General features: G+C 70.3%; 47 protein-coding genes, 1 pseudogene and 1 riboswitch. Of the genes and pseudogenes, 11 read left to right on the forward strand and 37 right to left on the reverse strand.

Annotated elements, in window-relative coordinates:
* Positions 1 to 38: 38 nt before the first annotated feature.
* Complete coding sequence (locus tag ACFVWD_RS07355) at positions 39 to 1037, reverse strand: peptidoglycan DD-metalloendopeptidase family protein (RefSeq protein WP_389594375.1); 999 nt, start codon at positions 1035 to 1037, stop codon at positions 39 to 41.
* Between the two features lie 4 nt (positions 1038 to 1041).
* Positions 1042 to 1198: riboswitch (cyclic di-AMP (ydaO/yuaA leader) on the reverse strand.
* Between the two features lie 301 nt (positions 1199 to 1499).
* Positions 1500 to 3569, reverse strand: a complete 2070-nt coding sequence (locus ACFVWD_RS07360) for an alpha-galactosidase (RefSeq protein WP_389594376.1) — start codon at positions 3567 to 3569, stop codon at positions 1500 to 1502.
* 182 nt (positions 3570 to 3751) lie between these two features.
* Here ACFVWD_RS07360 and ACFVWD_RS07365 point away from each other — a divergent pair, with 182 nt between their 5' ends.
* Positions 3752 to 4549: a tyrosine-protein phosphatase gene (locus ACFVWD_RS07365; protein WP_389594377.1), complete on the forward strand. Its 798-nt coding sequence runs from the start codon at positions 3752 to 3754 to the stop codon at positions 4547 to 4549.
* A 23-nt stretch (positions 4550 to 4572) separates the two neighbouring features.
* Here ACFVWD_RS07365 and ACFVWD_RS07370 read toward each other — a convergent pair whose 3' ends face one another.
* The 20 genes from ACFVWD_RS07370 to ACFVWD_RS07465 form a co-directional block, all read right to left on the reverse strand.
* Positions 4573 to 4689, reverse strand: a complete 117-nt coding sequence (locus tag ACFVWD_RS07370; protein ID WP_101403940.1) for a DUF6126 family protein — start codon at positions 4687 to 4689, stop codon at positions 4573 to 4575.
* A gap of 68 nt (positions 4690 to 4757) precedes the next feature.
* The gene (locus tag ACFVWD_RS07375; RefSeq protein ID WP_389594378.1) at positions 4758 to 5411 is read right to left on the reverse strand and encodes a helix-turn-helix domain-containing protein; all 654 of its coding nucleotides are present in this window, start codon (positions 5409 to 5411) and stop codon (positions 4758 to 4760) included.
* 120 nt (positions 5412 to 5531) lie between these two features.
* A complete protein-coding gene (locus ACFVWD_RS07380; RefSeq protein ID WP_389594379.1) occupies positions 5532 to 6932 on the reverse strand; it encodes an aspartate aminotransferase family protein in 1401 nt (466 codons plus the stop codon).
* A complete protein-coding gene (gene dxs, locus ACFVWD_RS07385; protein ID WP_389594380.1) occupies positions 6929 to 8857 on the reverse strand; it encodes a 1-deoxy-D-xylulose-5-phosphate synthase in 1929 nt (642 codons plus the stop codon). Before dxs ends, ACFVWD_RS07380 begins: the two co-directional genes overlap by 4 nt.
* A gap of 28 nt (positions 8858 to 8885) precedes the next feature.
* The gene (gene ispG, locus ACFVWD_RS07390) at positions 8886 to 10043 is read right to left on the reverse strand and encodes a flavodoxin-dependent (E)-4-hydroxy-3-methylbut-2-enyl-diphosphate synthase (protein ID WP_054232726.1); all 1158 of its coding nucleotides are present in this window, start codon (positions 10041 to 10043) and stop codon (positions 8886 to 8888) included.
* 4 nt (positions 10044 to 10047) lie between these two features.
* A complete protein-coding gene (gene hpnH / locus ACFVWD_RS07395; protein WP_099919495.1) occupies positions 10048 to 11070 on the reverse strand; it encodes an adenosyl-hopene transferase HpnH in 1023 nt (340 codons plus the stop codon).
* Positions 11071 to 11075: 5 nt separating this feature from the next.
* Positions 11076 to 11717, reverse strand: a complete 642-nt coding sequence (locus tag ACFVWD_RS07400; RefSeq protein WP_168513722.1) for a 1-hydroxy-2-methyl-2-butenyl 4-diphosphate reductase — start codon at positions 11715 to 11717, stop codon at positions 11076 to 11078.
* A complete protein-coding gene (gene shc / locus ACFVWD_RS07405; RefSeq protein ID WP_389594381.1) occupies positions 11717 to 13741 on the reverse strand; it encodes a squalene--hopene cyclase in 2025 nt (674 codons plus the stop codon). The genes ACFVWD_RS07400 and shc overlap by 1 nt, the downstream gene beginning before the upstream one ends.
* Positions 13742 to 13892: 151 nt before the next feature.
* Positions 13893 to 15020, reverse strand: a complete 1128-nt coding sequence (locus ACFVWD_RS07410; protein WP_079064752.1) for a polyprenyl synthetase family protein — start codon at positions 15018 to 15020, stop codon at positions 13893 to 13895.
* Positions 15020 to 16438, reverse strand: a complete 1419-nt coding sequence (gene hpnE / locus ACFVWD_RS07415) for a hydroxysqualene dehydroxylase HpnE (protein ID WP_389594382.1) — start codon at positions 16436 to 16438, stop codon at positions 15020 to 15022. The genes ACFVWD_RS07410 and hpnE overlap by 1 nt, the downstream gene beginning before the upstream one ends.
* Positions 16435 to 16575: a DUF6380 family protein gene (locus ACFVWD_RS07420; protein WP_389594383.1), complete on the reverse strand. Its 141-nt coding sequence runs from the start codon at positions 16573 to 16575 to the stop codon at positions 16435 to 16437. The genes hpnE and ACFVWD_RS07420 overlap by 4 nt, the downstream gene beginning before the upstream one ends.
* Positions 16575 to 17525 (reverse strand): presqualene diphosphate synthase HpnD, encoded by a 951-nt coding sequence (hpnD, locus tag ACFVWD_RS07425; protein WP_389594384.1) that lies wholly within the window; start codon positions 17523 to 17525, stop codon positions 16575 to 16577. Before hpnD ends, ACFVWD_RS07420 begins: the two co-directional genes overlap by 1 nt.
* A complete protein-coding gene (gene hpnC / locus ACFVWD_RS07430; RefSeq protein WP_389594385.1) occupies positions 17522 to 18424 on the reverse strand; it encodes a squalene synthase HpnC in 903 nt (300 codons plus the stop codon). Before hpnC ends, hpnD begins: the two co-directional genes overlap by 4 nt.
* A gap of 367 nt (positions 18425 to 18791) precedes the next feature.
* On the reverse strand, positions 18792 to 19652 hold the full coding sequence (locus tag ACFVWD_RS07435) for an ABC transporter ATP-binding protein (protein WP_389594386.1): 861 nt from the start codon (positions 19650 to 19652) through the stop codon (positions 18792 to 18794).
* Positions 19558 to 20487 carry an ABC transporter permease gene (locus ACFVWD_RS07440; protein ID WP_389594387.1) on the reverse strand — a complete coding sequence of 310 codons (930 nt, stop codon included), beginning with the start codon at positions 20485 to 20487 and terminating at the stop codon, positions 19558 to 19560. Before ACFVWD_RS07440 ends, ACFVWD_RS07435 begins: the two co-directional genes overlap by 95 nt.
* A 120-nt stretch (positions 20488 to 20607) precedes the next feature.
* Positions 20608 to 21480, reverse strand: a complete 873-nt coding sequence (locus ACFVWD_RS07445) for a glycosyltransferase family 2 protein (protein WP_389594538.1) — start codon at positions 21478 to 21480, stop codon at positions 20608 to 20610.
* A gap of 8 nt (positions 21481 to 21488) precedes the next feature.
* Positions 21489 to 22268: a CDP-alcohol phosphatidyltransferase family protein gene (locus tag ACFVWD_RS07450; RefSeq protein WP_168513706.1), complete on the reverse strand. Its 780-nt coding sequence runs from the start codon at positions 22266 to 22268 to the stop codon at positions 21489 to 21491.
* Complete coding sequence (locus tag ACFVWD_RS07455) at positions 22246 to 23307, reverse strand: iron-containing alcohol dehydrogenase family protein (protein ID WP_389594388.1); 1062 nt, start codon at positions 23305 to 23307, stop codon at positions 22246 to 22248. Before ACFVWD_RS07455 ends, ACFVWD_RS07450 begins: the two co-directional genes overlap by 23 nt.
* Positions 23295 to 24047: a sugar phosphate nucleotidyltransferase gene (locus ACFVWD_RS07460; protein ID WP_382119286.1), complete on the reverse strand. Its 753-nt coding sequence runs from the start codon at positions 24045 to 24047 to the stop codon at positions 23295 to 23297. The genes ACFVWD_RS07455 and ACFVWD_RS07460 overlap by 13 nt, the downstream gene beginning before the upstream one ends.
* On the reverse strand, positions 24044 to 25837 hold the full coding sequence (locus tag ACFVWD_RS07465; protein ID WP_389594539.1) for a DUF5941 domain-containing protein: 1794 nt from the start codon (positions 25835 to 25837) through the stop codon (positions 24044 to 24046). Before ACFVWD_RS07465 ends, ACFVWD_RS07460 begins: the two co-directional genes overlap by 4 nt.
* A gap of 359 nt (positions 25838 to 26196) precedes the next feature.
* Between ACFVWD_RS07465 and galE the strand changes: the two genes are divergently transcribed.
* From galE to idi, 4 genes and pseudogenes are all read left to right on the forward strand, one after another.
* The gene (gene galE, locus ACFVWD_RS07470) at positions 26197 to 27174 is read left to right on the forward strand and encodes a UDP-glucose 4-epimerase GalE (RefSeq protein ID WP_389594389.1); all 978 of its coding nucleotides are present in this window, start codon (positions 26197 to 26199) and stop codon (positions 27172 to 27174) included.
* Between the two features lie 137 nt (positions 27175 to 27311).
* Complete coding sequence (locus tag ACFVWD_RS07475; protein WP_389594390.1) at positions 27312 to 28250, forward strand: cation diffusion facilitator family transporter; 939 nt, start codon at positions 27312 to 27314, stop codon at positions 28248 to 28250.
* Positions 28251 to 28561: 311 nt separating this feature from the next.
* Positions 28562 to 29314 (forward strand): annotated as a pseudogene (locus ACFVWD_RS07480) (class I SAM-dependent methyltransferase); the annotation flags it as partial.
* A 375-nt stretch (positions 29315 to 29689) separates the two neighbouring features.
* Entirely contained in the window at positions 29690 to 30283 is a 594-nt protein-coding gene (gene idi, locus ACFVWD_RS07485) for an isopentenyl-diphosphate Delta-isomerase (protein WP_168513696.1), read from the forward strand.
* A gap of 33 nt (positions 30284 to 30316) precedes the next feature.
* On the opposite strand, the gene ACFVWD_RS07490 is transcribed toward idi, so the two are convergent.
* Complete coding sequence (locus tag ACFVWD_RS07490; RefSeq protein ID WP_389594540.1) at positions 30317 to 30823, reverse strand: ATP-binding protein; 507 nt, start codon at positions 30821 to 30823, stop codon at positions 30317 to 30319.
* Positions 30824 to 31045: 222 nt separating this feature from the next.
* Complete coding sequence (locus ACFVWD_RS07495; RefSeq protein ID WP_389594391.1) at positions 31046 to 31630, reverse strand: HdeD family acid-resistance protein; 585 nt, start codon at positions 31628 to 31630, stop codon at positions 31046 to 31048.
* Positions 31631 to 31696: 66 nt separating this feature from the next.
* Between ACFVWD_RS07495 and ACFVWD_RS07500 the strand changes: the two genes are divergently transcribed.
* A complete protein-coding gene (locus ACFVWD_RS07500) occupies positions 31697 to 32548 on the forward strand; it encodes an enoyl-CoA hydratase-related protein (RefSeq protein ID WP_389594392.1) in 852 nt (283 codons plus the stop codon).
* Here the strand turns inward: ACFVWD_RS07500 and ACFVWD_RS07505 are convergent.
* On the reverse strand, positions 32538 to 33173 hold the full coding sequence (locus ACFVWD_RS07505) for a DJ-1/PfpI family protein (protein WP_389594393.1): 636 nt from the start codon (positions 33171 to 33173) through the stop codon (positions 32538 to 32540). The genes ACFVWD_RS07500 and ACFVWD_RS07505 overlap by 11 nt on opposite strands.
* Positions 33174 to 33223: 50 nt before the next feature.
* Positions 33224 to 34177, reverse strand: coding sequence for a GlxA family transcriptional regulator (locus ACFVWD_RS07510; RefSeq protein ID WP_389594394.1), 954 nt, complete (start codon positions 34175 to 34177; stop codon positions 33224 to 33226).
* A gap of 145 nt (positions 34178 to 34322) precedes the next feature.
* On the opposite strand from ACFVWD_RS07510, the gene ACFVWD_RS07515 reads away from it, so the two are divergent.
* Entirely contained in the window at positions 34323 to 35189 is an 867-nt protein-coding gene (locus ACFVWD_RS07515) for a hypothetical protein (protein WP_389594395.1), read from the forward strand.
* 88 nt (positions 35190 to 35277) lie between these two features.
* Positions 35278 to 37674 carry a Tex family protein gene (locus ACFVWD_RS07520; protein WP_389594396.1) on the forward strand — a complete coding sequence of 799 codons (2397 nt, stop codon included), beginning with the start codon at positions 35278 to 35280 and terminating at the stop codon, positions 37672 to 37674.
* A gap of 657 nt (positions 37675 to 38331) precedes the next feature.
* Here ACFVWD_RS07520 and ACFVWD_RS07525 read toward each other — a convergent pair.
* Both ACFVWD_RS07525 and ACFVWD_RS07530 read right to left on the reverse strand, forming a co-directional pair.
* The gene (locus ACFVWD_RS07525; protein ID WP_389594397.1) at positions 38332 to 39972 is read right to left on the reverse strand and encodes an ABC-F family ATP-binding cassette domain-containing protein; all 1641 of its coding nucleotides are present in this window, start codon (positions 39970 to 39972) and stop codon (positions 38332 to 38334) included.
* Between the two features lie 85 nt (positions 39973 to 40057).
* The gene (locus ACFVWD_RS07530) at positions 40058 to 41083 is read right to left on the reverse strand and encodes an oxidoreductase (RefSeq protein ID WP_389594398.1); all 1026 of its coding nucleotides are present in this window, start codon (positions 41081 to 41083) and stop codon (positions 40058 to 40060) included.
* A gap of 66 nt (positions 41084 to 41149) precedes the next feature.
* Here ACFVWD_RS07530 and ACFVWD_RS07535 point away from each other — a divergent pair, with 66 nt between their 5' ends.
* Complete coding sequence (locus ACFVWD_RS07535; RefSeq protein WP_389594399.1) at positions 41150 to 42124, forward strand: FAD-dependent oxidoreductase; 975 nt, start codon at positions 41150 to 41152, stop codon at positions 42122 to 42124.
* 13 nt (positions 42125 to 42137) lie between these two features.
* Here the strand turns inward: ACFVWD_RS07535 and ACFVWD_RS07540 are convergent, their stop codons facing one another.
* A complete protein-coding gene (locus ACFVWD_RS07540) occupies positions 42138 to 44099 on the reverse strand; it encodes a Xaa-Pro dipeptidyl-peptidase (protein WP_389594400.1) in 1962 nt (653 codons plus the stop codon).
* A gap of 180 nt (positions 44100 to 44279) precedes the next feature.
* On the opposite strand from ACFVWD_RS07540, the gene ACFVWD_RS07545 reads away from it, so the two are divergent.
* Positions 44280 to 45779 (forward strand): M1 family metallopeptidase, encoded by a 1500-nt coding sequence (locus ACFVWD_RS07545; RefSeq protein ID WP_389594401.1) that lies wholly within the window; start codon positions 44280 to 44282, stop codon positions 45777 to 45779.
* A gap of 97 nt (positions 45780 to 45876) precedes the next feature.
* On the opposite strand, the gene ACFVWD_RS07550 is transcribed toward ACFVWD_RS07545, so the two are convergent.
* The 3 genes from ACFVWD_RS07550 to ACFVWD_RS07560 form a co-directional block, all read right to left on the reverse strand.
* Entirely contained in the window at positions 45877 to 46353 is a 477-nt protein-coding gene (locus tag ACFVWD_RS07550; RefSeq protein ID WP_389594402.1) for a hypothetical protein, read from the reverse strand.
* Between the two features lie 105 nt (positions 46354 to 46458).
* Positions 46459 to 46938: a macro domain-containing protein gene (locus ACFVWD_RS07555; protein ID WP_389594403.1), complete on the reverse strand. Its 480-nt coding sequence runs from the start codon at positions 46936 to 46938 to the stop codon at positions 46459 to 46461.
* Between the two features lie 43 nt (positions 46939 to 46981).
* Complete coding sequence (locus ACFVWD_RS07560; RefSeq protein WP_389594404.1) at positions 46982 to 48448, reverse strand: amino acid permease; 1467 nt, start codon at positions 48446 to 48448, stop codon at positions 46982 to 46984.
* Between the two features lie 267 nt (positions 48449 to 48715).
* Between ACFVWD_RS07560 and ACFVWD_RS07565 the strand changes: the two genes are divergently transcribed.
* A complete protein-coding gene (locus ACFVWD_RS07565) occupies positions 48716 to 49459 on the forward strand; it encodes a MerR family transcriptional regulator (RefSeq protein WP_389594405.1) in 744 nt (247 codons plus the stop codon).
* A 52-nt stretch (positions 49460 to 49511) separates the two neighbouring features.
* Here ACFVWD_RS07565 and ACFVWD_RS07570 read toward each other — a convergent pair whose 3' ends face one another.
* The 5 genes from ACFVWD_RS07570 to ACFVWD_RS07590 are packed head-to-tail and all read right to left on the reverse strand — an operon-like array spanning position 49512 to position 56326.
* A complete protein-coding gene (locus tag ACFVWD_RS07570; RefSeq protein ID WP_389594406.1) occupies positions 49512 to 51686 on the reverse strand; it encodes a 3-hydroxyacyl-CoA dehydrogenase NAD-binding domain-containing protein in 2175 nt (724 codons plus the stop codon).
* A 57-nt stretch (positions 51687 to 51743) separates the two neighbouring features.
* Positions 51744 to 52958, reverse strand: a complete 1215-nt coding sequence (locus ACFVWD_RS07575; RefSeq protein ID WP_101402135.1) for an acetyl-CoA C-acetyltransferase — start codon at positions 52956 to 52958, stop codon at positions 51744 to 51746.
* A 31-nt stretch (positions 52959 to 52989) separates the two neighbouring features.
* Positions 52990 to 54132: an acyl-CoA dehydrogenase family protein gene (locus tag ACFVWD_RS07580; RefSeq protein WP_389594407.1), complete on the reverse strand. Its 1143-nt coding sequence runs from the start codon at positions 54130 to 54132 to the stop codon at positions 52990 to 52992.
* Positions 54133 to 54146: 14 nt separating this feature from the next.
* Entirely contained in the window at positions 54147 to 55160 is a 1014-nt protein-coding gene (locus ACFVWD_RS07585) for an LLM class F420-dependent oxidoreductase (RefSeq protein WP_389594408.1), read from the reverse strand.
* Positions 55160 to 56326, reverse strand: a complete 1167-nt coding sequence (locus ACFVWD_RS07590) for a CaiB/BaiF CoA transferase family protein (protein WP_389594409.1) — start codon at positions 56324 to 56326, stop codon at positions 55160 to 55162. Before ACFVWD_RS07590 ends, ACFVWD_RS07585 begins: the two co-directional genes overlap by 1 nt.
* Between the last annotated feature and the right edge of the window lie 35 nt (positions 56327 to 56361).

The following is a 56361-nucleotide window of genomic DNA, read 5'->3' on the forward strand; positions in this document are numbered from 1 at the left end:
GGTCCGGCCCTCGAAGGTCGTGAAAGGCGCGGCGGGCGTCAGCCGACGGCGACACCATGCGAGCGCAGGTACGCGACCGGGTCCACGTCCGAGCCGTAGTTCGGGGTGGTGCGGATCTCGAAGTGCAGATGCGGACCGGTGACGTTGCCGGTCGCGCCGGAGAGGCCGATCTGCTGGCCCTCGGTCACGGTCTGGCCCGCCGAGACCGACAGGGCGGACATGTGGGCGTACTGCGAGTACCGGCCGTCGGCGTGCTGGATGACGACCTGGTTGCCGTACGCGCCGCCCCAGCCGGCCGAGACGACGGTACCGGCGGCGACGGCCTTGATGGTGGTGCCGGTCGGGACCACGAAGTCCACACCGGTGTGGTAGCCGCTGGACCACATGCTGCCCGCGACCTTGTAGCCGGTGCCGATGGTGGCGCCCTCGACCGGCAGGGTGTAACCGGTATTGCCGGTGGCCTGGGTGGCCGCGGCCTGGGTCTTGGGCGCGTCCGCCGCGCTGGACGACTCGGTGGCCGACGACCGCGTGGCCGTCTTGGCGGACGGCTGCGTGGAGGACTTGACCGACGGCTGCGTGGACGACTTGACCGACGGCTTGGTCGACGGCTTGGTGTCGTCGGTCGACGCCGCCTTCTCACCGATCGTGAGCTTCAGGCCGGGGTGGATCAGCGAGGGGTCGCCGCCGATGGCCTGGCGGTTGTCGGAGTAGAGCTTCTGCCAGCCGCCGCTGAGGTGCTGCCGCTCGGCGATCTTGGCGAGCCAGTCGCCGGCCTTCACCGAATAGGTCTTCGTCGAAGCCATGGAAGCCGTTGCGGTCGTTTCCGAAACCCTCGCGGACTTTTTGGAAACCGTCGCGCTGGAAATCGTCGCGGTCTTTTCCGGAGCGGACGAAACCGCAGCTGTCGGCGTCACGGCATGGGCACCGGCGGCCCCCATCAGCGGCAGCGCGAGCGCGGCGCCACCGGTTCCGGCCACGGCGATCGAGCGGGAGAAACGCTGGGACTTGGGGCGGCGGTGCTTACCCTTCGCAGGCATGAAGAATTCCTCTCCGGCGCCTGCGAGGTGAGCTGTCGGGTGCGGGCTGGAGATGCCCGGCCACGCGGCTGCGCGGCTATACCCCTAGCCGTTCCGGAGACCGGAACAGGCGTGGTACCTGTGGGTCCCCCGCTCCTGCCGGATACCGGTGGGTGTGCGGATACCGGGCGGCGGCAGGATTGGGCGTCCGTCCGGATTGAGGGCGAACGTAAGCGAGATGGGTGCGCATCGCCAACCATGTGGCTTTTCTGTGCGCGTGCCTCTCTTGATCCATGCCGGAATTCCGGTCACCCTCCGTGGACAATGATCTCCCCCACCCCTCAATCCGCCCGGAAATTCAGGCGGATTGAGAAAGCGGGACCGCAACGCATCGTCACGAATATGACGCTGCTCACGCACCTCACACCACGGTCCTTTATTCCAGGGCCAGTTGGAATGAAGGCATTAATACGGACAGAACACTCACATGCGACGCAGTCGGATAACTGCCGCATCGAAGTCCCCGCGCAGCCCCGTCCGCAACCCGTGATGCAACAGCACCGCACCCCGGTGCACTTCGCCCGTTTCGCGGCATTCGTACGCGGCGCTCGGATCCAGCCCGCGCAGCCGGAGCGGGGCGACCGGCTCGCCGTGATGCTGGGCCTGGAGCAGGGCGAGGACGACGGTCTCGTCGCCGTGGACGTACTGCACCGCGCTCAGCCCGCCCTCCGGAGGCCGCAGCCGGTAGAGGTCTCCGCGCTGCACGACCGGCCTGATCTCCTTGTAGAGGTCCACCCACTCACGCGCCTCGGCGAGCTCCGCCTCGCTCCAGTCGGCCAGGTCACCGCCGACCCCGAGGACCCCGGCCATGGCGCTCACGAACCGGAAGCGCAGCGAGCTGATCCGCCCGTTGAGCTGCGCGTTCGGACTGTCCGTGACCCAGGCGGCCATGATCCGGGCCGGGTGGATCTGGCTGAAGCCGTGCTGGATGGCGAGCCGGTCGAGCGGGTCGGTGTTGTCGGAGGTCCACACCTGGTCCGTACGCGCCATGACACCGAGGTCGATCCGGCCGCCACCGCCCGAGCAGGACTCGAAGGCGACCCCGGGGTGCTCGGCGCGCAGCCGGTCCAGGAGTCCGTACAGGGCCTCCACGTGCTCGACCCACAGCTTCTGCGGGTACGGCTCACCGGGCCAACCGGCGTCCGTGAAGCAGCGGTTGAAGTCCCACTTCACATAGTCGATCGGGGCGCTCGAGAGCAGACTGTCGAGCTGCTCCCAGAGGTACTCCTGGACGTCCGGGCGGGCGAGGTTGAGTACGAGCTGGTTGCGGAACTCCGTCCTGGTCCGCCCCGGTTGGAACTGCACCCAGTCGGGGTGCGCGCGGTACAGCTCGCTGTCAGGATTGACCATCTCCGGCTCGACCCAGATCCCGAACTGCATGCCGAGCGCGTGCACATCGTCGGCGAGCGGTTTCAGTCCCTGCGGGAAGCGGTCCGGGTTGGGGGCCCAGTCGCCGAGCCCGGCGCGGTCGCTCGTCCGTGCCCCGAACCAGCCGTCGTCGACGACGAACAGTTCGACGCCCATCGCCGCGGCCCGCCGGGCCAGCTCCCGCTGCCGCTCCTCGGAGATGTCGAAGTGGGTGGCCTCCCAGGAGTTGAAGAGCACCGGCCGGTCCTGGTCCGCGTCCGGGATCACGTACGTGCGCTGGTACGCGTGCCACGTCCGGCTCGCCGCGCCGAAGCCGCCGTCGCTCCACAGCCCCGCGAAGACGGGGGTGGTGAACGACTCCCCCGCCTCCAGACGCAACAGTCCGGAGTCGTCGTACCCCGCGCCGCCGGAGATCTGCACGCGCGCGTCGGGGAGTTGGGCCACGCAGATCCGCCACGAGCCCGACCAGCCGAGCGCGCACCCGTAGACCTCGCCGCTCTCCTCACTCGCCCCGCTGTCCAGCGCGACCCACGGCAGGTGCTGGTGCCCGGTGTGCCCGCGGCGGCTGCCGATGACCTTCTCACCGTAGGTGAGGGGGGAGCGCGCGAGCCGGGACTCGGCCGCCCACCGCCCGTGCAGCTGGGAGAGCCGCCAGCCGTCGCGCTCCGGCAGCGTCCAGGTCGCGGAGTCCGCGCGCAGCAGCTCCAGGCAGGGCCCTTCGTTGGCCAGGGTCACCCAGCGCTCGACGACGTCGCCGCGCATCCGGTAGTGCAGGGTGATGCCGAGCCCGTCGTCCGCGAAGCGCAGCCGCAGTTCGTCACCGTCGGCCTCGTGGGCCTCGAAACGCCATTCGGTGCCGCGCCGCTCCTGCGTCCGTACGGACAGCGCCGGACGTACGAAGCGGGGGCCGCCCTCGACGGGATACTCCTCGCGCCCGTCGAGCCGGGACTCGAAGGGCCGGTACGGCGGGCCGGGCAGGGTGGCCAGCGACTCGGCGTCGGCGAGGGTGATCCGTGGCCCCCAGTGGAGGTGGAGCAGTTCGTCGAGGTCGGTCAGCCGCAGCGCGTAGCTGCTGGTCGGACCCGAAAGAAGCCACGTACGACCATCTTCGCCGATTTCGATCATCAAACCCTCACAGATTCGAACAGCCGCGCTCAATCACCAACATCATCAACGGCGTCTCACCCGGGAGGCAACGGCTGTGGACAACTTCATTGCCTGAGGAACCCATGTCGTATCGTCGAAAGCGCGAATCCCGTCGGCGAGCGTCGCCGAGCAGCGCCGGCGGTCCAATGGGAGGAGCCCCCGTGACGCAGCAGGTCCCGTCGACCGAGCCGGAGCTGGCCGGAGTGCGCAACTTCCGAGACGTGGGCGGCCTGCCCACCGTGGACGGCCGGCGGGTGCGCTACGGACGGCTGTTCCGCAGTGGTCATCTCGCGCACGCCACGGAGGAGGACGCCGCCTTCCTCTCCTCCCTCGGGCTGCACACGATCTTCGACTTCCGCAATGCCGCGGACCAGAAGCTGGAGGGGCCGGACGTCGAGCTGCCGGGTGTACGGAACGTGAACCTTCCGCTCACCGACCCTGCCGACGGCGGCGAGTTCTGGAAGATGGTCCGCGACGGCGACGTCGACCAGTTGCGCGGACACCTCGGCGACGGCAAGGCTGCGAACCGGATGATCAATTCCTACCGCACGATCGTCAGGAACCGCACGGCCGAGCACTCGCACGTGCTGCACGCGCTGGCCGAGGACAGCGTGCCCGCGCTGATGCACTGCGCGGCGGGCAAGGACCGCGCGGGCCTCTCCATAGCCGTGACACTCCTCGCCCTCGACGTCGAACGCGAAGCGATCGTGGCCGACTACCTGGAGTCGAACGCGACGCACCGTCGCTACAAGGTGCGCCGCAACGGCTCCTCGGAATCGGCCCGCTCCCCCGAGGTCATGGAGCTGCTCAGCCCTCTGTTCGACGCCCGCGCCGAGTATCTGACCGCGGCCTTCGAGACGATCGAGGAGACCTGGGGCGGCATCGACGTCTACCTGGAGCGGGGGCTGGGGGTCACGCCCGAGCAGCGGGAGCGGCTGCGCGAGCGCCTGCTGGACTGAACCCCGAGGGACTGAGCCCTGGGCTACTGGTTCTGCCCGCCCAGCTCGAACAGCAGATAGATGAAGGCCGCGAAGAGGTGGCCGACGGCGATGTAGATGATGAGGCGTACCCACAGGGCGCGGGGGAACTTCTCGACCATGCGCCGCCCAGTGACGGGGGCGGCCGATTCCGTGGGCTCCGTGGGTTGCGTGTATTCCGTGGATTCCGTCATGACAGCTCTCCCATGGTCGGGTGCCCTGCCGCCGGGCCGAGGCACAGCGCGGCGGTGGGGCTCTGCAGCAGGGTGTGTACGAAGAGGAGTTCGGCCCCCGACTGATCGGCGGCCGCGATACGGTGCGGGGTCAGCGAGTCGAAGTGCGCGCTGTCCCCGGGCGCGAGCACCTGGGCGGTGTCCCCGAGGCGCAGCCGCAGCCGCCCCTGGAGGACGTAGAGCCACTCCTCGCCGGGGTGGACGCGCACGATGTCGCCCTGCGAGCCGTAGGGGACGTGCACCCGCAGGGCCTGCATTCCGCGGCCCGGGGCACCGGCCTGCCAGTAGGTCCAGCCGCCTGCCTTCGTCGGCTCCATGTCGGCGGCCCGGACGATCGCGTCCCGTTCGGCGACCGTCTCGCCCAGCAGTTCGGAGACCGTCGTACCGTAGATACGAGCGAGTGCGAGCAGCATCGGCAGCGAGGGCTGGCGCTGCCCGGTCTCCAGTCGGGAGAGGTGGGCGGCCGAAAGGCCGGCGGCACCGGCCGCGGCCTCCAGGGTCAGCGAGGCTCGGCGACGCAGTGCACGCAGTTGCGGTGCGACGACGGGCAGCGCCTCGGCTGCTGCGGACTCCGGCGGTGTGGCGGCCGCCCCCGACTCGACAGGGCTCATGTCCTCTATTGAGCCGCACCCTTGCCTCTCAGGCAAATCTTTTGCCTGAGAGGCAAAACCATCCGCCCCGGTGAGGGCGGGCCCGTGGTGCGAGCCCGCCCCACCCCTTCGTGCCGCAGGCTAGCGGTTGGCGACCGCCTGCCTGACCAGGGTTTTTCCGAAGTCCCACATCAGACCGCCGCCGCTGTGCGCGTCGTCCATCACGGCGGTGAAGGCCTCCACGAACCGGTCCACGTCCCGTTCGCCGATGATCAGCGGCGGGATCAGCTTGATCACCTCCAGGTGGTCGCCGGAGACCTGGGTGAGGATGCGGTGCCGCTGGAGCAGCGGGACGACGACCATCTGCGCGAACAGACCCTTGCGCGCGGCCTGGAGCATGGTCCAACGACTGCGCAGCTTGAGCGACTTGGGCCGGCCGAACTCGATGCCGATCATCAGACCCCGGCCGCGTACATCGCTCAGCAGCTCGTACTTGTCGATGAGCGCCGCGAGCCGGGACTTGAGCCGTTCTCCCGTGGCCCGGGCGTTCGCGACGGTCTGTTCGTTCTCCATCACGGAGAGCACGGCGAGGCCCGCCGCCATGGCCTGAGCGTTCGAGCCGAAGCTCGCCGAGTGGACGAGGACCCGGTCCATGGACGAGTAGACCTTCTTGAAGATCCAGTCCTTGCCGAGCGTCGCACCGACCGGCACATAGCCGCCGGACAGCGCCTTCGCCACGCACACCAGGTCCGGTTCGACGCCCTCCTCGTGCTGGTAGGCGTAGAAGTCCCCGGTCCGCCCGAGGCCCGTCTGCACCTCGTCCGCGATGAGCAGCGCCTTGTGCCGGTGCAGCAGTTCCTGCGCGGCACGCAGATACCCGGCCGGGGCCTCGTGCACACCCTTGCCCTGGATGGGCTCGACGATCAGCCCGGCGACATCGCCCTTCTTCAGCTCCCGGGCCAGAGCGTCCAGGTCACCGAGCGGAACGGCGGTGTCGGGCAGCAGCGGGGCGAAGCCGTCGCGGAAGCCGTCCTCGCCGTTGACGGACAGCGAGCCGGTGGTCAGCCCGTGGAAGGCGTGGGAGCAGTAGAGGATCCTCGGCCTCCCGGTGGCGTACCGGGCGAACTTGAGCGCGGTCTCCACCGCCTCCGTACCACTGTTGCCGAAGAACACCCGGTCCAGGTGGGGACTGTGGGCGAGCAGCCTCTCGGCGAGGAGCCCGGGCAGCGGCTGGCAGTCGAAGCGGGTGAGGTCGGCGAGCGAGGCGTCCAGGACGTCGTGCAGCGCCTTGCGTACGACGGGGTGGTGGCGGCCCAGACCCATCACCCCGAACCCGGCGAGCATGTCCAGGTAGTCGTTGCCGTCCGCGTCCCAGAAGTGCGCGCCCTCGGCCCGCTCGTACACCTTGTCGAAGCCGATGGTGTGCAGCATGCGCGGGAGCTGGTGGTTCAGGTACTTGGTGTGCAGCTCGTAGCGCTCGGCTCCGCGCTCGGCGAGGAGCGCGCCGAGGTCGAACTCCCCCTTCTCCGCAGGGTCGTTCATTCCTGTTTCTCCTTGGACAACTCTTCCTCGGACGGCGCGTCCTTCGACAGCGCGTCCTTGACGGCCAGACCGGCGCTGATCCGCCCGGCGATCTCGACGGGCGTGAGACCTATGTCGGCCAGCACCTCCCCGCGCTTGGCGTGCGCGAGGAACTGCTCCGGGATGCCGAAGCGCCGTACGGGCACGTCGACCTCGGCGTCCCCGAGCGCCAGCGCGACCGCGGCGCCGACGCCGGACGCCCGGCTGTTGTCCTCGACGACCGCGACGAGCCGGTGCTCGGCGGCGAGGCCGGGCAGCGCCGGGTCGACGGGCTTGACCCAGCGCGGATCGACGACCGTGCACCCGACGCCACGGGCCTCCAGCAGGTCGGCCGCCTGGAGGCAGACCGGCGCCATCACGCCGACGGCGACCAGGAGGACCTGCGGGGTGTCGTCGGAGCGGTACAGGACGTCGAGTCCGCCCAGGTGGTCGACCGCCGGGATCGCGGGGCCCACCGACTCCTTCGGGAAGCGGATCAGCGTCGGCGCGTCGTCGACGGCGACCGCCTCCCGCAGCTGGGCCCGCAGCTGGTCGGCGTCGCGCGGCGCGGCGATCCTCAGGCCCGGCACGACCTGCAGGATCGACATGTCCCACATGCCGTTGTGCGAGGCCCCGTCGACGCCGGTGACCCCCGCCCGGTCCAGCACGAAGGTCACTCCGCAGCGGTGCAGCGCGACGTCCATGAGGAGCTGGTCGAAGGCCCGGTTGAGGAAGGTCGCGTAGACGGCGACGACCGGGTGGAGACCGCCGGTGGCGAGCCCGGCCGCCGACACCGTGGCGTGCTGTTCGGCGATCCCTACGTCCCACACCCGGTCGGGGAACCGCTCGGCGAACTTCCCGAGCCCCACCGGGTGCAGCATGGCCGCCGTGATCGCCACGACGTCGTCCCGCTCCTCGCCGATCCGGAGGATCTCGTCCCCGAACACCGAGGTCCAGGACGGGCCGCCCGAGGGCGCGAGCGGCTCGCACGTCAGCGGGTCCATCACACCGACCGTGTGGAAGTGGTCCTCCTCGTGCGCGAGCGCGGGCTCGTAACCGCGCCCCTTCTCGGTCAGGCAGTGCACCAGCACCGGTCCGTGGAAACGTTTCGCGCGGCGCAGCGCGGACTCCACGGCCCCGACATCGTGCCCGTCGATCGGCCCGACGTACTTGAGCCCCAGGTCCTCGAACATGCCCTGCGGCGCGAAGGCGTCCTTGAACCCCTTCTTCGCACCGTGCAGCGACTCGTAGAGGGTGTGTCCGACGACGGGGGTGCGCAGCAGTACGTCCTTGCCCCAGGCGAGGACCTTCTCGTAACTGTCGGTCGTCCGCAGGGTCGCGAGGTGGTTGGCGAGGCCACCTATGGTCGGCGCGTATGAGCGTTCGTTGTCGTTGACGACGATGATCAGCGGGCGGTCCTTGGCTGCGGCGATGTTGTTCAGCGCCTCCCACGCCATGCCGCCGGTCAGCGCGCCGTCGCCGATGACCGCGACGACATGTCCCTTCTCGCCCTGCACCTGGCGGGCCTTGGCGAGCCCGTCCGCCCAGCCGAGCGCCGTGGAGGCGTGGCTGTTCTCGATGATGTCGTGCTCGGACTCCTCCCGCGAGGGATAGCCGGACAGGCCACCCTTGCCGCGCAGCTTGGAGAAGTCCTGGCGTCCCGTCAGCAGCTTGTGTACGTAGCTCTGGTGGCCGGTGTCCCACAGGATGCGGTCGACGGGTGACTCGAAGACCCGGTGGAGCGCGATGGACAGTTCCACCACCCCCAGATTGGGTCCGAGGTGACCGCCGGTCCTGGCGACCGCGTGCACCAGGAACTCCCTGATCTCATCCGCCAGTTCACCGACGTCCGCCTCGGACAGCGCCTTCAGGTCGCGTGGTCCCCGGATGCTCTCCAGAATCGTCACGCTCGGGCCCCCTCTCGGTCCGTGCTGATCAGCTCACGGTGACGGCGGGTTCGCCGGAGGCGACGCCGTCCTTCTCCATCTGCTCGGCGATCTTCATCGCTTCCTCGATGAGGGTCTCGACGATCTTCGACTCGGGCACGGTCTTGATGACCTCGCCCTTGACGAAGATCTGCCCTTTGCCGTTGCCGGAGGCGACCCCCAGGTCCGCCTCCCGCGCCTCGCCGGGGCCGTTGACGACGCAGCCCATGACCGCGACGCGCAACGGGACCTCCATCCCCTCCAGACCGGCCGTGACCTCGTCGGCCAGCTTGTAGACATCGACCTGGGCGCGTCCGCAGGACGGACACGAGACGATCTCCAGGCGGCGCTGCTTCAGGTTCAGCGACTCCAGGATCTGCAGGCCGACCTTGACCTCCTCCGCGGGCGGGGCGCTCAGGGAGACCCGGATGGTGTCCCCGATGCCCTCGCTGAGCAGCGCCCCGAAGGCGACGGCGGACTTGATCGTGCCCTGGAACGCCGGACCGGCCTCCGTCACACCGAGGTGCAGCGGGTAGTCGCACTGGGCGGCGAGCTGCCGGTAGGCGTTGACCATCACCACCGGGTCGTTGTGCTTCACCGAGATCTTGATGTCCCGGAACCCGTGCTCCTCGAAGAGAGACGCCTCCCACAACGCCGACTCGACCAGTGCCTCGGGCGTCGCCTTGCCGTACTTCTGCAGCAGCCGCCGGTCGAGCGACCCGGCGTTGACCCCGATCCGGATCGGGGTCCCGGCGTCCGAGGCGGCCCGCGCGATCTCGCGGACCTTGTCGTCGAACTGCTTGATGTTGCCCGGGTTCACCCGCACCGCCGCACAGCCCGCGTCGATGGCCGCGAACACGTACTTGGGCTGGAAGTGGATGTCCGCGATCACCGGGATCTGGGACTTGCGGGCGATGGTCGCGAGGGCGTCCGCGTCGTCCTGCGTGGGGCAGGCGACGCGCACGATCTGGCAGCCGGACGCGGTGAGTTCCGCGATCTGCTGCAGGGTGGCACCGATGTCCGACGTACGCGTCGTCGTCATCGACTGCACCGAAACGGGTGCTCCGCCCCCGACCGCCACCGCTCCGACCTGGATCCGCCGCGACACACGGCGTTCGGCGATCGGTCGGACCGGCACCTCGGGGAGGCCCAAGGAAACGGCGGTCATGTCGTCACCCGCGGCTTTCCGTGAAGGTCTCGCGGGCGGCGCGCAGCGACTCCTTGAGGGAGCCCATCGTGGCGAGGACGGCGGTCGGCTCGTAGCCGCAGTGCGCCATGCAGTTCGCGCACCGCTCGTCCTTGCCGCGCCCGTAGGAGTCCCAGTCGGTTTCCTCCAGGAGCTGCTTGTACGTCTGCACGTACCCGTCGCTCATCAGGTAGCAGGGCCGCTGCCAGCCGAAGAGCGAGTAGCTGGGGATCGCCCACGCGGTGCACGGGAAGTCGACCTTGCCTTCCAGGAAGTCCAGGAAGAGCGGGCTCTGGTTGAGCCGCCAGCGGCGGCGGTTGCCGCCCGAGAAAGCCTTCTTGAACAGCTCCCGGGTCTGCTGGACGCCGAGGAAGTGCTCCTGGTCGGGTGCCTTCTCGTAGGCGTAGGCGGGCGAGAGCATCATCTCGTCCACCTTCAGGTCGTCGTTGAGGAAGTTGAGGACCTCGATGACGGTCTGCGGGGTGTCGGTGTTGAAGAAGGTCGAGTTGGTGGTGACCCGGAAGCCGCGCCGCTTGGCCTCCTTTATGGCCGCGACCGCCTCGTCGAAGGTGCCCTCCTTGGCCACCGACTCGTCGTGCCGCTCGCGCAGTCCGTCGATGTGCACGGCCCAGGCGAAATACGGCGAGGGCTTGAACTTGTCCATCTTCTTGCGCATCAACAGCGCGTTCGTGCACAGGAAGACGAATTTCTTCTTGGCCACCAACTGCCGCACGATCTCGTCGATCTGCGGGTGCATCAGCGGCTCGCCGCCGGCGATGGAGACCATCGGCGCGCCGGATTCGAGGACCGCTCCCACGGCTTGGGCAACGGGCATGCGCTGCTTGAGCACCCCCGCCGGGTGCTGGATCTTGCCGCAGCCCTCGCATTTGAGGTTGCAGGCGAAGAGGGGTTCCAACTCGACCAGCAGCGCGAACTTGTCCCGCTTCCTGAGCTTCTGTTCAAACAGGTACGCAGCGACCTTCATGGACTGCCGAAGCGGCATGGCCATCTGGCTCACCTCCGGGGGAGCAACAAAGAACGGTGCCATTCAAAGAAAGCGGGAAGGACGGCACGAAGAACACGGAAAGCTGATATTCCACCGCGTACTGTGCCGATTCGGACGAGTTCATGTTCTGGAGCGTCCACGACCACCCGTACGGCCGCAACCGGGCGTACGCCCGCGCGCACGGCGCTGTGGAGCGTTGCCGCGGATTCCATGTCGACCGCGATCGCGCCGGTCGCGAGCAGCTCCGACCGCTCGTGACCTCGGACGACGTGATCGGAGCCGGTGAGTGGCCCGGTGTGGACGGTGCGCCCGGGCACGGTGCGCACGAGTTCCTTGACGAGCAGTTCGGTGCCCACGCACGGGGTGCTGCCGCGTGGGTCCCGGGTCTCCTCGGCGACCACCAGATCACCGGGGTGCATGCCCGGGGCGAGCCCCGCGCAGAAGCCCGTGGCCAGGACGGCGGCCTCACTCAGCGCCGGGTCGGCCAGGACCCGGGTGAGCGAGCGTTCGGCTGCCTTGGGACCCATGCCGGTGCGCAGCACGGTGACGGGCCCGTCGGCCCCGGTACGGTCGCCGCTGCGCAGGGCGAGGTGCTCGATGCCGAGCGCGCAGGCGATCAGCAGCGGGGCCGGATCGGGCTTCGTGCTCATCAACCCCCCTTGACCTCGGCGAGCGACTCGCCATGAACGAAGCTCGGTTCGCCGTGGACATAGCGGCCGAGCGCGGTGAGCGGGAAGACCTGCCGGTAGAGGTGGTAGTTGATCGAGAAGTCCCACGGGAATCCGGTGCCGGTGAAGTACGGCTCGTCCCAGGAGCCGTCCGCCAGCTGGGTCTCCGCGAGCCAGGCGATCCCGCGTTCCACCGCCTTGGCGTCCCGCTCCCCCGCGGCCAGCAGGGCGAGCAGCGCCCAGCCGGTCTGGGAGGCGGTCGAGGCGCCGCGTCCGCTCCACTCGGCGACCTCGTGGTAGGAGCGCAGGTCCTCGCCCCAGCCGCCGTCGTCGTTCTGGACGGTTTCCAGCCAGGCGACGGCCCGGCGGATCGCCGGATGCGATGCGGGCAGTCCGGCGGCCACGAGCGCCGGGAGCACCGACCCCGTTCCGTAGACGTAGTTGACGCCCCAGCGGCCGAACCACGAGCCGTCCGGCTCCTGGTGGGCGAGCAGCCACTCGATGCCCCGGCGGGTGCGCGGGTCGTGCGAGAGCCCCTCGACCGCGAGCATCTCCACCACATGGGCGGTGACGTCGGCGGACGGCGGGTCGATGACCTCCCCGAAGTCGCAGAACGGGAGCCGGTTGGGGAAGGCGCTGGTGTTGTCGACGTCGAAGGCGCCCCAGCCGCCGTCCTTGGACTGCATACCGAGGTTCCAGCGCAGCCCGCGCCCGATGGCGTGCTCGACGCGTTCCGGGTCGTGGTGGCGGACGCGGCGCAGCGCGAGGGCGACCTCGGCGGTGTCGTCGATGTCGGGGTAGTTGTCGTTGTGGAATTCGAAGGCCCAACCCCCGGGCGGAAGGTGGGGCCGCTTCACCGCCCAGTCCCCGGGCCGCACGATCTCCTCACCGAGCATCCAGTCCGCGGCCTTCACCAGCTGCGGATGGTCGGCGGGCAGGCCCGCGTCGGCGAGCGCGATGGTGGCGAGGCAGGTGTCCCAGACCGGCGACTGACAGGCCTCGATCATCCGGGCCCCGTCCTCGCGCCACACGGCGAACCGGTCGAGCGACGCCAACCCCTCACGCATCACGGGGTGTTGGAGGTCGTAGCCGAGCAGGTGCAGCGCGATGACCGAGTACACCGCGGGTGGCTGGATGCCGCCCCAGCAGCCGTCGTTCTCCTGCCGTTCGATGATCCAGCGCGCCGCCGTGTTCATCGCGGCCCGGCGCAGCCGACGTGGGACGACCTTGCGGTACTGGTGCAGGGCCTTGTCGAGACGCTGGAAGATCCCGTCCCAACTCGCCACGGGGGCGAGGGGTTCGACCGGGTTGGGGTCGCGGGCGTCGGTGTGCAGCTCGTCGAGCGGGAACGGCGCGGGTCGCACCGGGCGCTTCGCCGAGACGATGGTCAGCGGCACGATCGTCTGCCGCGCCCAGCAGCCGAAGTCGTAGATGTTGAGCGGCATCCACTTCGGGAAGTAGATGAGTTCCGGCGGGAGTTCGGGCAGGTCGTCCCACTTCCACCAGCCGAACAGGGCGAGCCAGATCCGGGTGAAGACGCGGGCCGAGGCGATGCCGCCCCGCTCGCGGATCCAGGCGGCCGCCCTCGCCATGTGCGGCTCGTCCGGGCCGTCCCCGGCCAGCCGCAGGGCGACGTACGCCTCGATGGTGGCGGAGAGTTCGCCTGGGCCGCCGTAGAAGGTGGCCCAGGTGCCGTCCTCACGCTGCTCGCCGCGGATGAACAGTCCGGCGGCACGTGTGGTCGTCTCGTCGCGGATTCCCAGGAACTGACGGAGGAGCAGGTCCTCGGCGTCCATCGTGACGTTCGTCTCGAGGTCGCCCTTCCACCAGCCCTCCGCGTCCTGCCGTGAGAGCAGGAAATCGGTGGCGCGCTGTATGGCGTGCGTGGCGACGTCTCGGGTCTCGACTGCCCCGGCCGCCACGGGAGTCGTCTCTGGGTGGATTTCGCTGGCCGCGGCAGCGCGGGGCGGCAGTGCCCCGGTGCTTCCGTCGGTCGTCGCTGTCATGGCTTCCCCTTCGTGCAGTGGTACGTCTCTGCTGGGTCCGCCGTCGGCCGGTGCGCCTGTCTCATGGGGGTCCCACCCTGCTCGAACGGAGCTGAGAGCTTGGGGGAGGCACCGGCCGGCGACTACGCGAGGTTTATTCGACCGATAGTGATCATCTCTTCCGTACGACGACGAAGTCGGCGAGCGCCACGAGCTGGGCCCGCACCTGGTCGGGCATCTCCACGGCGTCCAGGGCTTCGATGGCGATGGTGTGCTGGCGGCGCGCCTCCTGGGCGGTCCACTCGCGGCCGCCCGCCTCCTCGATGAGCGCGGCGCGCACGGCGAACTCCTCCTCGGAGAAGTTCTCGAAGTCGCTGGCCTTGGCGTCCTCGGCGAGCAGTTCGCCGAGCCGCTCGGAGGCGGGCCCGCCCGCGGCGAGCGCGGCCACGACCGGCAGGGACTTCTTGCGCTGGCGCAGATCGCTCCAGGTCTGCTTGCCGGTGGCCTCCGGGTCGCCCCAGATGCCGAGGAGGTCGTCGACGGCCTGGAAGGCCAGGCCGAGGTGGTAGCCGTACTTCTCCAGCGTGTCAGCGGTACGGTCGTCCGCGCCGCCGAGGACCGCGCCGATGGAGCAGGCGCAGGCGAGCAGGGCGCCCGTCTTGTTGCCCTCCATCTCCAGGCACTCCTCGACGCTGACGCGGTCGCGGTGCTCGTAGGAGATGTCCTGCGCCTGACCGTCGATGAGGGCGCGGGTCGCGCTGGTCAGCCGGCGGGTGGCGCGGCCGGCCTCGACGGTGCCGAGTTCGAGGAGGATCTCGTTGGCCAGCGCGAACAGGGCGTCGCCGACGAGGATCGCCTGGGCGGGGCCGTGCACCTTCCAGACGGTGTCGCGGTGGCGGCGCTGTTCGTCGCCGTCCATCAGGTCGTCGTGCAGCAGCGAGAAGTTGTGCACCAGCTCGACCGCGACCGCGCCGGGCACGCCGACCTCGGGGGCGGCACCGGCGGCCTGCGCGGAGAGCACGGCCAGCGCGGGGCGCACGGCCTTGCCGCCGTCGCCGTCCGCGGGGTTGCCCTGGGCGTCGATCCAGCCGAAGTGATAGGCGGCGACGGTGTCCATGGGCGACGCCAGGCGGTCGACGGCCGCCTTCAGCACCGGTGTGGCCAGGGTCCGGCCGCGCTCCAGGAGCGCGGTCACGTCCACCGCGTCGGCAGCCTTGTCGGCCGGGGGCACAGTGGGCACAGTCTCTCCTCTTGTTGCGGTACCGGGGGTGCGGGGGTCTGCCGCGCGCTCGTCGAGCATCAGGCCGCCTCCTCGAACGCGAGGAGGTGGTCGCGGGGCCGGCCCAGGGCGCCCAGTGCGGCTCGCGCCGCACCGACACCGCTGCGGACCGCACTCTCCATGGTCGCGGGCCACCCGGTGGCGGTCCACGCGCCGGCCAGATACAGGCCGGGGGCTCTGGTGCGGACGCCGGGCCGCAGCCGCCCGACGCCTGGGGTGGGGGCGAACGTCGCGGTGCGCTCCCTGGTCACGAAGAAGTCCTTCACCTCCGCGCCGCGCGCGGCGGGCAGCAGCCGCTCCAGCTCCGGCAGATAGCGCTCACGCAGGACGGCGACGGGTTCGTCGATCTCGTCCTGGGCGGCCGACTGCGACAGGGCGAGGTACTGCCCTTCCCGCAGCCCGGACGCGTCGGTGCGGTCGAAGACCCACTGCACCGGGGAGCCGAGGGCGGCGAAGAACGGTCGCGCGAGCACCTTCCGGTCGTAGACGACATGGACGTTGAGGATCGGCGCGGTGCCGATCTCCAGCAGCCGTTCGGGGGCGTCGAGCGCTCCCTCGGGCAGCAGATCGTGGGCCTCGCGCTGGGGTACGGCGAGGACGACGGTGTCGGCGTCGAGCGTCTCGCCGGGAACCTGAACGCTCCAACGCCCGTTCTCGTTATGGAAGATGGAGGTGACGCGTGTACGGACTTCGGTACGCACGCCCGCGGAGTCGAGCGCCTTGCGGGCCAGAGTGTCGTGCAGTTCGCCCAGCGGGACGCGGGCCCAGCCGATGTCAGCCGCGCCCGGGTCGGACAGCAGACCGGTCTTGAACACCATCGCGGCGAGCCCGAGCGAGGAGTCGCCGGCCACCGCGTTGAGGGTGGCGACCCCCACCAGGTCCCACAGTGCCTCGACGGCACGCTTCGACTGACCGTGTTCGGCGAGCCATTGGCCGAAGTTCTGGTCGTCGAGGGCCGGATCGTCGAGATCGAGCGCTTTGAGCGCCAGTGCGGCACGGCCGACCTTGGCGCGCTCGGCGAGCGACAGATGCTGATACGTCGCCAGGCTGCGCGCGAGATGCAGAGGTACGGGCAGCGCGCTGCGGCCGATTCTGCCGAGCCGCCGCCCGGGTTTCGCCTCGGCGTCGAGAACGGGCACGTCGAGACGATCCTGCAGGGGCGCGAGCGAGGCCCCGTCGATGCGGTCGAGGAGCCAGCGGTAGGCGGTGCAGCAGCGCAGATACACGTGCTGTCCGTTGTCCACGGTGAGTTCGCCGCGCTGGAAGGAGAAGGCGAGCCCGCCGAGCCGCGGCCGGCCTTCGAGCAGGGTGACACGCACCCCGGCGTCGGCCAGCGCGAGCGCGGCGGTGATTCCCGCCAGCCCGCCGCCGACCACGACGGCGGCAGCCGCCCCTTCCGGGCGGCCCGAAGTCCCCGTGGGCTGCGTGTCCTCGCTCATCGTGCACCCTCCCCAGCGGCCGTGCCGCGGTGATTGAACGGTGCACGGCAGGCCATCGCAGTCAGGGACGCCACCCGGTGCCGGAGGGTTGCGTGCCGCTTTTCGCCGTTGGAATCACCTTGGCCCATATTGTCCATCAGGTACGCCTCCTGACGGTACGCCGCGAGACATGCCGGGCGTCCAGACCGGAGAGGCCGCGCACGGCGACGTACGCCTTCTCGCGCCCCGGCAGCGAGACACGGCCGCGCAGCACGGCCTCCGGCTCGCGCTCGATGCGGTCGAGGAGCCGCCGGTAGATGCCGGCCATGGCCGCGACACAGGCGCCGCTGCGCCGGTCGAGCATGGGCAGCAGCCGGTAGCCCTCGGCGAAAAGGGTGCGGGCCCGTCGCACCTCGAAGTGGACGAGGCCCGCGAAGTCGGAGCCCTCGGGCGGGGTCGGGCCGTTGAACCCGGCCGAGCAGCCGAACTTCGCGAGGTCGTCGGCGGGCAGATAGGTGCGCCCGCTCGCGGCGTCCTCCCGTACGTCCCGCAGGATGTTGGTGAGCTGGAGCGCGAGCCCGAGCGTGTCCGCATACTCCGGCGCGCGCTCGGCGCCGCGCGCCCCCGGTTCCGTACCGAACACGCCGAGCGAGAGCCGCCCGATCGCCCCGGCCACGCACCGGCAGTACACCTTCAGGTCGTCCCAGGTCTCGTACGTCTCACCGCGTACGTCCATCAGGACGCCGTCGATGAGTTCGTCGAGGCCGCCCAGCGGCACCGGGAAGTACGCGGCGGTGTGACTGAGGGCGACCGCGACCGGGTCGGTGTCGTCCTCGTCGACCCGGCCCTCGCGGACCCGGGCGAGCTGCGCCCGGGTGTCCTCGAGCCGCGCCGCCTTCACATCCGGTGCCAGCTCGCCGTCGCCGATGTCGTCGACACGCCGTGAGAACGCGTAGAGCGCCGACATCGCACGACGCTTGGGCGTCGGCAGAAGTCTGATGCCATAGGCGAAATTACGAGCCTGCTGACCGGTCACTGCCTCGCAGTAGCTGTAAGCGGCGAGTACCGGTGCGGACACGTGTTGTTCCGACTCCACGGTCCGGATCACCCCTCTCCTCGCAGAGTCACTCCCACCTCGCGCAGCAACTGGAGCTTGCCGGGCTTGGGCGGGCCGGGAAGTACGTCGTATTCAGCGGCGGCGATCGCACGGATCGCCGCCCTTCCCCCTGCCACGAACCCCGCGAGCAGCAGCTTCAACCTGCCGTGGACGCTACCCACGAGGGGGGTGCCTTCATTCAGGAGGTGGAGCGCGCGTTCTGCTTCGTATGCAACCAGCGCGCGCACCGAGGCGCCTGCTGTGGCCATGGCGAGATCCGCCTCCTGGACATGGAAGCGCTTCATGTCCTCGGCCGGCAGGTAGATGCGGTCGCGGCCGAGGTCCTCGGCGACGTCCTGGAGGTGCTCGACGATCTGCAGCGCGGTGCACACCGCGTCCGAGCGGCGAATCCGCTCGGGCGTGGAGGTGCCGGTGACGGACAGCACCAGGCGGCCGACGGGGTTGGCGGACAGCTCGCAGTAGGCCACGAGGTCGTCATAGGTCTCGTACCGCTTGATCAGCTGGTCCTGGCGGTTTGCCGCGATCAGCCCGAGGAAGGGTTCGGGGGTGAGGTCCGCGCGGCGGACCGTGGGCTGCAGGCGGCGCAGCAGCGGGTGGCGCGGCGTCGAATCGAACACGCGGCGCAGGTCGGCCTCGAAGGCGTCCAGGAGTACGAGACGGTCCTCGGCCTCTTCGGGCGACACGCCGAGCAGCCTGGCGTCCGCGCCGCCCGGGGCGAGGTCGCCGTCACCGATGTCGTCGACGAGGCGGGCGAAGCCGTAGACGGCCATCAGGTCGTCGCGCCAGGCCTGGGGCAGGAAGAAGGGAGCCACGGGGAAGTTCTCGCCCGCGGCCTTGTCGAGCGTTCCGCGCTCCGTCTCACCAGTGCGCGCCGTACCGGCTTGGGTCACCGCTCGCCGCCCGGCGCGGGGACGGCACACGCGTCGCGGAGCTGGAGAGTTTCCGTAGCCATTGCCGTCACATCTCCCGTTCTACACTGCCGACCCAATAGTGCCCATTTCGGACACGCCGCCCGGGACTCCGCGCGGCGCGCCGGTGCCGGGTGTCGCGCAGTATCGCCCCACTTGCCGCGATTCAGCACCGGTACAGCTTACGTTGTACAACGCAGCGAGGTTCGTCGGGGTGTCCCGCACATCACAACAACACACCGATTGGTGTCAAGATTCCTAAGGCCAGCAGGAGTTGGCGTTTCCTTTGCAGACGCAGGGCCCCGCCGAATCGTTGCGGCGGGGCCCTGGGTATTGCGGGCGTTGCGGGCTACTTGCCCGTGAACTTCTCGTACTCCTTGAGGACCTCTTCGGTCGGACCGTCCATCCGCAGCTCACCGCGCTCCAGCCAGAGCACGCGGTCGCAGGTGTCGCGGATCGACTTGTTGTTGTGGCTGACCAGAAACACCGTGCCCGCGCTCTTGCGCAGCTCACGGATCCGCTCCTCGGAGCGCCTCTGGAAGGAACGGTCTCCGGTGGCGAGGGCCTCGTCGATCATGAGGACGTCATGGTCCTTGGCGGCCGCGATGGAGAAGCGCAGCCGCGCCGCCATGCCGGAGGAGTAGGTACGCATCGGCAGGGTGATGAAGTCGCCCTTCTCGTTGATGCCCGAGAAGTCGACGATCTCCTGGTAGCGCTCCCTGATCTGCTCGCGGGACATTCCCATCGCGAGCCCGCCCAATATGACGTTGCGTTCGCCCGTGAGGTCGTTCATCAGGGCCGCGTTCACGCCGAGCAGCGAGGGCTGGCCGTCGGTGTAGACCTTGCCCTTCTCGGCGGGCAGCAGACCGGCGATGGCGCGCAGGAGCGTGGACTTGCCGGAGCCGTTGGAGCCGATCAGGCCGATGGCCTCGCCGCGGTAGGCCGTGAAGGAGACGCCCTTGACGGCGTGCACCTTGCGTACGCCCCGCTCCTCGCCGCGCTTGATGATGCGGCTGAGAGCGGCGGTGGCGCTGCCCTTGCCGGTCTTGGCGCCGTTCACGCGGTAGACGATGTGCAGCTCGTCCGCGATGACGGTCGGGATGTGGGATGTCTGCTCAGCCACGGCCGTACCTCTCTTCCGCCTTCCAGAAGTACACGAACCCGCCGGCGGCGACGACCACGGCCCAGAAGGTGGCGATGGCCCACACATGGGGCGGCAGGTGGGAGGCGCCGTAGCCGTCGATGAGGGCGAAGCGCATCAGGTCCATGTAGATCGCGGCCGGGTTCACCTGGAGCGCGCGGATGAACCACTCGGGCCGTCCGACGAGCATGTTGCTGATGGAGAACATGACGCCCGAGGTGTACATCCAGGTGCGCAGGATGAACGGCATCAGCTGGGCGAGGTCCGGCGTCTTGGCGCCCAGGCGCGCCACGATCAGCGCGAGGCCGGTGTTGAAGAGGAACTGCAGCACCAGCACCGGGACGATCAGCAGCCAGGACAGACCTGGCGCGCTGCCGAAACCGATCACCACGACGAACAGCACGATCATCGAGAACAGCAGCTGCTGGAGCTGCTGGAGCGCGAAGGAGATGGGCAGCGAGGCGCGCGGGAAGTGCAGCGCGCGCACCAGCCCCAGGTTGCCCGAGATCGCGCGGACGCCCGCCATGATCGAGCTCTGCGTGAAGGTGAAGACGAAGACACCGGTCACCAGGAACGGGATGTAGGTGTCGTGCGACATGCCCCGGCTGGCCTTGAGGATCACGCCGAAGATGAAGTAGTACACGGCCGCGTTCAGCAGCGGCGTCGCCACCTGCCACAGCTGGCCGAGCTTGGCCTGGCTGTACTGCGCGGTGAGTTTCGCCTGCGAGAAGGCAAGGATGAAGTGCCGCCGCCCCCACAGCTGACGCACGTACTCGACGAGTCCGGGCCGGGCGCCGCTGACCGCGAGCCCGTACTTGGCGGCCAGGTCGGCCGCGGAGAGCCCGTCATCGGGGGACGGACGGTCGCTCACCGCGACAGTTCCGTCATGCGTTGTCTCACTCACAAATGGAAACTTTCGTCTTCATGATGTGCACGGCCTGGTGGGGCAGGGGCTGGGGGCACGGGACCGGAGTACGGCGAACGTGCTCCCGGGAACGAGCTTGTCAGATCGCGTGGCCGCTTGTCAGATGACAGGAGGACGACCGAGGCGGGTCAGCCGCCACACGGTACGCCACTTCATGGGACGCCGGGGCCCGCAGGAACTGGTCCAGCCCTCCTTGAAACCGCCGAACCACGCCTTCAGGGCAGGTCCCGAGGGACGGCGGGCCAGGGTCAGGAGCATCCAGACGCCGAGGTAGACGGGGACGAGCGGCGCGGGAAGGTTTCGGCGCGCGAGCCAGACGCGGTTGCGGGCCACCATGCGGTGGTAGACCGCGTGCCGAGACGGGGCGGTCGTGGGGTGGTACAGCACCATGTCGGACCGGTAGTCGATCATCCAGCCCGCGTCGAGAGCCCGCCATGCCAGGTCGGTTTCCTCATGGGCGTAGAAGAACTCGTCCGGAAGTCCGCCGACCTCGGCGAAGACCTTCGTACGGACCGCGTTGGCGCCGCCGAGGAAGGTGGTCACGCGCGAGGAGCGCATCGGGTCGGAGGCGCGCAGCCGCGGTACGTGGCGGCGCTGGGTCTCCTTGGTCTCGGGGTCCGCGATCCGGAAGCTGATGATGCCGAGCTCCGGGTCGGCCTCGAAGGCCAGGCGGCACAGCTCGGCGGTGTCGTGGGTGGCGAGGAAGCCGTCGTCGTCGAGAAAGAGCAGGACGTCGACGTCCGTGCCACCGGGGCCGAAGGCCTCGATGCCCACGTTGCGACCGCCGGGTATGCCGAGGTTCTCGGGCAGCTCGACGGTGCGCACGCCGTCGGGGACGTCCGGGACGGGCGAGCCGTTGCCGACCACGACCACCTCGACCCGGTCGCCGTCCTGCTTGGCGACGGAGTCCAGCAGGGCTCGGAGTTCGTCGGGGCGGTTGCCCATGGTGATGATGACCGCGCCGACCTTCATCGCCGTACTCACTTCAGCCTGCTGGAGGCGAGGATGGAGACGAGGTGCAGCACGGTCTGGAGGATGGCGATGCCGGCCAGGACCGCGACGCCGAGGCGGGTGAAGAACAGGTCCCCGCGCACCGAGTCCACGATGGCCAGCACCAGGATCAGCAGCGATGCCTCGATCCCGAGGACCAGCCGGTGGAACTTCAGCGCGGCGGCGGCCTTGCGGGCCAGCGCCATACCGGACGAGCGCGGCTCGGACGCCGACTCCTTGACCGGCGGCAGCCCGCCCTGGTGGCGGGCGACGCCGACGAGGTCGGTCTCGGCCTTGATCAGGATCGCGCCGAGGGCCGCCAGGGTGCCGAGGAAGGCCCAGAGCCAGTCGATCCGCCCGGAACCCCAGGGATCGGCGGCGCGCAGGCCGAAGCCGACGAGTACCGCGGCGTCGGTCAGATAGGCACCGACCCGGTCCAGGTAGACCCCGCCGAGCGAGAACTGCTTCTTCCAGCGCGCTATCTCACCGTCGACGCAGTCGAGCAGCAGATAGAGCTGGACCATGATCACGCCGAGCACGGCGCCCGGGATCCCCGGCACCAGCAAGGCCGGGGCAGCGAGCACGCCGCAGACAGTCATCAGGTACGTGAGCTGGTTGGGCGTGATCCTGGTGTTCACCAGGTAGCGGTCGCAGCGCAGCGAGATCTCTCGCATGTAGAGGCGTCCCGCCCAATGCTCACCGCTGCGCCGGTCCTTCACCCCTGCGGGATGAACGACGGGGCGGAGTTCAGCTACTGATGGCCTTGGCATAGTCGGAGTAGATGTCCTTGATCTGGTTGGGTTTCAGGTCGAGGTGTTCGAGGATCGTGTAGCGGCCCGGCCGGGTCTGTGGAGCGAACTCCACGGCCTGCACGAACTCGTCCACGGTGAACCCGATCTCCTCGGGCAGTACCGGCAGCCCGTGCCGGTGCAGCACCTCGGCCATGTACGCCGACTCCTCGTGCGCCCCCCGCAGGTACATCGCGAAGGCGGCGCCCAGACCGCACTGCTCGCCGTGGCTCGCCGCGCGCTTGGGGAAGAGGAGGTCGAAGGCGTGGTTGATCTCGTGGCAGGAGCCCGAGGCGGGCCGTGAGTCGCCCGAGATCGACATCGCGATGCCGGTGAGGACCAGCGCCTCGGCCAGCACCTGAAGGAAGTCGTTGTCCCCGATGCCGCCCGGGTGCCGGAGCACCGCCTCGCCGGCCTGGCGGGCCATCGCGGAGGCGAGGCCGTCGATCTTTTCGCCGTTGACGCGGTTGGAGAGTTCCCAGTCCGCGATCGAGTTGATGTTGGAGATCGCGTCGCCGATGCCGGCTCGCACGAAGCGCGCCGGTGCCTCACGGATCACATCGAGGTCGATGACGACCGCGATCGGGTTCGGCACACCGTAGGAGCCGCGGCCCGCGTCGTTGTCGAGGGTCGCGACGGGCGAGCACAGGCCGTCGTGCGCGAGGTTGGTGGGCACGGCGACCAGCGGGAGCCCGACGCGCGCCGCGGCGAACTTCGCGCAGTCGATGATCTTGCCGCCGCCCAGGCCCACGACCGCGTCGTAGTGGCCGGCCTTGATGGCACCGGCCAGCTGGATCGCGTCGTCGAGGGTGCCGCCGCCGACCTCGTACCAGGTGGCGCCGGGCAGGGCCGGGGCGATCCGCTCGCGCAGCCTCGCGCCGGAGCCGTTGCTCACCGCGACGGCCAGCTTCCCGGAGTGCGAGATCCGCTGGTCGGAGAGCACGCTCGCCAGGTCGTCCAGGGCACCCGGGCGGATGTCGACGACGACCGGCGAGGGAATGAGCCTTGTCAGTACTGGCACGCGATCTCCCGTCCCTTGGCGAGGTCGTCGTGGTTGTCGATCTCGACCCACTTGACGTCCCCGATCGGCGCCACGTCGATCTTGAAGCCGCGGTTGACGAGCTCCTGGTAGCCGTGCTCGTAGAACTGCTGCGGGTCCGTCTCCCACACCGTCTTCAGGGCGTCGGCCAGGTCGGCGGCGGCGTCGCCCTCGATGAGGGTGACGCCGATGTACTCGCCGGTGGCCTCGGTGGGCTCCATCAGCTTGGTGATCTTCCGGACGCCCTTGTCGGGGTCCACGACGACCTTCATCTCCTCGTCGGCGAGCTTCTTCACCGTGTCGAGGGCGAGGATGATGCGCTTGCCGTCGCCGCGGGCAGCCAGCAGCGTCTTCTCGACGGAGACCGGGTGCACGGTGTCGCCGTTGGCGAGGATCACACCGTCCTTGAGAGCGTCACGGCCGCACCACAGGGAGTAGGCGTTGTTCCACTCCTCGGCCTTGTCGTTGTCGATGAGGGTGATCTTGAGGCCGTACTTGGCCTCCAGGGCGTCCTTGCGGTCGTACACGGCTTCCTTGCGGTAGCCGACGATGATCCCGACCTCGGTCAGACCGATCTCGGCGAAGTTGCCGAGGGTCAGGTCCAGGACCGTGATGCTGTCCTCCATGCCCGCGGGGCCCACCGGCACGAGAGCCTTTGGGAGGCTGTCGGTGTAGGGACGCAGACGCCGTCCGGCGCCGGCCGCCAGCACAAGGCCGATCATGCGGGTTCTCCTTCATCGTGTACGGCGGGGGCCCCGGAGGACACCCAGAAGCGGATGCTCTCGACGAGCACCAGCAGCGCCACGGCCACGGCGAGCGCCGTGAGCGCGACCTTGAACTGTGCCGCGGTGAGCAGCGCGGCCAGGACGGTGACCAGCAGCGTCCTGCCTTCGTGCCCGCCGATCGCCCGCACCAGCCAGTGCGGGGGGGCTCCGGCGTTGCCGCGGATGCGGTACACCGTGTCGTAGTGATGGTAGGCGACGGCGGCCACCAGGCCGAAAGCCGCGGGAAGCGCTCCGTTCACATCTGCTTTGGCCGCCAGTACCAGAACGGTGAGGTATTCGGCGGCGCGGAAGAAGGGGGGCACCAGCCAGTCGAGGGCGCCCTTGAGGGGGCGGACGACGGCGAGAGCGGACAGGAGCACGTAGCCGACGGCGCACAGGACGGTCTGCCAGCCCGCGCCCCAGAGCAGGGCCGAGGTCACCACGAGGACGCCGCCGACGGCGGCACTGACGGGCGCCGCGATACGGACCGTGCCGCGCGCGAAGCGCACCAGCAGTTCGACGAGCGGTCCGCTGTCCGCGAGATCCGCCAGCGCCTGCGCCGCCCGGTCCGTGCGCCGGGCCTTGCGGGTGAGCGAGCGCAGTACGCGGCCCGCCGTGGTGTACGTCGCGGCGAACGCGCAGCCGACGAGCAGCGCGTAGAAGGTGATGCGGGGGGTCGTCAGCGCCGTGAGGACGGCGATCATCGCCCATCGTTCACCGATGGGCAGGACTATCATCCGGCGCACCCAGACCGTCCAGCCGACGCTGTCGAGCTTGTCCGAGAGGGCGGCGGTGGGGCTGGTGTTGGCGGTGGCGTCGTGGTTCGCCTCGTTGAAGGAGAAGTCCACGACGTGCCGGCAGGTCTGGAGGATCATCGCGCCGAGCGCGAGGGCCCATACGTCGTCGCCGCCGCGGGCGGCTCCGAGGGCGAGACCCGCGTAGTAGGCGTACTCCTTGGCACGGTCGAAGGTCGCGTCCAGCCAGGCGCCGAGCGTCGAGTACTGGAGCGAGTAGCGGGCGAGCTGCCCGTCCGTGCAGTCCAGGACGAAGGAGAACAGCAGCAGCAGCCCGGCCGCGGCGAATCCGGCGCGGGTGCCGGTGGCGGCGCAGCCCGCGGCGATCAGCGCGGTGAGCAGGGAGGCGGTGGTGACCTGGTTCGGGGTCAGGCCGCGGCGGGCGCACCAGCGGGCGATGTAGCGCGAGTACGGGCTGATGCAGTACGTGGTGAAGAAGCCGTCGCGGGCCTTCACCGCGCTGCGCAGGCGTACGGCCTCGTCGTCCACGGCGGAGACGGCCTGCCGGGCCTCGTTGCGCTCCTGCGGGTCGGTGGGGACCGCGGCGACGAGCGTGCCGAGCTCGGGGCGGAACACGGCGACGCCGTCCGCGTCGAGGGCCGCGGTGAGCCGCTCGGCGAGGTTGTCGGTGGCGATGGCGAGGCCGCCGGAGGCGGAGCTCTCACGGGCCACGGCACGGGTCAGCGCGCGGCGGGCCTCGGGCTGCACCGATACGGCGCCGGGCAGCGCGGAGGCCGCGAAGCGCGGGTCCGTGAGGCCGAGGCGCAGTGCGTGCAGGTGCCCCACGAAGCGGGCGTCGACGACGGCGACCCGCTGGTCCGCCGGTACGGCGGCCAGCAGTGCCTCGGCGTCACCGGCTTCGCCGGCGAGCCGCACGTCGAAGCCGAGCGACCGCAGATCGCCCTCGAGCGACGATCCGGGGACCGGCTGGCCGGTGAGGATGGCGGTCGACAGCGAACTCACTCCCTGAGTGCCGACGCGGCCTCGCGCCGGGCGTGTACGTGATGGGAAGGCCCCGGCCCCAGGCCCGAGGGGGCTCAGGCCGCTGGGCGGCATGTCGGCAGAGGCTATCGGATGATGAGAAGCGGGCGTTCATCGCCCGTTCACTGCGCGATCAACCACGTCTGCGTACCGCCTCCGCCGCGATCATCATCGGTGATCCGGGGGCCGTGTCACAAACCCGCACTCGCAGAACGCGCTATTTGCGTCATTGATCACGACACCTTCCGGACCATTACGTAGTGGGGCAGGACGGTCGGATCGGCGGCCGGCACCGGAGCGACCGGCGGCGGACCGACATAGGGTGGTCGTCCATGACATGGCTGATCACAGGCGGGGCCGGATACATCGGGGCACACGTGGCGCGGGCGATGGCGGAGGCCGGGGAGCGCGTCGTCGCCCTCGACGACCTCTCGGCCGGGGTTCCGAACCGGCTTCCGGAGAGCATTCCGCTGGTGCAGGGCTCGTCACTGGACGGGGACCTGCTCAAGCGGGTCCTCGCGGAGCACTCGGTGACGGGCGTGGTGCATCTCGCCGCGCGCAAGCAGGTCGGCGAGTCCGTTGCCCAGCCGACGCGCTACTACCAGGAGAACGTGGGCGGGCTCGCGACGCTCCTGGAGGCGGTCGCCGGGGCCGGCGTCAAGCGCTTCGTCTTCTCCTCCTCGGCCGCCGTCTACGGCAACCCGGATGTGGATCTCATCACGGAGGACACCCCCTGTGCGCCGATGAGCCCGTACGGCGAGACGAAGCTCGCCGGGGAGTGGCTGGTCCGCGCGGCGGGCCGGACCCACGGCATCGCGACCGTGTGCCTGCGCTACTTCAACGTGGCGGGTGCGGCCACGCCCGAGCTGGCCGACACCGGCGTGTTCAACGTGATCCCGATGGTCTTCGACCGCCTCACCCGCGACGAGGCCCCGCGGATCTTCGGCGACGACTACCCGACGCCGGACGGCACCTGCGTCCGTGACTACATCCACGTCGCCGACCTCGCCGAGGCACACCTCGCGGCGGCCCGGCGGCTGGCCGGCGGCGCGACGGGCGACCTCACGGTGAACATCGGCCGCGGGGAAGGGGTATCGGTGCGTGAACTGCTCACGTTGATCGGCGAGGTCAGCGGGGACACCCGGCGGCCGGTCGTCGAGCCGCGCCGACCCGGGGACGCGCCGCGCGCGGTCGCCTCGGCCGACCTGGCCGCGCGGGAACTCGACTGGAGCGCGCGGCGCGGGGTCCGGGAGATGGTGGAGTCGGCGTGGCAGGGGTGGGTGCTGCATCACCCCCGGGCACAGGATTAACGATCTTGAGTGTGCTCTGACCTGCAGATCGTTTCCGCAGGTCAGAGCATATGACAACGGTGTTCAATGCCGCGTTGCCCGATACCCCCCGCCCGTAGTTCACTGTGGTCCCAGGCAGAGCACAGGAGGCGGCTTCCATGGGGGCTGGACACGATCACGGGCACGCCCACGGCGCGCCCACCAGCGGCACGGCGGCAGCCGCGTACCGCGGGAGGCTGCGGGTCGCGCTGTCGATCACGCTCACCGTGATGGTGGTCGAGATCGTCGGCGGCCTCATGGCCGATTCCCTCGCACTCGTCGCCGACGCGGCACACATGGCGACGGACGCGGTGGGACTGGGCATGGCACTGCTCGCGATCCACTTCGCCAACCGCCCGCCCAGCGGCAACCGCACGTTCGGCTACGCGCGGGCCGAGATCCTCGCCGCGCTCGCCAACTGTCTGCTGCTGCTCGTCGTCGGCGGCTACGTCCTGTACGAGGCGATCCAGCGCTTCGTGACGCCCGCCGACACCGAGGGCGGTCTGACCATCGTCTTCGGGTTGATCGGTCTGGTCGCGAACACGATCTCGCTCACGCTGCTGCTGCGCGGCCAGAAGGACAGCCTGAACGTGCGCGGCGCCTTCCTGGAAGTGGTGGCGGACGCGCTGGGTTCGGTGGCGGTGATCATCTCCGCCGTGGTGATCACGACCACCGGCTGGCAGGCGGCCGACCCGATCGCCTCGATCCTCATCAGCATCATGATCGTCCCGCGCACCTGGAAGCTGCTCCACGAGACGCTCGACGTGCTGCTGGAGGCCGCGCCCAAGAACGTCGACATGGCGGAGGTGCGCACCCACATCCTGGCCCTGCCAGGCGTCGAGGACGTGCACGACCTGCACGCCTGGACCATCACGTCGGGCATGCCGGTCCTCTCCGCCCATGTGGTCGTCAGCTCCGACGTCCTGAACGCCATCGGCCACGAAAAGATGCTCCACGAGCTCCAGGGCTGTCTGGGCCACCACTTCGACGTGGAGCACTGCACCTTCCAGCTGGAACCGAGCGGGCACGCGGAGCACGAGGCGAAGCTCTGCCACTGAAGGGCTCCATCAGGAAGCTCCTGACCCAGCGAGCCTCCAAGGGGCTCCTGATCCGGCGGACTCTCAAGAGGCTCTTGACCCGGCGGGCTCTCGAAAGACTTTCGAGCCGGGGGGCTCTTAATTCGCGGGCGTGGCCGGCGCCTCCGGTGCTAGCGTGGCCGGAGATCCGAGGAAGAGGTGGGTTGATGACTGTCGCGTTCGGTGCCGCTGTGCGCGGCGACAGGTGCGTCCCCATCCTCCGGGTCCACGGCTGACCCACGCCGAGCGGCGTACGCGGCGGCCCGGGCCCCCGCATCCAAAGGTTTCCCACGTTGTCAAAGCATCACGACTCGTCCGACCGCAATGCCCTCCACGAGGCCTTCTTCACCCTGCATCACCGACTGCCCCGGCAGGGCCCCGGATCCGACGCCACCACCCGTCACCTGCTCTCACTCGCGGGCCCGCTGCCCGTCCGTCCCCGCGTGCTCGACCTGGGCTGCGGCCCCGGCCGCTCGGCGCTGCTCCTGGCCGCCGAGGCCGCGGCCGAGGTGACGGCCGTCGACCTGCACGAACCGTTCCTCGACGAACTGCGGACGGCCGCCGAGGCCCGGGGGCTGACCGCCTCGATCGACACCGTCCACGGGGACATGGGGGAGCTCGCCCACCCCGACGGCTCGTTCGACCTGCTCTGGGCCGAGGGCTCGGCCTATCTGATCGGTTTCGACACCGCCCTGCGCCGCTGGCGGCGGCTGCTCGCCCCCGGCGGCACGCTGGTCCTCACCCACTGTGTGTGGACCACCGACACGCCGTCCGACCAGGCCCGCGCGTTCTGGGAGGACGACTCGTTGCGCACGACCGACCAGGACACCCGGGTCGCGCGCGACGCCGGGTACTCCGTACTGGGGGTGTACCTCCAGCCGGAGTCCGACTGGGACGAGTACTACGACGCGCTCGGCGTCCACGCCGACGTGGCCGATGTCACCAGGCCCGGCATGGCCGAGGCGGTGGCGGGTGCCCGGAGGGAGATCGCCATGCGCCGCGAACACGGGAGGGAGTACGGCTACGTGGGCTATGTCCTGCGTCCGGTCGCCGTCGGCGACTGACGCCTCCCGTCCGCCCGGTGCCCGCGTCGGCGCCTGCGTCCGTCGCCGTACGGCGGGTGCGCCGCGCACCGCGATGAACCGGCCGCGGACTACGGCATCCGGCCCGGGTTCGACGGGGCCGGACGGGCACCGCCTCCGGGGGTCCCGGCGAACATCTGATGGCCCCTGTCCTGGACGGTTCCCCGTCCGTGGCACCGGGCACGATCAAGTGTCCGGCCGCTTTCGGTGACTGACAGACGTCGGCCGCGTGTCCCGCTCCGGGCCCCCGGAGCGGGACATGCGGGGAGCCGCGAAGTGCCGGGAGTGCCGGTTTCGTACGGCAGACTTGGGGCTTGAAGACCGATGCGAAGGATGGGTATGCCGATCACACCTGCCACCGCGACGCACAGTTCGTCGAACGGCACCGTTGAAGCGATCTTGCTCGAGTTGGTCGACGAGGACGGCAACACGATCGGCACGGCGGAGAAGCTCGCCGCCCATCAGCCACCGGGACAGCTGCACCGGGCCTTCTCCGTGTTCCTCTTCGACGAGCACGGCAGGCTGCTGCTCCAGCAGCGCGCCCTGGGCAAGTACCACTCCCCCGGTGTGTGGTCCAACACCTGCTGCGGCCACCCCTACCCCGCCGAGGCGCCCTTCGCGGCGGCGGCCCGGCGGACATACGAGGAGCTCGGCGTCTCGCCCTCGCTGCTCGCGGAGGCGGGCACGGTCCGCTACAACCACCCGGACCCGGAGTCGGGCCTGGTGGAGCAGGAGTACAACCACCTCTTCGTCGGCATGGTGCAGTCTTCGCTGCGCCCCGATCCGGAGGAGGTCGGGGACACCGCGTTCGTGACCGCCGCCGAACTCATGGAGCGGCACGCGAAGGACCCCTTCTCGGCGTGGTTCATGACGGTCCTGGACGCGGCCCGCCCGGCGATCAGAGAGCTGACGGGCCCGTCCGCCGGCTGGTGACGGACCCGTCTGCGCGAAGACTCCCCGAGGGTGCTAGACGATGCTCACAGTGAGCGGCAGGGCGGCCCAGATCACCTTGCCGCCACTCGCCGTGTGCTCGACGTCGCACACCCCGCCCGACTCCCTGGCGACCTCCCGCACCAGCAGCAGCCCACGGCCGCCGGTCTGGCCGTGGTCGGCCTCCAGGGCGGTGGGACGGTAGGGGTGGTTGTCCTCGACCGAGACCCGCACCCACTCGGCTCCTACGGCCACCTCCACGGCGAGCATCGGGGAGAGCAGTGCCGCGTGCCGTACGGCGTTCGTGACCAGTTCGGAGACGATCAGCAAAAGCCCGTGGACGAGGTCCTCCGAGACGGGCACTTGCTGACGGAAGAGCAGGTCACGAACGGCGTGTCGTGCCTGCGGAACCGAGGCGTCGATGGCGGGAGCGGTGAACCGCCACACCCCCTCGTACGGCAGCGGACCCGGCGGTCTCCGATCGGGAGGCACATCCCCGGCGCCTTCAGGGCGGGAGTCGAACCCCCGCCCGTGGTTCTCCATCGTCCGGTCGCCACCCTTGCGCTCGATTGTCACCACACGTCGAGTGTTGGTAACGCGCTGGTCCGGACCGCATCCCTGAACAGAAGTCAGCGACTATCGACCGCTTCTGACCGTTGACGCATGGCACGGTCCGGCCGCGCGACCGCTCCTGTCCGTGTGGTGTCTGCTTCGAGAACTATTCGGGTTGTACGGGTTGGGCGCCGGGCTCGCCCGATTCGTCCGTCAGCGGCCGCGCCCCGAGACCAGATGTACGATGCGCCGCCCGCCGAAGCCGGTGGCGATCAGGCCCAGCCCGTCGAAGAGCAGCGCGAGCGAGAAGAAGCAGCCGATCACGTACTTGCTGCTGCTCGGCCAGTTGTCCAGCACCAGGATGCCGAGGAGCAGGCCGAAGACGCCCTGCAGGAGCGTCCAGCCGAACTGCGCACCGCGCACCACGAGGCTGCCGACCACCCGGAACACCCCGCCGGTCAGGAACAGCAGGGCAGCGAACATGGTGAGCGCCTCGGCCGCGGCGTCCGGGCGGCGGATCACCACCACTCCGGCCGCGATGTTCAGGGCCGCGACCACCACCCCGAGCCAGAAGAAGTTGGTGCCGCGGGCCTGAACAGCGTGCAACAGTCCGACCGCTCCGCCGATCAGCAGCAGCCAGCCGAACAGGATCATCGAGGTCAGGGTCGCGACGCCCGTGTAAACGAGCCCGACGAGCCCCGCGATCACCAGGATCACGCCGAACGCGGCGGTCCAGCTGAAGCCGCGGTTCAGTTTCGTGGTCGCGTCGTTCGGCGCCCTGTCCTTGGTCCTGGCCATCAGCGCCTCCTCGCGCCCGGCCCCTTCTTGATCGTACGTTCGAGGGTTGCGGATAGCATCCGGCATATGGAGCCGCAGCTGCTGCACAGCGTCGGCGACGGGGTCGCCACCGTCGTCATTCACCACCCGGCCAAGCGCAACGCCATGACGGCCGACATGTGGAGGGCGCTGCCGCCCCTGCTCGACGGGCTCGCGGCCGACCCGGACGTCCGTGTACTGGTGCTCACCGGCGAGGGCGGCACCTTCTGCGCGGGGGCCGACATCTCGACGCTGCGGGGCTCCTCGGACGAGGCGCAAGGGCTCGCCGTGAACGCCGAGGAGACGCTCGCCGCGTTCCCCAAGCCGACGCTCGCGGCGATCCGCGGGTACTGCGTCGGCGGCGGATCCCAGCTCGCGGCGGCCTGCGATCTGCGGTTCGCGGAGGAGGGCGCGCAGTTCGGAGTGACGCCGGCGAAGCTGGGGATCGTCTACGCCGCCTCGGCCACCCGGCGGCTGGTGTCGCTGGTGGGTCCGGCGACCGCCAAGTACCTGCTGTTCTCGGGCGAGCTGATCGACACCGAACGGGCGCTGCGCACGGGTCTGGTGGACGAGGTGCTGCCCGAGGGCGAACTCGGCAAGCGAGTCGGGGAGTTCAGCCGCGTCCTGGCCGCGAGGTCGCTGCTGACGCAGGCGTCCGCCAAGGAATTCGCCAATGGGCGGACCGACCGGGACGCGTACTGGGCCGAGCAGGCGCGCGGGAGCGACGACACCGCGGAGGGCGTCGCCGCGTTCCTGGAGCGCCGTCCACCGCGCTTCACCTGGACCACGCCGGCGTCCACCGCAACCAGCCGGCCGGCCACCACGACCGCTCCGTCGTCCACCAAGACCGCTCCGTCGTCCACCAGGACCGCTCCGTCGTCCACCGCGACTACTCCATGATGAAGCGGCTCTTCGCCCGGAACTCCGCCACCAGATGTGCAGGAGCCTTCTGGGGTGACCCGGCGTCGTAGGGCGGCTGCGGGTCGTACTCCGTCAGCAGTTGTACGGCCTGTGCGTGTTCGTCGCCCGCGATCCGTCCGAGCAGGGCGAGCCCCATGTCGATGCCGGACGACACACCGGCCGCGGTGACGTACTTTCCGTCGAACACGACCCGCTCCCCGGTCGGCTCGGCACCGAACCGCTTGAGGTGGTCGAGGGCCAGCCAGTGCGAGGTGGCCCGGCGGCCCTCGAGCAGCCCGGCGGCGGCCAGCAGCAGGGAGCCGGTGCACACGGAGGTCGTCCAGGTGCTCGTGGCGTCCGCGGCTTGCAGCCAGTCCAGCAGGACCGCGTTCTCCATCTGCGGGGTCTGGCCGGGTCCGCCGGGGACCACGACGATGTCCGGGTGCGGCACCTCCGCCAGGGTCCTGTCTGCGGTCAGGGCCAGGTTGCCGCTCTCGTTGCGGACGGGGCCGGTGTGCTCCGCGACGAAGACGGTCTCCGCGTCGGGCAGGCGGCCGAGGGTCTCGTAGGGTCCCACGGCGTCCAGGGCGGTGAAGCGGTCGAAGAGGACGATGGCGATCTGCATCGGGTTCCTTTCCACGGGTGGGTGGGGCAGGGGCGTCAGGTGCGGGCCGGTCAACGGGTCGGGGCGGGGCGGAAGCGGCGCCGGTACTCCGCCGGTGCCGTGCCGAGCGCCTTCACGAAGGCACGGCGCATCGCCTCTGGGGTGCCGTAGCCGCAGTCGCGGGAGATCCCCTCGACTCCGTCGGCGGTGTCCTCCAGGAGGCGCCGGGCGTGCTCGAGACGGACGCGGTCGACGTACCGGCCCGGGGTCATGCCCGTCTCGGTCTGGAAGGCGCGGGCGAAATGCCGGGGCGAGAGCCGGGCGCGGGCGGCGAGCGACTCGACGGACAGGTCGTCGCCGGGGTGCTCGGTGATCCACTGCTGGACCTCGCGGAGCGGTTCGCGCCGCGCCGTCTGCGCGGCCAGCTGGGCGCTGAACTGGGCCTGGTTGCCCGGGCGGCGCAGGAAGACGACGAGGTGGCGGGCGACCGTCAGGGCGACCTCGCGGCCGAGGTCCTCCTCCACGAGCGCGAGGGCGAGGTCGATGCCGGAGGTGACGCCGGCCGAGGTGGACACCTGTCCGTCCCGCACGTAGATGGGGTCGGGGTCGACCTCAATGGCCGGGTGGTCGCGGGCGAGCTTGTCGCAGTACGCCCAGTGGGTCGTCGCGCGACGGCCGTCCAGCAGGCCCGCCTCGGCGAGCGGGATGGCGCCGGTGCAGACGGAGACCAGGCGCTCGGCGCGCGGCCCGTGCGCGCGCAGCCAGTCGGTCAGCCGGGGGTCGGGGCGCCGGGTGCCCCGGCCGCCCGGGACCAGCAGGGTGTGCGGGACTGGCGCGTCGGCGAGGGTGTGGTCCGGGACGAGGGTGAGGCCGCTGGTGGTACGCACGGGTGCGCCGTCCAGGGAGGCGGTGTGGATGCGGTACGAGCCGCCGCGGAAGGCCTCGGCGCCCGCGAAGACCTCCACGGGGCCCGTGACGTCGAGGCTCTGCACGTCGTCGAAGAGGACGACCAGAACGGTTCGCATGGTCTCGATTCTTGGCGGGCCGGGTGATGGCCGCAATGACGAGTACCCCACCTTTCCTGCCATCGCGCCTCCCGCACCTTTCCTGCCATCACCCCATCGCCCCTCCCGCCTTCCCGGCGTACCGACTAGTCGGTAACCTTCGGGCATGACCACATCTCTGCCGGAGCGCGCCGGGCGGCGCTGCCACAACGTCCTCAACCCGCTGCACTCGACGCACTACTTCTCGCCGGACCTGGGCCGAGAGCTGGCCGCCATCGGGATCGAGGACAGCAAAGGCGCGTACTTCGCCGTACGGGCCGCCGCCATGGGGCCGGTGGGTCCCGGCACGGTGACGGCGACGTTCTACAACTTCCGCCACGAGCTGGTGGCCCGGCATGTGCCCGAGGTGTGGGAGAAGGCGTCCCCGGCGACCGTCCTCGCGGCACGCGCGCGTGCCGTCGACGCGACCTGGCGACGGCTCCTCGGCGAGGACGTCCTCGCCTCCAAGGAGGTCGCCGAGGCCGCGGAGCTCGCCCTTCGGGCCGCGGAGGCCTGCACCAGGACCGCGCGTCCGCTGTACGCGGCGCACGCCGACCTGCCCGTGCCCGACGCGCCGCACCTCGCCCTCTGGCACGGCGCCACGCTGCTGCGCGAGCACCGGGGCGACGGTCACCTCGCGGCGCTGCTCGACGCGGAACTCGATCCGGTCGAGGCCCTGGTGAGCCACACCGCGACCGGCAAGGGCATGGCCCCGAAGTGGGCACTGGGCACGCGCGGCTGGTCGCGGGCGCACTGGGACGCGGCGGTCGAACGGCTGCGCGAGCGCGGACTGCTCGACGCGGAGGGCGAGTTGACCGAGGCGGGGGTGGCCTTGCGCCAGGAGATCGAGGACCGCACGGACCGGCTGGACCGTGCCCCGTACGAGCATCTGGGCGCCGCGGGAGTGGAGCGCCTCACCGAGCTGGCGCGGGGCATCCTGATGCGGGCGCTGGCGGCCGGCGCGTTCCCCGAGGGCATGACCGGCAAGGACTGACAGCGCCGATCGGCGCCCTGATCCCCCGTTGTCGGTGTCACCTGCCACAATTGCCGCGCAACCTCTGTGGAGAAGGCGGTACGGGATCGTGACGACACCCCTCGTAGGGTCCATCGAAGGCAGGATCGCCGAGGAGCTCGGCGTACGGGAGCGGCAGGTCAAGGCCGCCGTCGACTTGCTCGACGGCGGGTCGACTGTGCCCTTCATCGCCCGCTACCGCAAGGAAGCGACCGAGATGCTCGACGATGCGCAGCTGCGCACCCTCGAGGAGCGGCTGCGCTATCTGCGGGAGCTGGAGGAGCGGCGCACGGCGATCCTCGAATCGGTGCGCGAGCAGGGCAAGCTCACCGAGGAGGTCGAGGCGCAGATCCGGGGCGCCGAGACGAAGGCGCGGCTCGAGGACATCTATCTGCCGTTCAAGCCGAAGCGGCGCACGAAGGCGCAGATCGCGCGCGAGGCGGGCCTGGAGCCGCTGGCCGAGGGCCTGCTCGGCGACCCGTCGGTCGACCCGCTCGCCGCCGCGACGGCCTTCGTCGACGCCGACAAGGGCGTCGCCGACCCGCAGGCCGCGCTGGACGGCGCCCGGTCGATCCTCACGGAGCGGTTCTCGGAGGACGCCGACCTGATCGGCGAGCTGCGCGAGCGCATGTGGGTGCGCGGGCGCCTGGCCGCCAAGGTGCGGGACGGCAAGGAGGAGGCGGGCGCCAAGTTCGCCGACTACTTCGACTTCGCCGAGCCCTTCAAGGAGCTGCCCTCGCACCGCATCCTCGCCATGCTGCGCGGTGAGAAGGAGGAGGTCCTCGACCTCGTCCTGGAGCCCGAGGAGCCCTCCGAACAGCCCGGTCCCTCCTCGTACGAGGGGATCGTCGCCCATCACTTCCAGATCGCCGACCGCGGTCGTCCCGGCGACAAGTGGCTCACGGACACGGTCCGCTGGGCCTGGCGCACCCGCATCCTCGTGCACCTCGGCATCGACCTGCGGCTTCGGCTGCGCACGGCCGCCGAGGACGAGGCGGTGAACGTCTTCGCGGCGAACCTGCGGGACCTGCTGCTCGCCGCCCCGGCGGGCACGCGCGCGACGCTGGGCCTCGACCCCGGTTTCCGTACGGGTGTCAAGGTCGCCGTGGTCGACGCGACCGGCAAGGTCGTGGCGACGGATGTCATCTACCCGCACGTCCCGGCCAACAAGTGGGACGAGGCCATCGCCAAGCTCGCCCGCCTCGCCAAGGAGCACGCGGTCGAACTGATCGCGATCGGCAACGGCACGGCGTCCCGCGAGACCGACAAGCTCGCCGGTGAACTCATCACCAAACACCCGGAGTTGAACCTCACCAAGGTGATGGTGTCCGAGGCGGGGGCGTCGGTGTACTCGGCGTCGGCGTTCGCCTCGCAGGAGCTGCCCGACATGGACGTGTCACTGCGCGGCGCCGTCTCCATCGCGCGCCGCCTCCAGGACCCGCTGGCCGAGCTGGTGAAGATCGACCCGAAGTCCATCGGCGTCGGGCAGTACCAGCACGACCTGTCCGAGGTGAAGCTCTCCCGGTCCCTGGACACGGTGGTCGAGGACTGTGTGAACGGCGTGGGCGTGGACGTGAACACGGCCTCCGCCCCGCTGCTCGCCCGCGTCTCCGGCATCACCTCCGGGCTCGCGGAGAACATCGTGGCGCACCGTGACGCCAACGGCCCCTTCACGTCCCGTACCACCCTCAAGAACGTGGCCCGGCTCGGCCCGAAGGCGTACGAGCAGTGCGCGGGCTTCCTGCGCATCCGGGGCGGGGACGATCCGCTGGACGCCTCCAGCGTGCACCCGGAGGCGTACCCCGTGGTGCGGCGGATGGTGAAGACGGCGGGCAACGAGGTCGCCTCCCTGATCGGCAACACCGGTGTGCTGCGCTCACTCAGGCCGACCGACTTCGTGGACGAGACGTTCGGTCTGCCGACCGTCACGGACATCCTGAAGGAGCTGGAGAAGCCCGGGCGCGACCCGCGACCCGCCTTCAAGACGGCCACCTTCAAGGAGGGCGTCGAGAAGATCTCCGACCTGGCCTCCGGGATGGTGCTCGAAGGGGTCGTCACGAATGTGGCCGCGTTCGGGGCCTTCGTGGACATCGGCGTCCACCAGGACGGTCTGGTGCATGTCTCGGCGATGTCGAAGACGTTCGTGAAGGACCCGCGCGATGTGGTCAAGCCGGGTGACATCGTCAAGGTGAAGGTGCTCGAGATCGACATCCCGCGCAAGCGGATCTCTCTCACGCTGCGGCTCGACGACGAGGCGACTGCGTCGGACCAGCAGGGTGGGGGTGGGCGTCCGCAGCGAGGTGGACGGCCTCCGCAGCAGCGCCAGCAGCAGCGTCAGCCGCGGAGTGGGGCGGGCGGAGGCGGTGGCGGCGGTTCGCGGCAGGCCGCTCCGCCGCCGGCCAACAGTGCGATGGCCGACGCGCTGCGGCGCGCGGGGCTTGTCGATCCCAAGAAGGGCAGGCGCTGAGCGACTGAAAGTGCGTGGGGAACTGCGGGTGATTCGTGGCTGGTCGCGCCCTCGCGGCCCAGCCGCACAAAAGTCACAGCCCCGGTCCCCTGACGGGGCGCTGCACGAGCCCCGCTCCTCAAAGTGTCCGTATGGTCGGCTCGCGCGTCCTCACCTGGGAAGTCGCGGAGAGCAAGGGGCTCGAGACCTCCTGGATCGCGTCCGGCGCCCGTTCGTTGCGGGCGACCGGGCGTGCCGTCGCGACGTCTGGCAACTGCTCGCCGAGGAGCGTATATGAGGTCGTGTTAGCTCGATCGTGTGATGGTCGACTTCCGGGCTTGCGGCACCCTGGGCCATCCGGGGTGGCGTGGCTGTGCGATCTGGACACGCCGGGTACGGCGCCAGCGCGTGGGGCCCCCGCTCCACCAGAGTGATGGTTCAGGGCCTCCCCGCCGCCTCTGGCCGTACCCATAGGGCCAGATCGCGCAGGGAACCGACCTCCCGGGAACGGACCACGCACAGGATGCGTGTCGCTGCCCCGGGGTTGAGTACGCCGGGGACCAGTGTGCCCGAGACCGTTCGGGGCGTGCGGCTGAGCAGACTCACTCCTGCTCAGTCCAGAGGAACGGTACGTCGTCGACTACCCCACGATGGCGCGCCGGATGGCCACGGCCTGGATCAGCGTTCGGTCACCTTGCCCGCCGCCACTTCCAGCCGGCGCGTGGTGTGGACCGCGTCGAGCATGCGGCGGTCGTGGGTCACGAGCAGCAGGGTGCCCTCGTACGAGTCGAGCGCCGACTCCAGCTGTTCGATCGCGGGCAGGTCGAGGTGGTTGGTCGGCTCGTCGAGGACGAGGAGGTTGACGCCACGGCCCTGGAGGAGGGCGAGGGCCGAGCGGGTGCGCTCGCCCGGGGAGAGGGTGGCCGCAGGGCGCAGGACGTGTTCCGCCTTGAGGCCGAACTTGGCCAGCAGGGTGCGGACCTCGGCCGGTTCGGTGTCGGGGACGGCGGCGCTGAACGCGTCGAGCAGGGACTCGGAGCCGTGGAAGAGTTTGCGGGCCTGGTCGACCTCGCCGACGACGACGCCTGAGCCGAGGGTCGCGTGACCGGCGTCCAGCGGGACCCGGCCGAGCAGGGCGCCGAGCAGGGTCGACTTGCCCGCGCCGTTGGCGCCCGTGACGGCGACCCGGTCCGCCCAGTCGATCTGGAGGGTCGCGGGGCCCAAGGTGAAGTCGCCGCGCCGTACCTCGGCGTCACGCAGGGTGACGACGACGGCGCCGGAGCGCGGAGCGGCCGCGATCTCCATCCGCAGCTCCCACTCCTTGCGCGGCTCGTCGACGACGTCCAGGCGCTCGATCATGCGCTGGGTCTGCCGGGCCTTGGACGCCTGCTTCTCGCTGGCCTCGCTGCGGAACTTGCGGCCGATCTTGTCGTTGTCGTTGTTCGCCTTGCGCCGGGCGTTCTTCACGCCCTTGTCCATCCAGGAGCGCTGCATCTGGGCGCGGCCTTCGAGGGCGGAGCGCTTGTCGGCGTACTCCTCGTAGTCGTCGCGGGCGTGCCGACGGGCGGTGTCGCGCTCCTCCAGGTAGGCCTCGTAGCCGCCGCCGTAGAGGGTGATCTGCTGCTGGGCGAGGTCGAGTTCGAGCACCTTGGTGACCGTGCGGGTCAGGAACTCACGGTCGTGGCTGACGACGACGGTGCCCGCGCGCAGCCCGGAGACGAAGCGTTCGAGCCGCTCCAGGCCCTCCAGGTCCAGGTCGTTGGTGGGCTCGTCGAGCAGGAAGACGTCGTAGCGGGACAGGAGCAGGGAGGCCAGTCCGGCGCGGGCCGCCTGGCCGCCGGACAGCGACGTCATCGGCTGGTCGAGGTCGACGCCGAGCCCGAGGGTGTCGGCGACCTCCTCGGCGCGCTCGTCGAGGTCGGCGCCGCCGAGGTCGAGCCAGCGTTCCAGGCTCTCCGCGTACGCGTCGTCCGCGCCCGGCGCGCCGTCGACGAGTGCCTGCGTCGCCTCGTCCATCACGCGCTGGGCCTCGGCCACACCGGTGCGCCGGGCCAGAAACTCCCGGACGCTCTCGCCCTCCCGCCGCTCCGGCTCCTGCGGCAGATGCCCGACGGTCGCCGACGGCGGGGACAGCCGCAGCTCCCCCTCCTCGGGCGTGAGCAGTCCGGCGAGCATCCGCAGCAGGGTGGACTTGCCCGCGCCGTTGGCACCGACGAGTCCGATCACATCGCCGGGCGCGACCACGAGGTCGAGCCCGGAGAAGAGCGAGCGGTCGCCGTGTCCGGCGGCGAGGTTCTTGGCGACGAGAGTGGCAGTCATCAGGAGGCCGATCCTAACGGCCCGGCCGCCCCGGCTGCGCCCCCGTTTCCCTGCGGGGCCGCACCCCCTGTTCCATGTGGCCCGCTCAGTGGGCCATCGCCTCCACCAGCACGCTCCCCGAGGTCCGCGCCACGAGGAAGGACTCCCCCTTCACGGCCTTGGTGTCCAGGGCGATCCGGTGTCTGCCCGCCTCCAGAATCCCGTCGAAGACCTCCTGCGCGTGCGTGCGGTACAGCCGGTCGAGGCGGTACGCGGTGATCTGGACCCGGCAGGTGGAGGTGACCTCGATGCCCGCCTCGCCGTCGGCGGCGACCAGGCGGGTGAGGCGGCGCAGCTCGTGGGGACTGCGGTCCAGGGCGTGCTCGATCTGGGCGACGAGGAGCGGGACGACGGGGGCCAGGCCGTCGACGTAGGCGACCTCGACCCCGGCCCGCTCGAAGGACCGCCGTACGGCCGCGCGCTCCTGTTCGCCGATGGCCCGCCCGAAGGCCACGGCGCCGTACCCGCGGAGTTCCTCGGCCGGGACGTCGGTGGCGTCGCGGGTGATGTCGGCGCCGATGCCGATGGAGCGCAGGGCGGCGGCGAGCTTGGCGAGCACGGCGACCCGGGCGCCGATGAGCAGGACCCGGCGGCGCGCCCCGGTGTCGCCGAGGAGCAGCGAGTTCAGGGCGCTGCGGTACTCGGCGCCCTGGAAGCGGAACGGCCCTATCCCGTGGTAGCCGTTGAGTTCCAGATCGGCGTGTTCGCCGGTCTGCCAGGCGAAGTCGCGCCACACGTAGTCGTCGGTGGAGTCGTCCTTCTCGATGACGGCGGTCACGGCACCGCATTCGATGCCCTCGCACTCGGGACAGCCGTAGATCACGTAGCGGCCGTCGTCGAGCGGAGCCTCGGCCTCCAGGAGGAGGCTTCGGACCTGGGCGGTGAAGATGGCGGGTGGTACGTCGGAGGCGAGCGGGGACACCGCGTCGAGGTCGGAGAGCTGGTACAGCAGCGGGCGGCCGTCGACGATGAAGTCGACGAAGTCCCGGTGCACTTGGTAGTCACCGTTGGCGAGGACTCCACCGGCACGCATCGCCGGTGCCAGGCCGAAGGTCGCGTACTCGGCAGACATGCTGTGAGTATCCCCAGACTGGGAGTGATGTGAGCACGGCATGACATATTCCGCTAACGTCCCGCCATGGACAACGCGCGCAGCGGTGACGTGATCGTGGTCGGAAGCGGTGTCATCGGGTTGACGACGGCGGTCGTCCTGGCCGAGCGCGGCAGCCGGGTACGGGTGTGGGCGCGGGAGCCCGGCGAGCTGACCACCTCGGCCGTCGCCGGCGCGCTGTGGTGGCCGTACCGCATCCGGCCGAAGGCGCTCGCGGGCGAATGGGCTCTTCAATCACTCTCCGTGTACGAGGAGTTGGCGGCCCGGCCCCAGGAGACGGGCGTACGCGTGGTCGAGGGTGTACAGGGCGAGACGCGACTGGACGAGCTGGAGCCGTGGGCCGCCCGGGTGCCGGGGCTGCGTGCGGCGACGGCCGAGGAGTACGCGGGTACGGGGCTGTGGGCGCGGCTGCCGTTGATCGACATGCCGGTGCATCTGCGGTGGCTGCGCGAGCGGTTCCTGCGGGCGGGCGGGACGATCGAGACACGGACAGTGACGGATCTCGCGGAGGTCGAGGCGCCGGTCGTCGTCAACTGCACGGGACTTGGCGCCCACACGCTCGTACCGGATCCGGCCGTACGGCCCGTGCGCGGGCAGCTCGTGATCGTGGAGAACCCCGGGATCCGCACCTGGCTCGTGTCGACGGACTCGTACGCCGGGACGACCACCTATGTCTTCCCGCACCCGGACCGGCTCGTGCTGGGTGGCACGACCGACCAGGACGACTGGTCGCTCACGCCGGATCCGGCGGCGGCAGGGGCGATCGTCGAACGGTGTGCGGCGCTGCGGCCGGAGATCGCCGGGGCGCGCGTGCTCGGCCATCGGGTGGGGCTGCGGCCGGTGCGTGACACGGTCCGGCTGGAGCGTGAAGTACTTCCGGACGGGCGGGTGTTGGTGCACCACTACGGCCACGGCGGCGCGGGCGTCACGGTGGCCTGGGGCTGTGCGCGGGAGGCGGCCGGGCTCGCGCTGGGCGAGGAACCGGCCGCCGTGCGCCCTTGAGGTTGTCAGTGGATCAGCGGGTCTCCCCCGGCACCCGGAGGGCACTGCTCGGATCGCGTACGCCGTCGAGGCCGGCCGTGCTCGTGGCGGCGGCGGAGCCCGCAGTCGCCCTGGTGAAGGCCTCGGCGCCGCCGACGAAGGGCACGCGGGCCGACGTACGGGACAGGTCCAGGGTGAGGCTCGGAGTGGTCGACGGCGGGTCGATGAGGTCCTTGTCCGTGCCCGCGACGATCAGGGCGAGCCGGTGGCCCGCCGGGACGACGTGGTCGGTGGCGGCCAGGTCGAGCGTGATCGTGTACGCCTTGCCCGGGGTGAGCGGGACGCCCTTGAGGTCGGAGGCGTAGTTGCCGAGGTCGGCCCAGCCGCGGCTGAAGACCGTGGCGGCGACGTCGGTCTTCTTCGCCTGGGTGACCTTGTAGCAGGAGCTGTCGCCGGTCGTGCTCGGACCCCAGCAGGTGCGGTCGGTGAGGGTCGTGATGCCCTCGCCCCCGTCGGCGTAGTCGCGGATGGTGTCCGGGCCCAGGTCGACCAGGACCGCGGAGAGGTGGGCGGTCGAGGTGGTCGGCGTGGCGGTGACGGTCACCTTGGAGGAGCCGGACAGACGCAGGTCCCTGGTCAGCGGCTTGGTGACGAATCCGGCCTTCTCGGGGGTGGACCGGTCGATGTGCGCGGCCCAGTCGGTCTCGCTCAGCTGCGGGTCGTCGGTGAAGGCCTCGGTTCCGGAGCCCGTGCGCAGACCGAGGGTGCCGACGCCCGCCTGGGTGCCCGTGCCCGGACGGAGTGTCGTCGTCTGCGTCCCGCGGGGCGGCCAGACACTGGAGGTGACCCACTGGTCGGGGTGGCGCTCGATGTCGGCCATGGGCTCGTCGTCGATGCCGTTGTCGTAGCCGAGGAGTTCGTGGTCGAACCAGCGGTGCAGGGTGTCGACCCAGGCGGCGCGGCGGAAGTCGAAGGGGTCGACATGGCCGGTCTGGGAGAGCCAGATCTTGCGGTCGACGCCGTTCTTGGCGAGGGCGCTCCACCACTGGCCGAAGTTCTTGGTGCGGACGTTGAGGTCCTGCATGCCGTGCACCAGGAAGACGCTCGCCCTGACCTTGCTTGCGTCCTTCACGTAGTCGCGCTCGGTCCAGAACTTGGTCCAGTCACCGGTGCGCGGCGCTCCGTCGACGAGCTTCTGCTGCACGGCGGCGCACTTGGCGGTGGCCTCGGGGCTGTCGACGTAGCCGGAGAGCCAGTCCGGGCCCGAGTCGTACAGCGGGGCGCCCTTGGCGAAGTAGTAGTCGTACCAGGAGGAGATGGCGCTGATCGGCACGATGGTCTTCAGACCCTTGACGCCGGTCGCGGCGACACCGTTGGCGATGGTGCCGTCCCAGCTCTTGCCGATCATGCCGGTTCTGCCGTTGGTCCAGCTCGCCTTGGCCCGGTCCGCGCCGGTACGCGTCGTGTAGCCCATGGCCCGGCCGTTCAGCCAGTCGACCACGGCCTTCGCGGACTGGATGTCGGAGCGGCCGCCGACGTCCACACAGCCGTCGGAGCGATTGGTTCCGGCCAGGTCGACGCCGACGAAGGCGTAGCCGCGCGGCACGAAGTAGTTGTCGTAGAACAGCGGCATCTGGACGACGTTGCCGTTCGCGTCGTACGTCTTGAGCTGGCTCTCGTTGCCGCGTCCGCAGCAGGAGTAGTACGGGCTGGCGTCCATGATCACGGGAACCTTGCGGCCCTGCTGGGCGAGTTCGCGGGGCCGGACGATGTCGACGGCGACACGGTCGGTCTTCCCGTCGCCGTCGCCGTCGAGGCCGGTGTCCACCCAGACGGATTCGCGGATCGCGTTCTCGTACGAGTAGACCGGGGTGCTCTCCCGGGGCGCGCCGTGTGCGGCGGCGGGGGCGAGGAAGACGGCCAACAGGGCGGCGGTGGCCGCCGTCGCGAGCGATCTCCAGGTCGTGAAGCGCATACGGCGCGCTGGTTTCGGCATGCGCGGAAGGTACCCCGGCCAACTCCCGTACAAAAGAGGGTCTGTGGAGGCAGCCGGGCCGGAATCGGTCATGTCGGCCGAATGGCGATCGTGTGACAGGAGGGACGATGGACAGGGTGACGGCACAGGGAGTCAATAGGCTCCGAACCGTCCTCGTTCCCCCACGACTTGGAGCTCTCCGTGCACCGCAGACTCATCGCCCCGGGCGCGCTCGCCGCCTCCCTGCTGCTGGCGATCCCGGCATCGGCGGCGGACTACACCCCCGGGGCGCCCGGTATCGGCGACCCCTATTACCCGGCCTACGGCAACGGCGGATACGACGTCTCCCACTACGACCTGCGGCTCCAGTACCAGCCGGCGACCGACGAGTTGCAGGGAACGGCGACCGTACTGGCCACCACCACGCAGGACCTCTCACGCTTCGACCTGGACTTCCTGCTCGACGTGAGCGAGGTGCGGGTCAATGGGGCGAAGGCCTCGTTCACCACCTCGGCCCAGCACGAGCTGGAGATCACCCCGGCGGCTCCGCTGCCGAAGGGCACGCCCGTCACGGTCGTCGTCCGTTACAGCGGGGTGCCCTCGACGAAGAGCGCGTACGGCTTCTCGACCTGGCACCGCACTCCGGACGGGGCCGTCGCGGCGGACGAGCCGGAGTCGGCCTGGTGGTGGTTCCCCAGCAACGACCATCCGAGCGACAAGGCCACGTACGACGTGTCGGTGGCCGTGCCGGACGGCACGCAGGCGATCTCCAACGGCACGCTCCAGTCGACGAGCTCACGGCTCGGCTGGACCCGCTACAACTGGCGGTCCAACAAACCACAGGCGACCTATCTCGCCACGCTCGCCATCGGAAAGTTCGACATCACGACGGGAAAGACCTCCGACGGCGTCCCGGTCGTCAACGCGTACAGCAGGGACCTCGGCGACAACGACGGGGCCGCGCGGGCGAGCGTCGAGCGGACCGGGGAGATCGTCGACTGGCTGACCGGCTACTTCGGCCCGTACCCCTTCAGCTCGGTGGGCGGATACGTGCCGAACACCACCACCGGGTACGCGCTGGAGACCCAGACCCGCGTGTACTACAGCCCCCGGCAGTTCGCGAACGGCTCCAACACCTCCGTGGTCGTCCATGAGCTGGCGCACCAGTGGTACGGCGACGACGTGTCCCTGAAGGGCTGGAAGGACATCTGGATCAACGAGGGCTTCGCGCGGTACGCGCAGTGGCTGTGGTCCGAACACGAGGGCGAGGGAACGGCGCAGGAGCTCGCGGACTACGTGTACGCCTCGCATCCGGCGGACGACGCCTTCTGGACGGTCGCGCCGGGTGACCCCGGTCCGGACAACCAGTTCGACATCGCGGTCTACGACCGGGGGGCGTTGGCGGTGCAGGCGCTGCGCAACGAGGTCGGGGACGACACGTTCTTCGCCATCCTGAAGGGGTGGCCGCGGGAGCACGCGTACGGGAACGCGTCGGTCGGGGACTTCCAGAAGTACGCGGAGAAGGTGTCCGGCAAGTCGCTCGCCACGCTCTTCGACACCTGGCTGTTCAAGCCGTCGAAGCCGGCGGCGCCCGCGGCGCGGGGTGTGTCCATCGCGGTGGCCCCGGCCACGCCGGGTGCCCCGGCGCAACCCAGGTCGTGGAAGAAGATCGCGGCGACCGATTCCGTCCACTCCGGCTGAACCGGTACCCCGGGCCCCTGAGCGCGGCCTTCGCCCGCTCGCCCGCCCTTTTCCCTTTCAGGGCGGGCGAGCGGGGGGGGCCGTTCGCGTACGGGCGTCAGTTGCCTTGCTCCACCGGGGCCGCGATCCGCTCGCCCACGATGCGGCTCGCCAGCTCCGAAGCCAACTCCGATACGGACATACGGAGTTCGGCGTCGGCCGCCGCGCACTCGGACTCGATGCGGGTGCGGCCGTCGGCCACCACTGCGTCACGTTCGCGCTGCCCGTCCGCGCGGGCCTCGGCGATCAGAGCGGAGCCCTGTTCGAGGGCCTGCTGTCGGATGCGGGCGGCTTCGTGGCGGGCCTCGGCCAACAGGGCCTCGGTCCCCTGGCGCTCACTCTCGGCGCGGGCGCGTACGGCTTCGGCGCGCTCCTTGGCGCCGTTGATGGCGTCGTCCCGCAGTTCGAGCACCCGGTTCATCCGCGGGAGCACGCGGGCGACGAGCACATAGATGAAGGCGAACAGCGCCAAGGCGTAGCCGACGTCCTGAACCTTCGGGTTGAGTGGACCTATCGGGTAGGGGATGAGTTCCATGGCCGTGACTTACCCGCTCATGCGTGCGAACCAACGCGCATCTGCGCCAGAGTTGACCGAAAGTAGTCCCTCCGGCCGAGCCCACGGCCGGGCTTCGGGCCGCGCTCACTCCCCGTGGTCGTACACCGTCACCGCCACCCCCCGCTCCACCAGCCGTCGCATGATGAGCGGCTCCACACGGGACCAGTTGCCGCCGGCCAGACCGCAGCCGATGCGGGGCATGTGGACGGACGCGTCGAGTTCTGCGGCCTTGGTCGCCAGGTGGGCGAGGGCCGTGTCGATCGCCTCGTAGCGCACGGGGACCCCCTTGCTGCCCGTCCGAATGCCCCGCTGGCCTATCAGGTTCGCCACCCACACGAGCTTCTCGACCTGGACGAACTGGGCTGCGCCCAGCCCGAAGTCGTTGTGTGCCCGGTCCCGGTGCCACGCCCGGTACGCCGCCTCCGGCTCGGGCCAGCGGCGGGAGAGGGCCAGGACGAAGCCCTTCCCCCAGCCCCCGATGTCATTGCAGACATGGGCGATCAGCCTGACACCCTTGGCCGACGGAGTGGTGGCGTCACCCCGGACATACGTGATCTCCGACATGACGCCACCGTAGGCGCCGCCAGTGACAGCGGCGTCCGACCTGCTACTTCGTCAGCTCGCTCAGTTCCTGGTCCGTGGTCTTCGAGACCCGGTGGCGGATCGCGAACCAGCCGCCGACCAGCAGGGCCGCGATCACCGGGATGAGGAGCAGGGTCTTGCGGCCGACCTCGGGGTCGTTCCCCATCAGGCCGAGCACGGCCAGCAGGAAGACGATGGTGACGATCTCGGTCACGGGGCTGCCGGGGAGCCGGAAGGACGGGCGGGTGACCAGACCGTCCTTGGCACGGCGGACGAACACCAGGTGACAGACCATGATGATCACCCAGGTGCTGATGATGCCCAGGGACGCCACGTTCAGGACGATCTCGAAGGCCTGGCCGGGCATGAGGTAGTTGAGGCCGACGCCGAGCACGCACACCGCGCAGGTGAGCAGGATGCCGCCGTACGGGACCTGGCTGCGGTTCATCTTCGCGGTGAACCGGGGCGCGGAGCCCGCCATCGCCATGGAACGCAGGATGCGGCCGGTGGAGTACAGGCCGGAGTTCAGGGACGACATGGCCGCGGTGAGGACGACCAGGTTCATGACGTCACCGGCTCCCTGGACGCCGATCTTCGACAGGACGGTGACGAAGGGGCTCTCGTCGGCCGAGTAGACCGAACCGGGCAGCAGCAGCGCGAGCAGTACGACCGAGCCGACGTAGAACAGGCCCACGCGCCACATGATCGAGTTCACCGCGCGCGGGACGACCTTCTCCGGCTCGGCGGTCTCGCCCGCGGCGACGCCGACCAGCTCCAGGGCCGCGTACGCGAAGATCACGCCCTGCATCACCAGGACGACCGGCATGATCCCGTGCGGGAGGAGACCGCCGTGGTCCGTGATGACGCTCAGGCCGGGCTTCTGGCCGCCCACGTCGTGGTGCGTGGCCAGCAGGAAGATGCCGACCAGCATGAAGGAGACGAGGGTGGCGACCTTGACGATCGCGAACCAGAACTCCATCTCGCCGAAGATCTTCACCGAGATCAGGTTGACGGCCAGGACCACCGCGAGGGCGATCAGCGCCAGCACCCACTGCGGGATGTCGGTGAAGAAGCTCCAGTAGTGCGTGTAGAGGGCGATCGCGGTGATGTCGGCGATGCCGGTCGTCGACCAGTTGAGGAAGTACATCCACCCGGCGACGTACGCGCCCTTCTCGCCGAGGAACTCGCGCGCGTACGACACGAAGGACCCGGAGGAGGGCCGGTAGAGGACCAGCTCACCGAGGGCGCGCACGACGAAGAAGGCGAAGACTCCGCAGACGAGGTAGGCGATCGCCAGCGCGGGGCCCGCGGTGTGGAGGCGGCCGCCGGCACCGAGGAAGAGTCCGGTGCCGATCGCGCCGCCGATGGCGATCATGTTGACGTGCCGGGCCTTGAGGTCCTTGCTGTAACCGGCGTCGCCCGCGTCCGCGGGCGTGCGGGCCGCGTCGGTGCGGGATGCGGCCTTGGCCGTGTCTACGGCGTCCTTGCTCACGCGTGGATCTACTCTCTGGTGCGCCCACGCACTGAGTACGCGGGGTTTCCGGATGTGCCTCGGCCCGCACCACCCCTGACGCGGCACAGACCAAGGAGCCACCTTCCCCGAGGGATGCCACGAATGCGATGGCACACCTCACGCCGCGGAACATCTCACATGGTGATCAAAGGGTGCAGAACTCGTCGACAGCGCTTTCACAGGACCGGTGAGACAGCAATACTGTTGCGCCTGATCGCTGCACCATCGAAGAGGCGAGGACCTGCGATGACGACGGACACCGAGGAGCCGACGCTCACGGTCGACGAGCTGGCGGCACGCGCGGGCGTCACGGTCCGTACGGTCCGCTTCTACAGTTCCAGGGGGCTGCTCCCGCCGCCCGTGATCGGACCCCGCCGGGTGGGCCACTACAGCCAGGAGCATCTCGCCCGGCTCGCGCTCATCGAGGAGCTGCAGCGCCAGGGCATGACGCTGGCCGCGATCGAGCGCCATCTTCAGCAGCTGCCGGCCGACCTGAGCGCCCAGGATCTCGCCCTTCACCGCGCCGTGGTCGCCTCCTGGGCGCAGGACGCGGCGGAGGACGTGACACGCGAGGAACTGGAACGGCGGGCCGGCCGCCCCCTGGGCGAGGAGGACCTGGAGCGGCTCGTCGCGATGAACATCATCGAGCGGGCCGAGGACACCTCCGACAGTTTGGAGAGATCGGACTCCCCGGACTCCTCAGGCTCCTTCCGTGTGGACCCGGCGCTGCTGGCGCTCGGCGTCCAGCTCCTCGACGTACCGCTCGCGCACGAGTCGATCCTCGCCGCGCGCGGCGTCCTGCTGGAGCACTCCCGCGCGGCGGCACGCGAGCTGTCCGCGTTGCTGCGCGAGGCGGTGGGCGAGCACGAGTCGGTGGCGGCGGTGAAGTCCCTGTCGGCGCACATGCAGCCGCTGGTGGTGCAGGCGCTGCTGACCACGTTCCAGCGCTCCCTGAAGGAGGAGCTGCGGGAGTGGCTCAAGGAGTCCTGAGCCACTGAGGACTCCTTGAGCCACACCCGCGCGCCTTCTGCTCAGCGATACGTCAGTTGTCGCTGAACTTCTCGCCCTGCTCCGCCTTCTCGACGAGCAGCGCGGGCGGCGTGAACCGCTCCCCGTAGCGCTCGGCGAGTTCACGCGCGCGTGCCACGAATCCGGAGAGACCTCCGTCATAGCCGTTGATGTACTGAAGCACGCCGCCGGTCCAGCCCGGGAAGCCGATCCCGAAGATGGACCCGATGTTGGCGTCGGCGACGGACGTCAGCACGCCCTCCTCCAGGAGCCGGACGGTGTCCAGCGCCTCGGAGAAGAGCATGCGCTCCTGCATGTCCTTGAACGGGATCTCGTGGCCGGGCTTGGTGTAGTGCTCCCGCAGGCCGGGCCAGAGCTTGCCGCGCTTGCCGTCCGCGCCGTACTCGTAGAAGCCCGCGCCGCCGCTGCGCCCGGTGCGGCCGAACTCGTCGACCATGCGGTCGATGACCGCCTCCGCCGGGTGCGTCTGCCAGGTGCCGCCCGCCTCCTCGACGGCCTGCCTGGACTCCTTGCGGATCTTGCGCGGCAGGGTGAGCGTCAGCTCGTCCATCAGGGAGAGGACCTTGGCCGGGTAGCCCGCCTGGGCCGCCGCCTGCTCGACGGAGGCGGGCTCGATGCCCTCGCCGACCATCGCGACGCCCTCGTTGATGAAGTGGCCGATGACGCGGGAGGTGAAGAAGCCGCGCGAGTCGTTGACGACGATCGGGGTCTTCTTGATCTGCCGTACGAGGTCGAAGGCGCGCGCCAGCGCCTCGTCGCCGCTCCGATCGCCCTTGATGATCTCGACGAGCGGCATCTTGTCGACGGGCGAGAAGAAGTGCAGTCCGATGAAGTCCTCCTGCCGCTCCACGCCCTCGGCGAGCACGGTGATCGGCAGGGTCGAGGTGTTGGAGCACAGCAGCGCGTCGGGCTCGACGACCTTCTGGATCTCCTGGAACACCTTGTGCTTCAGGGCCGTGTCCTCGAAGACGGCCTCGATCACGGCGTCGCAGCCGGCCAGGTCGTTCGGGTCGGCGGTGGGCGTGATGCGGGCGAGCAGCTCGTCGGCCTTCGCCTGGGTCGTACGGCCCCGGGAGACGGCCTTCGCGCAGAGCTTCTCGGAGTAGGCCTTGCCCTTGGCCGCCGCCTCCGCCGACACGTCCTTCAGGACGACGTCGATGCCCGCGCGGGCGCACGAGTAGGCGATGCCGGCGCCCATCATCCCGGCGCCGAGGACGGCGACCTTGCGGACAGGGCGCGGCTCGATGCCCCGGGGGCGGTTGGCGCCGGAGTTGACCGCCTGGAGGTCGAAGAAGAACGCCTGGATCATGTTCTTCGAGGTCTGCCCGGTGACCAGCTCGGTGAAGTAGCGGGCCTCGATGACCAGCGCGGTCTCGAAGTCGACCTGGGAGCCCTCGACGGCGGCCGCCATGATGTTGCGCGGGGCCGGGTAGGGGGCGCCGTTCAGCTGCTTCCTCAGGTTGGCCGGGAAGGCGGGCAGGTTGGCGGCGAACTTCGGGTTCGACGGCGTGCCGCCCGGGATCTTGTAGCCGGGCTTGTCCCAGGGCTGGTGCGACTCGGGGTTGGCGTCGATGAAGGCGCGCGCCTTGTCGAGCATCTCCTCGGAGGTGGCCGCCACTTCGTGGACGAGGCCGTTCTCCAGGGCCCGCTGCGGGGAGTACTGGGTGCCCTGGAGGAGCACCTTCAGCAGGGCGTCGGTGATGCCCATGAGGCGGACGGTACGGGTGACGCCACCGCCCGCGGGCAGCAGGCCGAGGGTGACCTCGGGCAGGCCGATCTTGGAGCCGGGGGCGTCGAGGGCGACGCGGTGGTGGGAGGCGAGGGCGATCTCGTAGCCGCCGCCGAGGGCCGCGCCGTTGATGGCGGCGACGACCGGCTTGCCCAGGGTCTCGATGCGGCGCAGGGAGGACTTGATGGCCGTGCCGGTGTCGAAGGCCTCCTGGGCGTTCTCCGGGCCGGCCTTGATCATGTCCTTGAGGTCGCCGCCCGCGAAGAAGGTCTTCTTGGCGGAGGTGTAGATGATGCCCCGGATGGAGTCCTTCTCGGCCTCGGCGCGCTCGGCGATCGCCGCGATCGAGTCCCTGAAGGCCTGGTTCATGGTGTTGGCGGACTGGTTGGGGTCGTCGAGGACGAGGGTGACGACACCGGTCTCGTCCTGTTCCCAGCGGATGGTGGTGCTCTCGGTCATGAGGAGGGTCTCCGTAGAAGCCGTTTAAGCCGTGGAAGTCTGGGGGTCCGCCGGGGGTTACAGGCGCTCGACGATGGTCGCGATGCCCATGCCGCCACCCACGCACAGCGTGGCGAGGCCGTAGCGCTTGTCCTGGCGCTCCAGTTCGTCGACGAGGCTGCCGAGGATCATCGCGCCGGTGGCGCCGAGCGGGTGGCCGAGCGCGATCGCGCCGCCGTTGACGTTGACCTTGTCGAGGGACAGGCCCATGTCCTTCACGAAGCGCAGGACGACCGCGGCGAAGGCCTCGTTGATCTCCACGAGGTCGATGTCGTCGATGGTCAGCCCGGCCTTGGCGAGCGCCTTGCGGGTCGCTGGCGCGGGGCCGGTGAGCATGATGGTGGGCTCGGAGCCGGAGACGGCCGCGGCGACGATCCGCGCGCGGGGGGTCAGGCCGTGACGCTCGCCGACCTCCTTGGATCCGATGGCGACCAGGGAGGCGCCGTCGACGATGCCGGAGGAGTTGCCCGCGTGGTGGACGTGGTCGATCTCCTCGACCCAGTGGTACTTCTGCAGCGCCACGGCGTCGAAGCCGCCCAGCTCGCCGATGTCCGCGAACGAGGCCTTCAGCTTGCCGAGCGAGTCGGCGGTGGTGCCGGGGCGCATGTGCTCGTCGTGGTCGAGGACGACGAGCCCGCTGCGGTCCTTCACGGGGACGACGGACCGGTCGAAGCGGCCGTCCTTCCAGGCGGCGGCCGCGCGTTCCTGGGAGAGGGCCGCGTACTCGTCGACGTCCCGCCGTGAGAAGCCCTCGATGGTGGCGATGAGGTCGGCGCCGATGCCCTGCGGCACGAAGTTGGTGGCGATGTTGGTCATCGGGTCGGCGAACCAGGCGCCGCCGTCCGAGGCCATGGGCACGCGGGACATCGACTCGACGCCGCCCGCGAGCACCAGGTCCTCCCAGCCGGAGCGGACCTTCATCGCGGCCAGGTTGACGGCTTCCAGGCCCGAGGCACAGAAGCGGTTCTCCTGGACGCCGGCGACCGTGTCGGGCAGTCCGGCGGCGATCGCGGCGATCCGCGCGATGTCGGAGCCCTGGTCGCCGACCGGGCCCACGACACCGAGCACGATGTCGTCGATCGCGGCCGGGTCCAGGCCCGGCAAGCGGCGCTGGATCTCGTGGATGAGGCCGACGACCAGGTCGATGGGCTTGGTGCCGTGCAGGGCGCCGTTCGCCTTGCCGCGCCCGCGCGGGGTGCGGATCGCGTCGTACACGTACGCTTCGGTGCTCACTGAATAAGCCTTTCGGGGAGGGTGCGGAGGATCAGCCGAGCAGGGAGCGGCCGATGATCTCCTTCATGATCTCTGTGGTCCCGCCGTAGATGGTCTGGATGCGGCCGTCGATGAAGGCCCTGGCGACGCGGTACTCCGTCATGTAGCCGTAGCCGCCGTGCAGCTGGAGGCAGCGGTCCGCGACGCGTTTTTGCAGTTCGGTGGCCCACCACTTGGCCATCGAGGCGTGCACGGCGTCGAGTTCCCCGTTCGTGTGGTCGACGACGCAGCGGTCGAGGAACGTACGGGTGACGGCGCACTCGGTGGCCATCTCGGCTATCTCGAAGCGGATGTGCTGGAGCTTGGACAGCGGCCGTCCGAAGGCCTCGCGCTCCTTGACGTACTGGGTGGTGATCTCCAGCAGGTGCTCGGCCGCCGCGATCCCGGCGACGGCGATGCCCATGCGTTCCTGCGCGAGGTTCGTCATGAGGTGCACGAAGGCGCCGTCGAGCTCCCCGAGCAGGTTCTCCTTGGGGACGCGTACGTCGTGGAAGAACAGCTCGGCCGTGTCCTGCGCCTTCTGCCCGATCTTGTCGAGGTTACGGCCACGCTCGAAGCCTGCCATGCCGCGCTCGACGACGAGCAGAGACAGACCGTGGGCGCCGCCTTCCGGGGTCGTCTTCGCGACGACGATCACCAGGTCGGCCAGGATCCCGTTCGAGATGAAGGTCTTGGAGCCGTTGAGCAGCCAGTGGTCGCCCCGGTCCTCGGCGTGCGTCCTGATGCCCTGGAGGTCGGATCCGGCGCCGGGCTCGGTCATCGCGATCGCCGTGATGATGGAGCCGTCGCAGAACCCGGGCAGCCAGCGCCGCTTCTGCTCCTCGGTGGCCAGGTCGGTCAGATACGGCCCGATGATGTCGTTGTGCAGCCCGAGGGCGAGACCCGCGGCCCCCGCGCGCGTGAACTCCTCGGCGAGTACGGCGCTGTAGCGGAAGTCGGCGTTGCCGCCGCCCCCGTACTCCTCCGGTACGGCGAGGCCGAGCAGCCCCTGTTTCCCGGCGGCGCGCCAGGCCTCGCGCGAGACGATGCCGTCCTTCTCCCACTGTTCGTAGTACGGCGTCACCTCCTTGGCGAGGAAGGTGCGCACGGTCTCCCGGAACGCGTCGTGCTCGGCGCCGAAAATCTGCCGCTTCATGCGCGGTCGCCCTCCTAGAGCCAGCTCTTGACGGTCTCGACCAGCCGGGCCGGCTCCGGCCCCACGGGAGTGATGTTGAGCATGTCGACCCCGGCCTCCCGGAAGGCCTCGACGCGCTCGCGCACATAGCTCTCCGGCCCGCACAGCGAGATCAGCTCGCAGAACTCGGCCGGTACGGCGGCCTCGGCCTCCTTCTTGCGACCGGAGAGGTACAGCTCCTGGATGAGCCGGGCCTCCTTCTCGTAGCCGTAGGCCACCGCGAGGTCGTTGTAGAAGTTCTTGCCGGGGGCACCCATGCCGCCTACGTAGAGGGCGATTTTGGGTCGCGCGAGCTCGCGTACGGCCGCCGCGTCCTCGCCGATGGCGAGCAGGCCGCCCGCGACGGTCCGCAGGGGGCCGAGCGCCGGGTCCCGCAGTGCGGCGCCCTCCGCGAGGGGGACGCCCCACACCTGGTGGGCCTTTTCCGGGATGAAGAGGGTGGGCAGCCAGCCGTCGGCGAGTTCGGCGGTCATCCGGACGTTGGCGGGGCCCAGGGAGGCCACGTACAGCGGCACATCGGGGCGCACCGGCTTGGTGAGGAGCTTCAGGGGTTTGCCCAGGCCGCCGGGGCGGGGCATGTCGGTGATGCCGTGGTGGTCGATGACCTCGCGGCGCAGGATGCGGCGGGTCAGCTCGATGGCCTCGCGGGTGCGGCCCAGTGGCTTGTCGTACGCCTTCCCGTGCCAGCCCTCGACGACCTGCGGGCCCGAGGCACCGAGCCCCAGCATGGCGCGGCCGCCCGAGATCGCGTCGAGTCCGGCGGCGGTCTGCGCGAGGAGCGCCGGGGTGCGCGAGTAGACGTTGAGGATCCCGGAGCCGATCTTCATACGCTCGGTGCGGGCGGCCAGATAGCCCATGATCGTGGGCGCGTCGAAGCCGTAGGCCTCCGCGACCCAGACGGCGTCCAGACCCGCGGACTCCAGGGCGGCGACCTCGTCGGCGGCCTGTCGGGGGTCGCCCGCGTAGTCGAGCGGGAGGGAGAGCTCCATCAGTCGCCGTCCTTCATCGTGTCGTCCTTCGTGAGGTCGTGCCGCGTCAGCCGTGGCACGTCCCAGTCGCGGGCCACGTCCGCGGTGTCGGCGCCCGGCAGGGCGGGCCCGGTGCGGACGGAGGTGCGGGTCAGGGAGAAGCGAGGTGCCGGGGCGGGCTGGGTGATGCCGCCGTGGTCGGTGAAGGTGCCGCGGGCGGCGAGGTGGGGGTGGGCCGGGGCCTCCCGCAGCGACAGGACGGGGGCCACGCAGGCGTCGGAGCCCTCGAAGACCGCGGTCCACTCGTCCCTGGTGCGGGTCTTGAAGCGGGCGGCGACCGCCTCGCGCAGCTCGCCCCAGCGGGCCAGGTCCTTGCGGGCGTCGGCGTACTCCTCGATGCCGAGCAGTTCCACGAACTCGGCGTAGAACTGCTGCTCCAGGGCGCCCACCGCCATGTACTTCCCGTCGGCCGTCTCGTACGTGCCGTAGTACGGGCAGCCACCGTCCAGGAGGTTGGCGCCGCGCCGGTCCTGCCAGCCGCCCGCGGCGAGCATGCCGTGGATCATCGAGGCGAGATGCGCGGCGCCGTCGACGATCGCCGTGTCCACGACCTGCCCGGCACCGGTGGCGCGTGCGTGGTGGAGCGCGGCGAGGACGCCGACGACGAGATAGAGCGAGCCGCCCGCGTAGTCGCCGACGAGGTTCGCGGGGACCGTGGGCGGCTCGTCGGGCCTGCCGATCATGCCGAGGGTGCCGGTGAGGGCGATGTACGCGATGTCGTGCCCGGCACGCGGGGCGAGCGGGCCCTGCTGGCCCCAGCCGGTCATCCGGCCGTAGACGAGCCCGGGGTTGCGGGCGTGACAGGTCTCGGGGCCGACGCCGAGGCGCTCGGCGACGCCGGGGCGGTAGCCCTCGACGAGGATGTCCGCGCGCTCGACCAGATCGAGGACGCGGGCGGGGCCGTCCTCGGCCTTCAGGTCGATCACGACCGACCGCTTGTTGCGGTTGGTGATGTCGTACTCCGGGTTGACGGCGAGCCCCGTACCGCCCGGCCGGTCCACGCGGACGACGTCCGCGCCGAGATCGGCGAGGAGCATGGCGGCGAACGGGCCGGGGCCGATGCCCGCCAGCTCCACCACGCGCACTCCGGCCAGCGGGCCGTACGCCGGCGTCCCTGCCACTGCCATCGAGCCCCCAGCACTGTGACACCACTGATGTGACA

Origin of the sequence: Streptomyces sp. NPDC058086 (assembly GCF_042885015.1) — a bacterium.
GTDB lineage: Bacteria > Actinomycetota > Actinomycetes > Streptomycetales > Streptomycetaceae > Streptomyces.

What these genes read in the sequence shown, in the direction of transcription:
- ACFVWD_RS07530 (WP_389594398.1), bottom strand. Translation starts at nt 41,083, where the DNA reads ATGTCTGCCGAGTACGCGACCTTCGGCCTGGCACCGGCGATGCGTGCC.
- ACFVWD_RS07445 (WP_389594538.1), bottom strand. Translation starts at nt 21,480, where the DNA reads ATGAAGGTCGGCGCGGTCATCATCACCATGGGCAACCGCCCCGACGAA.
- ACFVWD_RS07525 (WP_389594397.1), bottom strand. Translation starts at nt 39,972, where the DNA reads ATGACTGCCACTCTCGTCGCCAAGAACCTCGCCGCCGGACACGGCGAC.
- ACFVWD_RS07490 (WP_389594540.1), bottom strand. Translation starts at nt 30,823, where the DNA reads ATGGAGAACCACGGGCGGGGGTTCGACTCCCGCCCTGAAGGCGCCGGG.
- ACFVWD_RS07460 (WP_382119286.1), bottom strand. Translation starts at nt 24,047, where the DNA reads ATGATCGGCCTTGTGCTGGCGGCCGGCGCCGGACGGCGTCTGCGTCCC.
- galE (WP_389594389.1), top strand. Translation starts at nt 26,197, where the DNA reads ATGACATGGCTGATCACAGGCGGGGCCGGATACATCGGGGCACACGTG.
- ACFVWD_RS07590 (WP_389594409.1), bottom strand. Translation starts at nt 56,326, where the DNA reads ATGGCAGTGGCAGGGACGCCGGCGTACGGCCCGCTGGCCGGAGTGCGC.
- ACFVWD_RS07550 (WP_389594402.1), bottom strand. Translation starts at nt 46,353, where the DNA reads ATGGAACTCATCCCCTACCCGATAGGTCCACTCAACCCGAAGGTTCAG.
- ACFVWD_RS07510 (WP_389594394.1), bottom strand. Translation starts at nt 34,177, where the DNA reads ATGCGAACCGTTCTGGTCGTCCTCTTCGACGACGTGCAGAGCCTCGAC.
- ACFVWD_RS07420 (WP_389594383.1), bottom strand. Translation starts at nt 16,575, where the DNA reads ATGGACAATATGGGCCAAGGTGATTCCAACGGCGAAAAGCGGCACGCA.
- ACFVWD_RS07535 (WP_389594399.1), top strand. Translation starts at nt 41,150, where the DNA reads ATGGACAACGCGCGCAGCGGTGACGTGATCGTGGTCGGAAGCGGTGTC.
- ACFVWD_RS07450 (WP_168513706.1), bottom strand. Translation starts at nt 22,268, where the DNA reads ATGCCAAGGCCATCAGTAGCTGAACTCCGCCCCGTCGTTCATCCCGCA.
- ACFVWD_RS07500 (WP_389594392.1), top strand. Translation starts at nt 31,697, where the DNA reads ATGGAGCCGCAGCTGCTGCACAGCGTCGGCGACGGGGTCGCCACCGTC.
- ACFVWD_RS07565 (WP_389594405.1), top strand. Translation starts at nt 48,716, where the DNA reads ATGACGACGGACACCGAGGAGCCGACGCTCACGGTCGACGAGCTGGCG.
- ACFVWD_RS07375 (WP_389594378.1), bottom strand. Translation starts at nt 5,411, where the DNA reads ATGAGCCCTGTCGAGTCGGGGGCGGCCGCCACACCGCCGGAGTCCGCA.
- hpnH (WP_099919495.1), bottom strand. Translation starts at nt 11,070, where the DNA reads ATGGCCATGCCGCTTCGGCAGTCCATGAAGGTCGCTGCGTACCTGTTT.
- ispG (WP_054232726.1), bottom strand. Translation starts at nt 10,043, where the DNA reads ATGACCGCCGTTTCCTTGGGCCTCCCCGAGGTGCCGGTCCGACCGATC.
- ACFVWD_RS07515 (WP_389594395.1), top strand. Translation starts at nt 34,323, where the DNA reads ATGACCACATCTCTGCCGGAGCGCGCCGGGCGGCGCTGCCACAACGTC.
- hpnE (WP_389594382.1), bottom strand. Translation starts at nt 16,438, where the DNA reads ATGAGCGAGGACACGCAGCCCACGGGGACTTCGGGCCGCCCGGAAGGG.
- ACFVWD_RS07585 (WP_389594408.1), bottom strand. Translation starts at nt 55,160, where the DNA reads ATGGAGCTCTCCCTCCCGCTCGACTACGCGGGCGACCCCCGACAGGCC.
- ACFVWD_RS07475 (WP_389594390.1), top strand. Translation starts at nt 27,312, where the DNA reads ATGGGGGCTGGACACGATCACGGGCACGCCCACGGCGCGCCCACCAGC.
- ACFVWD_RS07400 (WP_168513722.1), bottom strand. Translation starts at nt 11,717, where the DNA reads ATGAGCACGAAGCCCGATCCGGCCCCGCTGCTGATCGCCTGCGCGCTC.
- shc (WP_389594381.1), bottom strand. Translation starts at nt 13,741, where the DNA reads ATGACAGCGACGACCGACGGAAGCACCGGGGCACTGCCGCCCCGCGCT.
- ACFVWD_RS07540 (WP_389594400.1), bottom strand. Translation starts at nt 44,099, where the DNA reads ATGCCGAAACCAGCGCGCCGTATGCGCTTCACGACCTGGAGATCGCTC.
- ACFVWD_RS07380 (WP_389594379.1), bottom strand. Translation starts at nt 6,932, where the DNA reads ATGAACGACCCTGCGGAGAAGGGGGAGTTCGACCTCGGCGCGCTCCTC.
- ACFVWD_RS07570 (WP_389594406.1), bottom strand. Translation starts at nt 51,686, where the DNA reads ATGACCGAGAGCACCACCATCCGCTGGGAACAGGACGAGACCGGTGTC.
- ACFVWD_RS07495 (WP_389594391.1), bottom strand. Translation starts at nt 31,630, where the DNA reads ATGGCCAGGACCAAGGACAGGGCGCCGAACGACGCGACCACGAAACTG.
- ACFVWD_RS07355 (WP_389594375.1), bottom strand. Translation starts at nt 1,037, where the DNA reads ATGCCTGCGAAGGGTAAGCACCGCCGCCCCAAGTCCCAGCGTTTCTCC.
- ACFVWD_RS07435 (WP_389594386.1), bottom strand. Translation starts at nt 19,652, where the DNA reads ATGTGTGGGCCATCGCCACCTTCTGGGCCGTGGTCGTCGCCGCCGGCG.
- ACFVWD_RS07360 (WP_389594376.1), bottom strand. Translation starts at nt 3,569, where the DNA reads ATGATCGAAATCGGCGAAGATGGTCGTACGTGGCTTCTTTCGGGTCCG.
- ACFVWD_RS07580 (WP_389594407.1), bottom strand. Translation starts at nt 54,132, where the DNA reads ATGAAGCGGCAGATTTTCGGCGCCGAGCACGACGCGTTCCGGGAGACC.
- ACFVWD_RS07555 (WP_389594403.1), bottom strand. Translation starts at nt 46,938, where the DNA reads ATGTCGGAGATCACGTATGTCCGGGGTGACGCCACCACTCCGTCGGCC.
- idi (WP_168513696.1), top strand. Translation starts at nt 29,690, where the DNA reads ATGCCGATCACACCTGCCACCGCGACGCACAGTTCGTCGAACGGCACC.
- ACFVWD_RS07505 (WP_389594393.1), bottom strand. Translation starts at nt 33,173, where the DNA reads ATGCAGATCGCCATCGTCCTCTTCGACCGCTTCACCGCCCTGGACGCC.
- ACFVWD_RS07410 (WP_079064752.1), bottom strand. Translation starts at nt 15,020, where the DNA reads ATGCTCGACGAGCGCGCGGCAGACCCCCGCACCCCCGGTACCGCAACA.
- ACFVWD_RS07370 (WP_101403940.1), bottom strand. Translation starts at nt 4,689, where the DNA reads ATGGTCGAGAAGTTCCCCCGCGCCCTGTGGGTACGCCTCATCATCTAC.